The organism is Orrella dioscoreae (genome assembly GCF_900089455.2).
Classification (GTDB): domain Bacteria; phylum Pseudomonadota; class Gammaproteobacteria; order Burkholderiales; family Burkholderiaceae_B; genus Orrella; species Orrella dioscoreae.
Genome location: NZ_LT907988.1, coordinates 4529183 through 4584817, shown reverse-complemented (window position 1 = coordinate 4584817; position 55635 = coordinate 4529183). Strand labels below are relative to the sequence as shown.

The 55635-nt window shown below is 68.0% G+C and carries 50 protein-coding genes, 1 tRNA gene and 1 pseudogene (2 of these 52 only partly in view); 31 read left to right on the top strand and 21 right to left on the bottom strand.

Annotated features, from left to right (window positions below; all coding sequences use genetic code 11):
- Positions 1–1040, bottom strand: the 5' portion of a protein-coding gene (locus tag ODI_RS20975; protein ID WP_067757313.1) for an ABC transporter permease. Its footprint begins 838 nt before the window's first position; only the first 1040 of its 1878 coding nucleotides appear in the window; it begins with the start codon at positions 1038–1040; its stop codon lies off the left edge, out of view.
- 77 nt (positions 1041–1117) lie between these two features.
- Positions 1118–2257, bottom strand: a complete 1140-nt coding sequence (locus tag ODI_RS20970) for an ABC transporter substrate-binding protein (RefSeq protein WP_067757310.1) — start codon at positions 2255–2257, stop codon at positions 1118–1120.
- Between the two features lie 283 nt (positions 2258–2540).
- On the opposite strand from ODI_RS20970, the gene ODI_RS20965 reads away from it, so the two are divergent.
- From ODI_RS20965 to fdxA, 4 genes are all read left to right on the top strand, one after another.
- Positions 2541–3047: a sigma-70 family RNA polymerase sigma factor gene (locus tag ODI_RS20965; protein ID WP_067757308.1), complete on the top strand. Its 507-nt coding sequence runs from the start codon at positions 2541–2543 to the stop codon at positions 3045–3047.
- On the top strand, positions 3020–4024 hold the full coding sequence (locus ODI_RS20960) for a FecR domain-containing protein (RefSeq protein WP_082985431.1): 1005 nt from the start codon (positions 3020–3022) through the stop codon (positions 4022–4024). Before ODI_RS20965 ends, ODI_RS20960 begins: the two co-directional genes overlap by 28 nt.
- Before the next feature lie 127 nt (positions 4025–4151).
- Entirely contained in the window at positions 4152–6521 is a 2370-nt protein-coding gene (locus ODI_RS20955) for a TonB-dependent siderophore receptor (RefSeq protein ID WP_082985430.1), read from the top strand.
- A gap of 430 nt (positions 6522–6951) precedes the next feature.
- Complete coding sequence (fdxA, locus tag ODI_RS20950) at positions 6952–7287, top strand: ferredoxin FdxA (protein ID WP_067757303.1); 336 nt, start codon at positions 6952–6954, stop codon at positions 7285–7287.
- A 46-nt stretch (positions 7288–7333) separates the two neighbouring features.
- On the opposite strand, the gene ODI_RS20945 is transcribed toward fdxA, so the two are convergent.
- The gene (locus ODI_RS20945) at positions 7334–8314 is read right to left on the bottom strand and encodes a tripartite tricarboxylate transporter substrate binding protein (RefSeq protein ID WP_067757301.1); all 981 of its coding nucleotides are present in this window, start codon (positions 8312–8314) and stop codon (positions 7334–7336) included.
- A 57-nt stretch (positions 8315–8371) separates the two neighbouring features.
- A complete protein-coding gene (locus ODI_RS20940) occupies positions 8372–9178 on the bottom strand; it encodes a class II aldolase/adducin family protein (protein ID WP_067757298.1) in 807 nt (268 codons plus the stop codon).
- A gap of 133 nt (positions 9179–9311) precedes the next feature.
- Between ODI_RS20940 and ODI_RS20935 the strand changes: the two genes are divergently transcribed.
- Complete coding sequence (locus tag ODI_RS20935) at positions 9312–10223, top strand: LysR family transcriptional regulator (RefSeq protein ID WP_067757297.1); 912 nt, start codon at positions 9312–9314, stop codon at positions 10221–10223.
- A gap of 38 nt (positions 10224–10261) precedes the next feature.
- On the opposite strand, the gene ODI_RS20930 is transcribed toward ODI_RS20935, so the two are convergent.
- From ODI_RS20930 to ODI_RS20905, 7 genes are all read right to left on the bottom strand, one after another.
- Positions 10262–11035, bottom strand: coding sequence for a DeoR/GlpR family DNA-binding transcription regulator (locus tag ODI_RS20930; protein WP_067757295.1), 774 nt, complete (start codon positions 11033–11035; stop codon positions 10262–10264).
- A 22-nt stretch (positions 11036–11057) separates the two neighbouring features.
- Positions 11058–12719, bottom strand: a complete 1662-nt coding sequence (locus ODI_RS20925) for an ABC transporter permease subunit (RefSeq protein ID WP_197707121.1) — start codon at positions 12717–12719, stop codon at positions 11058–11060.
- Between the two features lie 56 nt (positions 12720–12775).
- Entirely contained in the window at positions 12776–13804 is a 1029-nt protein-coding gene (locus tag ODI_RS20920; RefSeq protein ID WP_067757293.1) for an ABC transporter ATP-binding protein, read from the bottom strand.
- 100 nt (positions 13805–13904) lie between these two features.
- Positions 13905–16124 carry a phosphocholine-specific phospholipase C gene (locus ODI_RS20915; RefSeq protein WP_067757291.1) on the bottom strand — a complete coding sequence of 740 codons (2220 nt, stop codon included), beginning with the start codon at positions 16122–16124 and terminating at the stop codon, positions 13905–13907.
- Positions 16125–16160: 36 nt separating this feature from the next.
- Entirely contained in the window at positions 16161–16328 is a 168-nt protein-coding gene (locus ODI_RS22430) for a hypothetical protein (RefSeq protein ID WP_173719699.1), read from the bottom strand.
- A 23-nt stretch (positions 16329–16351) separates the two neighbouring features.
- Positions 16352–18376, bottom strand: a complete 2025-nt coding sequence (locus ODI_RS20910; protein ID WP_067757288.1) for a LamG-like jellyroll fold domain-containing protein — start codon at positions 18374–18376, stop codon at positions 16352–16354.
- Between the two features lie 118 nt (positions 18377–18494).
- Positions 18495–19508, bottom strand: a complete 1014-nt coding sequence (locus ODI_RS20905; RefSeq protein ID WP_067757286.1) for an ABC transporter substrate-binding protein — start codon at positions 19506–19508, stop codon at positions 18495–18497.
- A 242-nt stretch (positions 19509–19750) separates the two neighbouring features.
- Here ODI_RS20905 and ODI_RS20900 point away from each other — a divergent pair, with 242 nt between their 5' ends.
- The 7 genes from ODI_RS20900 (at position 19751) to ODI_RS20870 (ending at position 28140) form a co-directional block, all read left to right on the top strand.
- Entirely contained in the window at positions 19751–21097 is a 1347-nt protein-coding gene (locus ODI_RS20900) for an aspartate aminotransferase family protein (protein WP_067757283.1), read from the top strand.
- Between the two features lie 168 nt (positions 21098–21265).
- Positions 21266–22222 carry a tripartite tricarboxylate transporter substrate-binding protein gene (locus ODI_RS20895; protein ID WP_067757280.1) on the top strand — a complete coding sequence of 319 codons (957 nt, stop codon included), beginning with the start codon at positions 21266–21268 and terminating at the stop codon, positions 22220–22222.
- Between the two features lie 220 nt (positions 22223–22442).
- Positions 22443–23372, top strand: a complete 930-nt coding sequence (gene ku, locus ODI_RS20890) for a non-homologous end joining protein Ku (RefSeq protein ID WP_067757277.1) — start codon at positions 22443–22445, stop codon at positions 23370–23372.
- A 3-nt stretch (positions 23373–23375) separates the two neighbouring features.
- Entirely contained in the window at positions 23376–25850 is a 2475-nt protein-coding gene (gene ligD, locus ODI_RS20885) for a DNA ligase D (protein ID WP_067757274.1), read from the top strand.
- A gap of 75 nt (positions 25851–25925) precedes the next feature.
- The gene (locus ODI_RS20880; RefSeq protein WP_067757270.1) at positions 25926–26474 is read left to right on the top strand and encodes a YcxB family protein; all 549 of its coding nucleotides are present in this window, start codon (positions 25926–25928) and stop codon (positions 26472–26474) included.
- Positions 26475–26550: 76 nt separating this feature from the next.
- Complete coding sequence (locus ODI_RS20875; RefSeq protein WP_067757267.1) at positions 26551–26793, top strand: helix-turn-helix domain-containing protein; 243 nt, start codon at positions 26551–26553, stop codon at positions 26791–26793.
- A 6-nt stretch (positions 26794–26799) separates the two neighbouring features.
- Positions 26800–28140: a type II toxin-antitoxin system HipA family toxin gene (locus ODI_RS20870; RefSeq protein WP_067757264.1), complete on the top strand. Its 1341-nt coding sequence runs from the start codon at positions 26800–26802 to the stop codon at positions 28138–28140.
- A 124-nt stretch (positions 28141–28264) separates the two neighbouring features.
- Here ODI_RS20870 and ODI_RS20865 read toward each other — a convergent pair.
- Positions 28265–28340 (bottom strand) — tRNA-Phe (locus ODI_RS20865).
- A gap of 156 nt (positions 28341–28496) precedes the next feature.
- On the opposite strand from ODI_RS20865, the gene hemA reads away from it, so the two are divergent.
- From hemA to ODI_RS20805, 12 genes and pseudogenes are all read left to right on the top strand, one after another.
- On the top strand, positions 28497–29771 hold the full coding sequence (hemA, locus tag ODI_RS20860; protein ID WP_067757261.1) for a glutamyl-tRNA reductase: 1275 nt from the start codon (positions 28497–28499) through the stop codon (positions 29769–29771).
- Positions 29772–29861: 90 nt separating this feature from the next.
- Complete coding sequence (gene prfA / locus ODI_RS20855; protein WP_067757258.1) at positions 29862–30944, top strand: peptide chain release factor 1; 1083 nt, start codon at positions 29862–29864, stop codon at positions 30942–30944.
- A 41-nt stretch (positions 30945–30985) separates the two neighbouring features.
- A complete protein-coding gene (prmC, locus tag ODI_RS20850) occupies positions 30986–31783 on the top strand; it encodes a peptide chain release factor N(5)-glutamine methyltransferase (RefSeq protein ID WP_074046837.1) in 798 nt (265 codons plus the stop codon).
- A gap of 108 nt (positions 31784–31891) precedes the next feature.
- Positions 31892–32221 (top strand): Grx4 family monothiol glutaredoxin, encoded by a 330-nt coding sequence (grxD, locus tag ODI_RS20845; protein ID WP_067757785.1) that lies wholly within the window; start codon positions 31892–31894, stop codon positions 32219–32221.
- Positions 32218–32811, top strand: coding sequence for a UbiX family flavin prenyltransferase (locus ODI_RS20840; RefSeq protein ID WP_067757254.1), 594 nt, complete (start codon positions 32218–32220; stop codon positions 32809–32811). The genes grxD and ODI_RS20840 overlap by 4 nt, the downstream gene beginning before the upstream one ends.
- Positions 32811–33722: a tRNA 2-thiocytidine(32) synthetase TtcA gene (gene ttcA / locus ODI_RS20835; RefSeq protein WP_067757250.1), complete on the top strand. Its 912-nt coding sequence runs from the start codon at positions 32811–32813 to the stop codon at positions 33720–33722. Before ODI_RS20840 ends, ttcA begins: the two co-directional genes overlap by 1 nt.
- An 837-nt stretch (positions 33723–34559) precedes the next feature.
- Positions 34560–35738, top strand: a complete 1179-nt coding sequence (locus ODI_RS20830; protein ID WP_067757247.1) for an acetyl-CoA acetyltransferase — start codon at positions 34560–34562, stop codon at positions 35736–35738.
- Positions 35739–35747: 9 nt separating this feature from the next.
- Positions 35748–37286 (top strand): class I adenylate-forming enzyme family protein, encoded by a 1539-nt coding sequence (locus ODI_RS20825; protein WP_067757243.1) that lies wholly within the window; start codon positions 35748–35750, stop codon positions 37284–37286.
- A gap of 58 nt (positions 37287–37344) precedes the next feature.
- The gene (dctP, locus tag ODI_RS20820) at positions 37345–38439 is read left to right on the top strand and encodes a C4-dicarboxylate TRAP transporter substrate-binding protein (protein WP_067757241.1); all 1095 of its coding nucleotides are present in this window, start codon (positions 37345–37347) and stop codon (positions 38437–38439) included.
- A gap of 88 nt (positions 38440–38527) precedes the next feature.
- Complete coding sequence (locus ODI_RS20815) at positions 38528–39058, top strand: TRAP transporter small permease subunit (protein WP_067757239.1); 531 nt, start codon at positions 38528–38530, stop codon at positions 39056–39058.
- Between the two features lie 10 nt (positions 39059–39068).
- Positions 39069–40304, top strand: a pseudogene (locus tag ODI_RS20810) (TRAP transporter large permease); the annotation flags it as partial.
- Positions 40305–40439: 135 nt separating this feature from the next.
- Complete coding sequence (locus ODI_RS20805; RefSeq protein WP_067757234.1) at positions 40440–41219, top strand: SDR family NAD(P)-dependent oxidoreductase; 780 nt, start codon at positions 40440–40442, stop codon at positions 41217–41219.
- Between the two features lie 34 nt (positions 41220–41253).
- Here ODI_RS20805 and ODI_RS20800 read toward each other — a convergent pair whose 3' ends face one another.
- Both ODI_RS20800 and folB read right to left on the bottom strand, forming a co-directional pair.
- Positions 41254–41811, bottom strand: a complete 558-nt coding sequence (locus ODI_RS20800) for a LuxR family transcriptional regulator (protein WP_067757231.1) — start codon at positions 41809–41811, stop codon at positions 41254–41256.
- A 66-nt stretch (positions 41812–41877) separates the two neighbouring features.
- Positions 41878–42237, bottom strand: a complete 360-nt coding sequence (gene folB / locus ODI_RS20795) for a dihydroneopterin aldolase (RefSeq protein WP_067757228.1) — start codon at positions 42235–42237, stop codon at positions 41878–41880.
- 88 nt (positions 42238–42325) lie between these two features.
- On the opposite strand from folB, the gene ODI_RS20790 reads away from it, so the two are divergent.
- Together ODI_RS20790 and ODI_RS20785 are read left to right on the top strand one after the other, a co-directional pair.
- Complete coding sequence (locus tag ODI_RS20790; protein WP_067757225.1) at positions 42326–43288, top strand: NAD(P)/FAD-dependent oxidoreductase; 963 nt, start codon at positions 42326–42328, stop codon at positions 43286–43288.
- Positions 43289–43385: 97 nt separating this feature from the next.
- Positions 43386–43784, top strand: coding sequence for a hypothetical protein (locus ODI_RS20785; RefSeq protein ID WP_067757222.1), 399 nt, complete (start codon positions 43386–43388; stop codon positions 43782–43784).
- 11 nt (positions 43785–43795) lie between these two features.
- Here the strand turns inward: ODI_RS20785 and ODI_RS20780 are convergent, their stop codons facing one another.
- The 5 genes from ODI_RS20780 to ODI_RS20760 form a co-directional block, all read right to left on the bottom strand.
- Positions 43796–44623, bottom strand: a complete 828-nt coding sequence (locus ODI_RS20780) for an SDR family NAD(P)-dependent oxidoreductase (protein ID WP_067757218.1) — start codon at positions 44621–44623, stop codon at positions 43796–43798.
- Entirely contained in the window at positions 44620–45345 is a 726-nt protein-coding gene (locus ODI_RS20775) for an SDR family oxidoreductase (protein WP_067757215.1), read from the bottom strand. The genes ODI_RS20780 and ODI_RS20775 overlap by 4 nt, the downstream gene beginning before the upstream one ends.
- 3 nt (positions 45346–45348) lie before the next feature.
- Positions 45349–46149 carry a citryl-CoA lyase gene (locus ODI_RS20770; protein WP_067757212.1) on the bottom strand — a complete coding sequence of 267 codons (801 nt, stop codon included), beginning with the start codon at positions 46147–46149 and terminating at the stop codon, positions 45349–45351.
- Entirely contained in the window at positions 46146–47666 is a 1521-nt protein-coding gene (locus ODI_RS20765) for a class I adenylate-forming enzyme family protein (protein ID WP_067757209.1), read from the bottom strand. The genes ODI_RS20770 and ODI_RS20765 overlap by 4 nt, the downstream gene beginning before the upstream one ends.
- A 107-nt stretch (positions 47667–47773) precedes the next feature.
- Entirely contained in the window at positions 47774–48766 is a 993-nt protein-coding gene (locus ODI_RS20760) for a Bug family tripartite tricarboxylate transporter substrate binding protein (protein ID WP_067757207.1), read from the bottom strand.
- 135 nt (positions 48767–48901) lie between these two features.
- Here ODI_RS20760 and ODI_RS20755 point away from each other — a divergent pair, with 135 nt between their 5' ends.
- Positions 48902–49672 carry an IclR family transcriptional regulator gene (locus tag ODI_RS20755; RefSeq protein ID WP_067757205.1) on the top strand — a complete coding sequence of 257 codons (771 nt, stop codon included), beginning with the start codon at positions 48902–48904 and terminating at the stop codon, positions 49670–49672.
- A gap of 36 nt (positions 49673–49708) precedes the next feature.
- Here ODI_RS20755 and ODI_RS20750 read toward each other — a convergent pair whose 3' ends face one another.
- Both ODI_RS20750 and ODI_RS20745 read right to left on the bottom strand, forming a co-directional pair.
- Positions 49709–51112: an amidase gene (locus ODI_RS20750; protein ID WP_067757203.1), complete on the bottom strand. Its 1404-nt coding sequence runs from the start codon at positions 51110–51112 to the stop codon at positions 49709–49711.
- Between the two features lie 19 nt (positions 51113–51131).
- Positions 51132–52373 (bottom strand): amino acid ABC transporter substrate-binding protein, encoded by a 1242-nt coding sequence (locus ODI_RS20745; protein ID WP_067757200.1) that lies wholly within the window; start codon positions 52371–52373, stop codon positions 51132–51134.
- A gap of 119 nt (positions 52374–52492) precedes the next feature.
- Between ODI_RS20745 and ODI_RS20740 the strand changes: the two genes are divergently transcribed.
- The 4 genes from ODI_RS20740 to ODI_RS20725 all read left to right on the top strand — a co-directional run.
- Positions 52493–53392 carry a LysR family transcriptional regulator gene (locus tag ODI_RS20740; RefSeq protein ID WP_067757197.1) on the top strand — a complete coding sequence of 300 codons (900 nt, stop codon included), beginning with the start codon at positions 52493–52495 and terminating at the stop codon, positions 53390–53392.
- A gap of 119 nt (positions 53393–53511) precedes the next feature.
- Positions 53512–54504, top strand: coding sequence for a branched-chain amino acid ABC transporter permease (locus ODI_RS20735; RefSeq protein ID WP_067757194.1), 993 nt, complete (start codon positions 53512–53514; stop codon positions 54502–54504).
- Positions 54505–54515: 11 nt separating this feature from the next.
- Entirely contained in the window at positions 54516–55397 is an 882-nt protein-coding gene (locus tag ODI_RS20730) for a branched-chain amino acid ABC transporter permease (RefSeq protein ID WP_067757191.1), read from the top strand.
- 13 nt (positions 55398–55410) lie between these two features.
- Positions 55411–55635 carry the beginning of an ABC transporter ATP-binding protein gene (locus ODI_RS20725; protein ID WP_067757188.1) on the top strand. The gene runs 483 nt beyond the window's last position, so the window shows 225 of its 708 coding nt (coding positions 1–225); its start codon is at positions 55411–55413; the stop codon falls past the right edge of the window.

Here is a 55635-nt window from a genome sequence, read left to right as displayed (position 1 = left end):
ACGTAGGCCTGCGGCACGATCACCGGCAGCAATGCCATGACCGCCGCGGCGGCCACCAGGCCCCAGGGCGGCAGCGACCAGACGCGATTGGCGCCGCGCTGGCTGGAGGCCGAGGCGAGCAGGCTGGTGGAAGGCATGGCGCCCGAGGCCGCGCCCGCGCCGCCCAGCCCGGCCAGCGTGCGCTTGCCCAGCAGGCCTTGCGGGCGGACCAGCAGGATCAGCAGCAGCAGGCTGAAGGCGATGGCGTCGCGGTAGCTGTCGCCGACATAGGCGCTGGCCAGCGTCTCGGCGATGCCCAGCGTCAGGCCGCCCACGACGGCGCCGGGGATGCTGGCCAGGCCGCCGATCAACGCGGCGGCGAAGCCCTTCAGCCCGAAGGGCAGGCCCATCTGCGGGAAGACACTTTGGAAGTACAGCGCCACCAGGATGCCGCTGAGCGCGCCCAGCGCGCCGGCCAGGCCGAACGCGAACTGGCCCATGGTGGTGGTGCGGATGCCCATCTGGGCCGCGGCGTCGCGGTCCTGGGCGGTGGCGCGCAAGGCGCGGCCCAGCCAGCTGCGCGCCAGGAACACCGTGAGCAGCACGGTGACGGCCAGGCCGACGAAGAAGATCGTCAGGTCTGTGCTGGTGACGTAGGCGCGGCCGATGAAATAGGTGGTGTCGCCCAACTGCGCCGGAAAGGGCAGGGCATCGGGCGACCAGATGATCTCGGCCAACTGGTCGATGATGGTGCTGATGGCCAGCGTCGACAGGAAGGGCGCGATATAGGCGGCGTTGGCCAGCGGGCGCAGCGCCAGGCGTTCCAGCAGCACGCCCAGCAACGCCACGATGGCGACCGACACGGCGGCAGCGGCGATCAGCGGCAACTGGAACCAGGCAAGCGCCGAATAGGCGATGAAGGCGCCCAGCATGAACAGCGCGCCCTGCGCGAAGTTGATGATGTTGGCGACGCCGAACACCAGCGAAAAGCCGATCGCGATCAGGGCGTAGACCTGGCCGATGGCCAGGCCGTTCAGGACCTGGCTGAAGAAGAGTTCCATCCGTGTGTTCCCGGCAATGGCGCGGGCCCTTCAGTGCGAAGGGCCCGCTGGGGACTGCAGCAATCAGGGTGAGGCGATCAGTTCGGCTTGTAGAGTTCGTACTTGCCGTTGCGCACCTGCAGCAGCGTCGGAATCTTGTTGATTTCGCGCTGGGCATCGTACTTCGTCTCGCCGGTCACGCCTTGATAGGCGGGGCCGTTCAGCAGCGCGTCGCGCACCGCTTGCGGCGTGACGGGCTTGCCCGACTCGGCCACGCGGCGGATGGCGGCGATGCCGACGTTGGCGGCGTCGTAGGCGCGGGCCGACCACTGGTCGGGCGCCGAGCCGAACTTGGCGGTGTAGGCGTCCACGAATGCCTTGTTCTTGGGGTCGCCGGCGAAGAACTCGGTGTACAGGATCAGGCCTTCGGCCGACTCACCCGCCAGTTCCAGGTAGCGCGGATTGCTCAGCGTGTCGGGCGAGCCGATGGGCGTCTTCAGGCCGGCCTGGCGCAGCTGCTGCGTCAGCACGCCGCCTTCCTGGTAGTGCACGGCCAGGAACACGGCATCGGGGTTCAGCGACTTGATCTTGCTGACCAGCGGACGGAAATCGCGCGCGTTGGGCGCCACGGGTTCGAGCAGCAGGACCTTGCCGCCGGCCTGTTCGACCGCTTCCTTGGTGGTTTTGGCGACGAACTGGCCCCAGTCGTCCTGGAAGTAGGGGATCACGACCGTCTTGGCCTTGAGTTCCTTCAGGATGATGTCGGCATGCACCTTGGCGACCTGGTCCATGCGGTACACGTTGCGGAAGGTGTACTCGCTGGCCTTGGTGTAGTCGGGGTGCGAGGAGCTGGGGCTGATCTGCGGGATGTGGGCTTCCGACAGGGCCGGGGCCGCGGCCACCGAGGCGGTGGTCGAGAAGGTGCCGATGGCCAGCACGACGCCCGGCGTGGACGCGTATTTCTGGCCGATGGTGGCGGCTTCCTTGGGCAGGTTGCGGTCGTCTTCGACCAGCAGTTCCAACTTGCGGCCGCTCACGCCGCCTGCGGCGTTGGCCTGTTCCACGGCCAGTTGCACGCCGTCGCGGAAGCGCGTGCCGTTGGCCGCGACGTTGCCGGTCAGCGGGGCGAAAAGGCCGATCTTGAGCGGATCACCCGACTGGGCGGCGGCCGGCGAGGCGAAGGGCAGCGCCAGCGTGGCGGCCAGGGCGACGTGCGTGAGAAGCTTGAAGGAGCGCATGGAATGTTCCAAATCTAAAATAATCAATAGGAACTAAAGACTGCATTTCTTAGACGGGCAGGTTATCACCGGGCAGGCCCAGCCGCGCAATTGAATGGTCATATCTATATGACTGTTTTTCTTATATGAGGCCTGGCGATATAAGAAAACCGTAAGGTCTTCCCGGGGCAAGCGGCTGGCGCGGGGCAGGAAGACGGCAAGGGTAATCTATAATAAGAACCATTCCCATGCTGCGGTGCGCCGTCAGCGCCGCATCTCCCCTCGTTACTCCCCGCTCGCCATCATGGCTTCCGATATCGCGCACCCGCTGCTGCACACCCTGTTCAGCGAGCATCACCGCTGGCTGACCGCCAGGTTGCTGCGCCATGTGCAGGACCGGCACGATGCCGAGGACCTGTGCGCGGAGACGTTCTTCCAGCTGCTGTTCCATCGCACCGACCTGTCGGCCATCGAGCACCCGCGCGGCTTCCTGATGCGCATCGGCCAGCGGCTGGTCTACCGGCGCTATCGCGAGCGTGAGCTGGAACGTGTGTGCATGGAGGCGCTGGCGCAGGGCGCGCCCGAAACCGCCCCATCCCCGGAAGAGCTGGCCTTGCTGGTCGAGGCCGTGGCGCAACTGGACGCCGCGCTGTATGGCCTGCCGGCCGCCGCGCGTGCCGCGTTCTTCTACAGCCAGGTCGACGGCCTGGGCTACGACGAGATCGCCCGGCGCCTGGATGTCACCCCGCGCACCGTGGCGCGCTACATGAAGCAGGCGCTGCAATGCTGCCTGCGCAACGGGCTGTTCTGAGCGCCATGGCGCAGGACGAACAGGCGCGTGCGTTGGACCAGGCCATGGATTGGATGGTGCGGCTGAACTCGGGCCGCGCCCAGGCGCGCGACCATGCCGCCTTCGCACGCTGGCGCGAGTCGTCGCCCGCGCATGATGCCGCCTGGACGCGCCTGCAGGAACGACTGGGGCAGTCGCTGCGCGCCATCGAACAGCTCGATTCGCGCCTGCCGGGACAAGACGCGCGCATTGGCAACCTGTTGCGCCAACCCATGCGCCGCTCCGCGCTCAAGGCCCTCCTGGCCGCGGTGGGCGTCGGCACGGGCGCCTGGCTGGCCGATCGCGTGGTGCCGCTGGGCACCCTGACGGCGGATCTGCAGACCCGCACCGGACAGCGCCGCGCCTTCGCGTTGGCGGATGGCAGCCAGCTGGCGCTGAACGCGAGATCGGCGGTGGACGTGGACGTGGCCGCCGCCACGCGCCAGGCAGTGTTGCGCGAAGGGGATGTCGTCGCACGTGTGTCGCCCGCCGCCGAGCGGCCGTTCCTGCTGATGGCGCGCCATGTCAGCGTGGTCGCGCGGCAGGGACGCTTCCTGGTCAGCCAGGGGGAGGCGCGCACGCGCGTCTTCGCGCTGGCGGAAACCTTGCAACTGCGCGCGGCAGCGGGCGGCGAGCGTGAGCTGCTGCCGGGCCGCGGCGTCACCGTCGATGCCCTGGGCCGCTGGCAGCCCGTGACGGGCTCGGCCACCGGCGCGGAGTGGGAGCAGGGCTATCTGTCCGCCTCGCCCTTGCCGCTGGGCGAGGTCGTGGCGGCGCTGCGGCGCTACACCCCGGCGGTCCTGCGCGTGTCGCCCGAGGCCGCCGCGCTGCCGGTACAGGCCAGCTTGCCGCTGGATGACGTCGACCGCGCCCTGCGCGCGCTGGTGGATACCCAGCCCATCACGGTCCGCCGCTACAGTCCCTGGTGGATCACCCTCGACACCCAGCGGGGCGCGTAGCGACCCTCGCCAGCGCGGACATGCTGCCCGGCATGCCTGCGCATTTGTATCAATTTGAAAGCCCGTGTCATGTCGGGGCGTGAAAACCGCACTCCTGTCTGAACGCAATCTACGCAGGAGTTCTTTCATGCATGACCGGATGTGGGCCGCCGTGGCCCTGGGGGCCGCGCTGGCCTCTCCCCAAGCGCTTGCCCAGGCGGCACTGCCCGATGGCGGCGCGCCGCGCAGTTACGCCGTGGCCGCCGGCCCCCTGGGGCCGGTGCTGAACCAGATCGTGACCGGCACCGGCCTGGCCCTGTCGGTGCCGCCTGCGCTGGTCGAGGGACGCATGAGCGCGGGGGTGGCTGCCACGTTGGCGCCGGTCGATGCCTTGCGCACCGCCTTGCGTGGCACGGGCCTGGTGCTGGTGGCGACCCCCAGCGGCGCGCTCAGCGTGCAGCCGGCGCCCGTTCCCGCGGCGGGCGGCGTCACGCATCTGGCGCCGGTTTCTGTCGAGGCGCCCCGGCTGGACGCCACGTCGGAAGGCACCCAGTCCTATACCGTGCGCGCCGTGTCGGTAGGCAAGGAGGTGGTGTCGCTGCGCGAAATGCCGCAGTCCATCTCGGTCGTGACACGCACGCAGATGGATGACCAGAACGTCGTGTCGTTGGGTGACGCCATGCGCTACGTCACCGGCATCCGCGTGCTGTCCACCTCGACGGGCGTGGTGAACCTGCGCTCGCGCGGCTTTCGCCTGAACAACTACCTGATCGACGGCATGCCCTTGCGCGGTGGCCAGGGCATGTGGGGCAGCGCGCTGATGGACATGGCGCTGTATGACCGGGTCGAGGTCTGGCGAGGCCCGGCGGGCCTGCTGGAAGGCGCAGGCGAACCCAGCGGCACGATCAACCTGGCGCGCAAGCGCGCACAGGCCGATGCGGCGATGCGCGCCACGGCGATGGCCGGGTCGTGGGACCGTTATCGGGCCGAGCTGGACACCACCGGCAGCCTGAACGAGCAGGGCACCTTGCGCGGCCGGTTCGTGGCGGTATACGACAAGCGCCGCAGCTTCGTCGACACCATCAACCAGGAAAGCCGCACGGTCTATGGCACGCTGTCCTATGACGTCGATGCCAGCACCACGCTGAGTGCCGGCATGACCGTGCAGCGCGGCGACTCGGTGGCCTTCGCCGGCCTGCCGCTGATGGCGGGCGGCGGTTCGCCCGACGTGAGCCGCAGTACCTTCCTCGGTTCGCGCCATGGCGTGAAGGAAGACCGCGCGCACAGCGCCTTCCTCGACCTGGAGCGCCGCCTGGAGAACGGCGGCACGTGGCGCACGCAGCTCAACCAGACCGTCACGCGCAACGACATGGCGCGCTACATCTCCAACAGCATGATCGATCCGGTCACGCGCCTGGTCACCATCGAAGGCGCGCGCCAGAAATCCGTGCAGATCAACCGCGCGGTGGACAGCTACCTCAGCCTGCCTTTCCAGGCCTGGGGCCAGTCGCACACGGTGACGGTCGGCGCGAACTACCAGGTGTTCAAGGGCGGCCAGATCCAGCAGCGCTTCGCCACGTGGCGCGTGCCGGTGGATGCGCCGCCGCAGGACCTGCGCATGCCCGAAGGCGCGATTGGCGACCCTCCCGAACCCAAGACCATCGAATACGGCGCCTATGCCAATCTGCGCCTGCGCCCGGTGAGCGGCGTCACGTTCCTGGCGGGCGCGCGCATGGCCTGGTGGGACAACAAGGATCCCGATGCGCCGGAGAACCGCCAGCGCATCGATGGCCGCTTCGTGCCCAACCTGGGGCTGATCGTCGACCTGGACGACAGGTTCTCGGTGTATGCCAGCTACAACCGGATCTTCAGCCCGCAGACCGAGCGCTTCGTGGCGGGCGGCTTCCTGTCGCCGCGCACGGGCGAGCAGGTCGAGCTGGGGGTGAAGGGTGAGTTCCTGGACGGCCAGCTGACCGGCCATGTCGCCGTGTTCCGCATCGACGACAAGGGCCGCGCGGTGGACGATCCGCAGAACGAGGATTACTCGCTGGCGGCCGGCCACGTGCGCAGCCAGGGCGTCGAAGCCGAGCTCAGCGGGCGGCTGACGCCGCGCTGGGACATGACCGCGGGCTATGCCTATACGTCCACACGCCATCGCGACGGCCTGCCGGACATGCTGGGCCAGCCTTTCGATTCGACGTTCCCGCGCCACCAGTTCTCGCTGTGGACGCGCTATCGCCTGGGTCAGGAAGCCGGGCGCGGCGTCTTCGTGGGCGGCGGCGTGCGCACCTCCAGCGCCACCTACGCCGAGTACAGCGGCGAGCGCTACCAGCAGGGCGGCTTCTCGGTGGTGTCCTTGCAGGCGGGCTATGCCTGGGGGCCGGACGTCTCGGCCGCGCTCACCGTGAACAACGTTTTCGACAAGCGCTATTTCGAACGGTATGCGGGCGGCTCGAATCGCCAGACCTACTTCGGTGAACCGGCGAACGTCATGCTGACGTTGCGCGGGAAGTTCTAAAAAAAACGCGGCGCCCACCCGGATTTCCGGGACGGTGCGCCGCGCTGAAGCGCGGCTAGCCGCCGCGTTTCAAGGGGAAGCGCAACCCGCATGGGCCCGCCGGGGCATGCGTGCTGCACTGATGGGAAGTCTACGGAAATCGCGCCGCGCCGGTGCGATCAAATACGCATATGCTTGTGCGCCTATGCAAATGACTCAAGGTTGAAAAGGGTTGAAAAGACGGCAAGGGCCTGCGGTTGTTGCCGAAACTGGAACGGTGCATTGCGGCAAAAAAGGGCCCCCACGCCGCGCCTTCGGCTTGCTGCCCCCCGAGGGGGCCGCTTTTGCCTTGGGACGGCCCGGCGGCAAAAAAAGGGCCGATAGCCATGCCGCTGTCACGGCGCGCGGGCTAAGGTGACGGCATTGCCCGTTCTCGCCTTTGCTTTCCGCCATGCCTTTTGCCGTTACCGAAGCCTGCATCCAGTGCAAGTACACCGATTGCGTCGCCGTCTGCCCCATGGACTGCTTCTTCGAGGGACCGAACTTCCTCGTCATCAATCCTGTTGAATGCATCGACTGCTCGGTCTGTGTGCCGGAGTGCCCGGTGGGCGCGATCATCAACGTGGCCGAGGCCACCGATGCGCAGCAGCCCATCGTGGCCTTGAACGCGGCGCTGTCTCAGGACCCGCGCTGGACGCGGATCAGCAAGGTGAAGGAACCGCTGCCCGATCACGCCGCCTGGCGCGGCGTGCCGGACAAACTGCACCTGCTGGCCTATCCGGAATGAAGCGGCCAGGCGGCGCGTGCCCCGCGAGGGACACGCACGCACATGCTCAGCGCGCGGCGCCGCGTTGCTTCAGGCTGGCAGCCAGTTGTTCCAGCGGCGCCTTGGCGGCTTCGATGTCCTCCTGCCACTCGGTGCCCGACTTGTAGGCCAGGATATCCGCGAACGCGTTGGCCGCCTTCAGGAACTCGGGGTCCTTCAGCGAGGCCTCCAGCGCCGCCTGCAGCTTCCCGCGGATGTCCGCCTGCACGTCCTTGTGGATGGCCAGGCCGCGATCCGATGGCACGACGACGTCGAAGCCTTCTTCCTTGGCCGTGGGCACATTCGGCAGCATGGGTGCGCGCTTGTCCATGAACTGCGCCAGGATGCGCAATTTCACCGATTCCGACTCAGGCTTGGGCACCGCCGTGTGGCTGGCGAAGATCATGTCGACGTGGCCGCCGATCAGCGCGATCTTCGATTGGCCCGTGCCGGTGAAGGGTACTTCCGTGAGCGCGGCGCCGCTTTCCTGGATCAGCAGGTTCAGCGCCACGCCGCCGTTGCTGCCCAGGCCGTTCTGGCCGATGGTGGCAGTTGTCTTGCCCGACTTGACCGCCGCCACCAGGTCCTTCAGCGAGGCATGGGGGCTGTCGTCGCGTGCCACCAGCAGGGTCGGGTCGCTGACCACGCGGCCGATCAGCGCGAACTGGTCGGGGTCATAGGGCGTGGCCTGCACCAGCGGCATGAAGTTCATGGGCGGCGTGTTGACCATGGCCACCGTGTAGCCATCCTTCGCGGCACGCTGGACATAGGTGTTGGCGATGGCGCCGGACGCGCCGGGCTTGTTCACCACGATGATGTTGGCCTTGGGCGACAGGTGCTTCTGCAGATAGGGCGCCAGCACGCGGGCCAGGATGTCGGTTTCGCCGCCGGCCGCGAAGCCGACGACCAGTTCGATGGGCTTGTCATCGGGCCAGGCGGCCAGCGCCGGCGAACAGAGGCTGAGCAGGAGGGCGGCGGATGCAGCGCCGCGGTGAAGAGGGCGGATCATGGTGTCTCCTCGGACTTGTTTTGTTTTGGTAGGACGGTGGCCGCGGGGGGCCGGAATCTACAGCAGGCAGTCGGGCTGCTCGCGCACGATGGCGTCGTAGATGGGTTGGAAATGCAGCCAGGCCATGAATGGCGTGGCCAGGTGCTTCTTCGAATGCAGCGCGGCGGCGGGGTCGATCATCTTCAGCGGCGAACCCGTGGCTTCCGCCTTCAGCTGGATCTCGCAGGCGCGTTCGGCGGCGATGAACCACCACGCGGCCTCCTCGATCGATTCGCGGCCGGCCGAGAACAGGCCGTGGTTCTGGTGGATGGCGATCTTGGCCCGGCCGAAAGCCTGGGCCACCGCGTGGCCCTTCTTGTCATCGACCACCACCGCGCCGGCCTCTTCCGTGATCAGGGCCTGGTCCTCGTAGAACCCGCAAGCCGTCTGCGTGATCGGGTCGAGCGGGCGGCCCAGCGCGGCCCAGGCCATGCCGTTGGTGGTGTGCGCGTGGCAGGAGGCCATCACGTCGGGGTTGGCCTCATGGATGGCCGAGTGCAGCACGAAACCGGCGCGATTCACGGCCCAGCTGCCTTCCAGCACGGTGCCGGCGTGGTCGACCAGCAGCATGTCGCTGGCGCGGACGCGGCCGAAATCCATCGCGAAGGGATTCGTCCAGTACAGGTTCGGATGCTCGGGATCGCGCACCGTCACGTGGCCCGCGAAGCCATATTCATAGCGGAACTTGGCGAACACGCGACAGACGGCGGCCAGGCGCTGGCGGCGGTGCCAGCGTTCGGCCTCGATGGAGTCGAACTTGGGATAGGCAGGGAAATAAAGGTTCTCCTGCTTGGGCCGGTAGACGGTTTCCTGCGTAGCCTGCATGGATCACTCCTGTAGTAAGGCTCCCGGCGGCTGCGCCGGGGCGACACGAGCAGGGATTCTAGGGAGTGGCCTAACATGGCTGCCAATCACAAAAAACACGGCGGTCATAAAGCCCGCTTATGGAGACATCGCCATGCATTCCCGCATACAGCTGCGCCACCTGGAAGCCTTCCATGCCGTGATGCTGTCCGGGTCGATCACGGGGGCGGCGGGACTGCTGAACGTCACGCAACCCGCGGTCAGCGCCACGATCAAGCATTTCGAGCAACGCCTGGGTTTCACGCTGTTCCGCCGCCAGGGCGGCCGCCTGGAGCCTTCGCCCGAGGCGCGGGCCCTGCTGCCCGAGGTGCAGGACATCTTCGGGCGCATTTCCGGACTGGAGCGTTTCAGCCAGGATCTCGCCGAGGGCATCCAGGGCTCGCTGTCGATTGCCGCCAGCTCGCCCATTGCCAATGCCTGGCTGGCGAAGTCGGTCGCCGAGTTCGTGAAGACCCGTCCCAACGTACGGGTCTCGCTGCAATCGATGGATTCCAACCTGATCGCGGAGCGGCTGCTGAATGAGCAGGTCGACCTGGGCGTGGCGTTCGCGCCCGGCGAGCACCAGGGCATCGCGTCGCTGCGCATCGCCGACGCGGTGCTGGGCTGTATCCTGCCCGGCACCCATCCGCTGGCGGCTCTGCCCGCCATCACCATCGACGACCTGCTGCCCTATCCGGTCATCACCTACGTGCCGCAGGCGCTGCTGCGGCACCGCTTGGGCGAGTTCCTGCAGCGTCCGTTGAACATCCAGCTGGAGGTCTCGACCTCCATGACGGGCATCGTGCTGGCCTTCCACGGCGCGGGCGTGGCGCTGGTGGAGTCCAGCCTGTTGGGCGCGCTGCCGATTCCGGGACTGGTGCGCCGGCCTCTGGTGCCGGACATCCAGGTGCAGAGCCACCTGCTCTGGAGCACGCTGCGGCCGCAGCGGACCTTGTCGAAGATGTTCGTGCAGCACCTGACGGGCGGGGCCGGCACGGAAGGCGCCGCCCCCGGCCTGGCGCCCTGACGCCGGCCAGGCGCCGCGGCGGGGGTCAGGCCTGCGGGTCAGGCCAGCACGACTTCCACGTGCGCGCGGCGCAGCGCGTCCCAGCCCTCGGCATTGTCCTTGTGCCGGTTGGTGACCAACGCGTCGATGTCCTGTGCATGGGCATACGCCACGCGGCTGGCGTGGCCGACCTTGCTGTGGTCGGCCAGGATCACCAGGCGCTTGGCCTGGACCACCATGGCCCGCGCGATGGCGGCTTCCGCATGCTCGAAGCTGGTCGCGCCATGCTCGGCGCTGACGCCCACGGGTGACAGCAAGGCGATGTCCGCGCGATAGCGGTGGATTTCCGACACCGTCACGTCGCCGCAGGTCGCGGCCAGCGAGGTGTTGACCTGGCCGCCCAGCAGGATCACGTGGTTGGCCGGCCGGGCGGCCTGGCCTGCCGCCATCTGCTGGGCAACCAGCAGGCCATTGGTGATCAACGTGATGCCGGTCATGGCGGACAGTTCTTCCGCCAGCAGCGCCGTGGTGCTGCCCGCGTCCACGAAGAGCGTCTGGCCGGGTTGCACCAGCCTTGCCGCGGCACGCGCGATGGCGCGCTTTTCCTTGGCGCGCACGGTCTGGCGCACGGCCAGCGGCGGCTCGGGTTCGTCGTTGGTGGCGATGATGCCACCGTGCACGCGGCGCAGCACGCCTTCCGCTTCCAGTTCCAGGATGTCGCGGCGCACGGTCTCGCGCGAGACGCCGAGGTCCTGGACGATGCGATCGGTGCTGACCTGGTTGAACGAGGAAAGCAGGCTGCGAATGCGGTGCAGTCGGGTTTCTTGAAGCATGGTCGATTCTTGTTGGTGATTATCAGGCCATCCGGCTGTCCGGCCGCGCGAGCATCCGGGTCAGCAGGGCGATGGTAGCAACGATGGCCATGATGCAGGTGGAAAACGCGGCGGCCTGTGAGGTCAAGCCGGCCTCATCGAGGCGCATGACCGTGACGGCGGCCAGCGGCAGCGACGGTGTGACAAGAAAGATGACGGCCGACAGGGTCACCATGGCGCTCATGAACAGGAAGAGGCCCACCGACACCAGCGTGGCGCGCAGCCAAGGCAGGTAGACGTCGCGCAGGACGCGCAGCGTGCCGCCGCCCAGCACCGCCACGGCGTCTTCCAGCGATCCGGGCACCTTGCGCATGCCGGTCATCATGGCGGCATAGCCCTGCGTGTGGAAGTGGATGAGGTTGCACAGGATGATGGGCACGGCCGTGCCATAGAGCGCGCCCCAGGGCATGGTCGCCGAGTTGAACGCCAGCGCGTAGGACAGGCCCAGCACCAGGCCCGGCACTGCCACCGGCATCGCCGACAGCAGCGCCGCCAGGCTGGCCAGCGGACCCGGCCGGCGGCGGATCGCGAAGGTCAGCATGAACAGCAGCGCCACGCCCAACCCGGCCGCGGCCGCCGAGATCCACACCGAGGTCCACAGCGATTCATAGGCACCCGTCATGTCCAGCGCGTAGTGGCGCAACGTGAAGGTCATGCGATAGGGCCACAGGCGCATGAAACTGGAGAACACCACGATGCCCACCACCAGGGCCACGCAGGCCGCGGCCAGCGCGCTGATCGCGAAGACCGGCACGTCGCGCGCGGGCAGCCAGGCTGCCGATGGCGGAATCGCCGACTCGCCGCCCATGCGGGCCTGGCGCCTGGCCGTGCCGCGCTCGATCCACACGGCCAGCGCGGCGGGCAGCAAGAGCAGGATGCCCACCACCGCGCCCATGCCGAACTTCATCTGGCCGCTGACCTGGTTGTAGATCTCGGTGGCCAGCACGGAAAAGTCGCCGCCGATGACCACGGCGTTGCCGAAATCCGTGATGGTGACGGTGAACACGACGAATGCCGCGCTGAGCAGTCCGTAGCGCGCGCCGGGCAGCGTGATATCCAGGAATTGGCGCCAGCCGCCCGCGCCCAGCACCTCGGCGGCTTCGTACTGCCGCGCATCGCTTTGGCGCAACGCGACCCGGATGATCAGGATGGCCTGTGGCAAGGCATAGAGGATGTCGGCCAGCATCAGCCCCCAGAAGCCATAGATGTCGGGTCGGATGCCCAGCATCTTGCCCACCAGCCCGTTGCGGCCCAGCAGGAAAATGAGGCCCAGGCCCAGCACCAGCGAGGGCGCGATGACCGGCAGTTGCAGCAGGGTGGCGATGATGCGCTTGCCCGGCATCGCGCAGCGCTCCAGGCCGTAGGCCACGATGAAGCCCAGCGTGACGGTGATCGCGGTGACGGCGGCGCCCAGCAGCATGCTGTTGCGCGCCGCGCGCCAGATGCCGGGCATGTCGGCCAGCGCCAGATAGTTGCCCAGGCCGGGCTGGCCGCTGCCGTCCTCGATGAGGCTGCGCCAGGCGATGCCCAGCATGGGCAGCGCGAAGAAGATCGCCAGCACGAGCAGGGGCACCCACAGGCACAGGCGCGGCAGCCAGCGTGCCAGGCCGCGCTCGGGAACGGCGGCGGGAAGCGGCGCGCTCACTGGAGCACCTTCTTGCTGCGCACGTCGATATTCGCCCTTGGGGCGGCCCGGCGCGCTCATGCGTGGCCTCGCGTCTCGGGCACCCAGGCGTGCTCGGCCTGGGCCAGCGCGACGTCCACCGTCTGGCCGGCCTCCCACGCGATGCTGCCATCGGTCTCGGCCAGCAGCTCCCGGCCGCGCCAGGCGAGGCGCACGTGCTGGCGCGCGCCCAGGAACACCACGGCGCGGATGCGCCCGGCCCCGCCTTGCCGCGGCAGCAGCCGCAGGTGCTCGGGCCGCACGCACAGCAGGCCGTCGCGCGGCAGGGCTGGCTGGGCGTCGGCCGCGTCCGGCGCCGTGGCGAGCAGCAGTGCGGCCTCGATGGCGGGCAGCAGGTTGCCGTGGCCCATGAATTCCGCCACGAAGCGGGTGCGGGGCCGCAGATAGAGCTCCCGCGGCGGGCCGGCCTGCTCGATGCGGCCATTGTTCATGCACACGATGGTGTCGGCCAGTTCCATGGCTTCTTCCTGGTCGTGCGTGACCATCAGCGTGGGGATGCCCAGGCGCTGCTGCATCTCGCGCAGCTCGTGGCGCAGGCCGGCGCGCACGCGCGCATCCAGCGCGGAGAGCGGTTCGTCCAGCAGCAGCAGGGAAGGCTCGACGGCCAGCGCGCGGGCAATCGCCACGCGCTGCTGCTGGCCGCCCGAGAGTTGCGCGGGATAGCGGTCGCCCAGGCCCTCCAGGCGGACCAGCGCCAGCAGCCGGGCCACGGCCTCGGCCTGGGCGGCGGGGGCGGTCTTGCGGATCTTCAGGCCGTAGGCGATGTTCTGCGCGGCGGTCATGTGCGGGAACAGCGAATAGGACTGGAACACGATGCCGAAGCCGCGGTCGCGCGCGGGCAGCGCGGCCAGGTCGCGGCCGTCCAGGCCGACCGTGCCGCTGTCAGCCTGCATCAGGCCGGCGATGATGCGCAGCAGCGTGGTCTTGCCGCAGCCGCTGGGCCCCAGCAGGCAGACGAACTCCGATGCGCCCAGCGTGAGGGAGATATCCGCCAGGGCGTGCTGGGTGCCGAAGCGCTTGTTGAGATTCTGGATGGAAAGGGACATTCGGGTTCTGGTCTGGCGGTTGGCCTGGGAAGAAATGGGAACAAACGGGAAGGGGACGGGCCATGCCCGTCCCCGGCGCGGGCGCGATCAGCGCCAGGGCCTAGAAGCCGTCCTGGCCCATCGCCGGATCGCTGATGCCGTCCTTGCCCGTTTCCACGCGGCCGGCGTAGCGGCGCGAGTAACCGGGCAGGTCGGGGCAGGTGACGACGAAGTCGTACCAGCGGTCGCTGCCGGACAGGTCCCAGGCCAGCGTCTCGCTGCCGCCCGCGCCGACCGTGGCGTTCCACGGGCCGTCGTAGCGGTAGGCCTTGGCCTGCACGTGCAGGCGGGCGTCGACCGAGGCGGCATTCATCAGCGTGACGGCCAGGTTGCCCTGGCTGATCTCGTAGCACACGCGCACCTCGGGGTCCGGCGCCTGCGTATTGCGCTGCAGGGACAGGTCGCCGGTGAAGCCGCGGTGAAAGCCGTTGGGGCCCAGCACCCACAGGTCGTAGCGCCCGCCGTTGTCGGCGCTGGCGGCCCAGCTGTCGTCCAGCTGCTTGCCGGCTTCCACCATGTAGCGGCGCGGCGCGCGGTCCAGGTTCAGCTTGTCGTACACATGGAAGACCGCCGCCTGCGTGCCCGTGTTCGAGAAGATGAGGCGCACCGTGCCGTTGACGAGATCGGTCCGCGCGCTGGTGTGCAGCTCATAGGGCAGGGCGCGCGAGGGCCGCGTGCCGGGGGCCTGGCGCGGCAGCGCCTGGGGCGAGGGCAGCGTGACCTGGGCCAGCGCCTGCTGCGCGGTCCGCAGGCCGTCGGCATCGGCCTTGGACTTGCGCCCGCCCAGCGTCTCCAGCGGCGCGTCGTTGGGCGTGGCGAAGTTGAAGGCCGTGGTCAGGTCGCCGAACACCGCGCGCCGGTACGGGCTGATGTTGGTCTCCTGCACGCCGAAGCGGGCCTCCAGGAAGCGCAGCACCGAGGTGTGGTCGAAGTGCTGCGAGTTCACCCAGCCGCCGCGGCTCCACGGCGACACCACATACATCGGCACGCGCGGTCCCGGACCGTAGCAGTCGGCGTCGGGCGTGGGCATCGAGGTGCCGGCGATGGGCTGCGCGATGTAGTACTCGGACGTCATCTGTTCGGCGGGCAGCGTCGTCTTGCCGTGCGCGTCGGCCGGGTCGAAGGCCTTGAGCGAGGGGGCGCAGGGGGGCGGATAGTGGTCGAAGTAGCCGTCGTTCTCGTCGAAGTTGATGAGCAGCACGGTCTTGCTCCAGACATCGGGGTTCGCCGTGAGCGCATCCAGCACTTCCTGGATGTACCAGCCGCCCTGCACCGGGCTGGAATTGCTGGGGTGTTCGGAATAGGCCGACGGCGCGATCACCCAGGTGACCTGGGCCAGCTTGCCGGCCAGGATGTCGTCCTTGAAGGTGCCCAGGAAGCCGTTGTCCGGCATCGTGTTGGCGATGCCCTTGTACAGCGGGTTGCCGGTGTTGTCGCTGGCCGGGTCGTAGGCCGGATTGTTGGCGTTGCTGCGGTCGTGATAGACCGGCTTGCCCGAATCCAGGTTGGCCTGGCGGTACTGCTTGAAGCCCAGCAGCGGGTTGTCCGTGAAGTTGTCGGGCATGTTCTGGTAGACCATCCAGCTCACGCCGGCGGCTTCCAGGCGCTCGGGATAGGTCGTCCACGAGAAGCCCGTGGTCGCCAGGTTGGTGGTGCTGTTCAGGGTGTCCCAGACGTTGTTCACCACCACGCGGCCGTCGTTGACGGTCGCGCCGTTGGTGCCGGTCCAGTGGAACAGGCGGTTGGAGTTCGTGCCGCCGTGCAGCGAGCAGAAATAGCCGTCGCACAGCGTGAAGGCGTTGGCCAGCGCGGTTTGGAAGGGCAGTTCCTGCTCGGTGAAATAGCCCATCGATTGCTGCTGCTTGTAGCGCGGCCACTCGAACATGCGGCCCTGGTTCCACGCGTCGCGCGCATCGATCCAGGCGTGCGGCGTGCCGGACACGCGCTGGGCGTTGCCGCTGGACTGGTCCAGGTGATAGGGCAGGATGGGCTTGCCGTTGCCATTGAGCTGCTGCAGCACGTTCAGGCCGTTGGGCACCGGAATGGTGTGGCGGTCGCCGAAGCCGCGCACGCCGGCCAGCGTGCCGAAGTAGTTGTCGAACGAGCGGTTTTCCTGCATCAGGATCACCACGTGTTCCACGTCGCGGATGGTGCCGGTCCGGTTGTTGGCCGGAATGGCCAGCGCGCGCCGGATGCTGGGCGGAAAGAGGTTGAGCGCGGCAGCCGAGGCCGCGGTGCCCGCGGTCGTGCGCAGGAATTTGCGTTTGGATGCGTCAATCATGTCGATGCTTCTGCCAGGATGAGTTGGGGCCGGGGGTCACGGGGCGCAGCGCAGTTGCGGCGCGGGCGGCGGCGTGCCGGGCTCGCCCGGCTGGGTCGGCGTGTCGGTGGCGGGCGGTTCGTCGTGGTCGCTGCCGCCGCAGGCCGACAGCAGGCAGGCCAGCGCCAAGGCGGCCGCCAGGCGGGAGGAAGAAAGAAGCGTCATGGCGTGGGGTTCCTTTGAACGGTTCAGGGCTGCAGCGTGTGCAGGGGGCGGCCGGCGCGATAGATCGAGACCAGTTCCTGCTCGGTCAGCACGCGGTTCCACAGCGCCAGTTCGTTGAAGTCCATCTGGCCGCGCGGCGAGCCCGCGTTGTTTTCCTTGGTGATGTAGGAGCCGGTGCCGTCCTCGGCCAGCGAGAAACCGGTGCCCAGTCCCGGCACGAAGTTGCCCAGGGCGGCCGAGAAAGCGAGGCTCTTGATCTGCTGGCCCTTCACCGGGTCGAACACATAGCTGGTGAACGTGCGCGCGCTGCGGTCGACCACCAGCGCCAGGTAGGCCCACTGGTTGTCGGTCAGTGCATGGCCGCTGTTGTCGATGCGGCCCGAGCCGCCCAGGTTGAAGCGCAGTTCGCAACCGTTCCACAGGCCGATGGTGATGCCCGGGTTGCCGCCGCTGTGCCAGTTCTTGTTCGAGAAGATCGGCACGCCGTTGCTCAGGCTGCGCGCGCACAGTCCGTTGCTGCGGAACCAGAAGCCCACCGTGAACTGCGTGTTGTCGGTGATGTCGCCCGCGTTCTGGCGCAGGCGGTAGCCGGCCACGCCATCAGCGCCCACGACGGTGGTGTCGAGGCGCCAGGCGGGGCTGGTCCAGCGGCCCAGGAAATTGTCGGCGGGCAGGGCGCTGCCGCCGTCCGCCGAGGCATCCCAGGGGACGAGGGTCGACAGGCCGGTGGCGTCGACTGGCGTTGCGCCGTCGAAGCTGTAGTAGCTGCGCAGGCCATTGGTCAGCGTGGTGGCCAGCGGCATCGGCGTCACGAAATCGATGCGGGCGGGCCAGGACATGACGGCGTCGCCCGACACCAGGGTGTAGCGGTAGGCGTGGCGGCCATCCTGTGCGGCGGGCAGGGCGTCGTCCAGGTAGCTGCGCGTCTCGGGCGGCAGCACGGCGATCTCCTGGCCATCGCGCAGCAGGCGCAAGGCCTCGGCGGGCGTGCCCTCGATCTGCCAGGACAGCGCCAGGCTGGCCTTGTCGGCGCCGGCCTGGGCCGTCGCCGCGCGCAGCGCCAAGGATGCCTGCAGCGCCTGGCCTTCGAAGGCATAGGCGCTGCTGTCCACCGGCACCGCCAGGTGCCGCAGGACGGTCGGGGCGATGTCGGTGATCGCGGCTCGGGCGTACAGCGCGTCCGGGGTCTGCGGGGCGGCCGGATCCGTGCCCAGCGCGCCCAGCGTCGCGTTGCTGGCAATGAAGGTGGTCTTGCTGTCCACCGCTTGCGTGCCGGTGGCCGAGCCGTAGCGGTCGGCGCCATAGCCGGTGGTCACCAGCACCAGCCACGATTCCTTCGGGTGCGTGGCCAGGCGGTCATCGAGCTGCGTGCGCAGGCGCGTGACGGCCGTGGCCAGCGTGGCAATGGCCTGGGCGGGCGCGCCGGGCGCGCTCAGTTGCGCGACCGTCAGGTCGTAGCCCTGGGCCACCATGTCGCCCGCCTGGCGGGTCACGCAATCGATGGCCTGCGCCTCGGCCGAGCAGTCGGCCAGGGTGTCCAGGGCGCCGGCGTCCACGTCGGGACGCAGCAGGTCCACATACAGCGCTTGCGTGCTGGCCGCGCCGCTGCGGCTTTCCGTGGCGGCCTGGCGCAGGGCGGAAAACACCGTGGGCGCCTGCAGCGTGGCGCTGCCTTGCTCCCAGTTCACGCCATGGCGCCAGGACCACTGTCCGGTCAGCAGGCTGGCCCAGCTCGGGCGGCCGGTGGTGGGTTGTTCGGTCAGGGTGCCGCTGCGTCCGCCCGTCCAGGCGGGGGCGATCTGCAAGCCATCCAGGCCGGTGGCGCGGCCCTGGGCCAGGGCGTCCTGCAGCGCGGCATAGGAGGGGCCGTCCAGGTCGATGACCAGGGCCTTGCGGCCGGCCGCATCGGAAATCGGCGGAGTGGGGGTGGGCGCGGGCGTCGCGACGGCGTCGGGGCCGTCGTCGCCGCCGCCACAGCCGGACAGCGCAAGACAAGCGGCCAGCAGGCCGCCGCCCAACACGCCCGGATAACGGGAGGTCGGATTCATGTGTCGAAAACTCGAAAAGAGGCGTCGGGCCTGCGCCCCGCGCAAGCGGCGCCGGTGGGGCCGCTTGCGACGCGAAGCGCTCGGGCGCGCGGGAGCGTGTGTTCCCAGGGCCGCCGGTTCAGCGGCCGATGGTCTTCTGCCAGGTGGACAGGATGGCTTCGCGGTCCTTGGCGGACTTGGCGAAATCCATGGGGTACAGCACCTTCGACAGGTCCGCGGGCAGGCCGGCGGCTTGCGCGGCCTTCGATTGCGGCACGCCCGGGATGGTCACGATTTCCTTGTACTTGGTGTAGAGCGCGGCGGCGCTGGGCGACAGCGTCCAGTCCAGGAAGCGCTTGGCGTCGGCCTTGTTGCGCGACGCGGCCATCAGGCCCGACGCTTCGAGCTCGTAGCCCGCGCCGTCGGAGGGGATCACCATCTTGACGGGATAGCCTTCCTCGACCGATTGCATGGCGGCGAAGGCCAGCGAGGTGCCGATGCCGAACTCGCCCGCGCGGGCGGCCTTGCACGGACGCGACCCCGACTTGATGTATTGCGCGACGTTGCCGTCCAGCGTCTTCAGGAATGCCCAGCCGTCCTGCTCGCCCCGGGATTGCAGCAGCGCCGCGATCTGGAGATAGCCGGTGCCCGAGGAAACGGGGTTGGGCATGACCACCTCGCCCTTGTAGCGCGGATCGGCCAGGTCCTTCCAGCTCGTGGGCACGGGCAGGTTCTTGGCCTTCAGCACTTCCGTGTTCACGCAGAACGCGGCCATGTAGCCGGTGGTGGCGAACCACTTGCCGTCGGCCGAGCGATAGCGCGACGCCAGCGTGTCGGCGCCCTTCGCCGCATAGGGTTCGAGCAGCGCACCGATGCGCGGATCGAGCATGTTGGTCACGGCCCAGCCCCAGATCACGTCGTGCTGCGGGTTGGCCGATTCGGCCAGCATGCGCGGGCCGAGGTCGCCGGTGGACAGGCGCAGGACCTTGATGTCGAGGTCGGGCATGTCCTTCTTGGCGGCGCTGACGTATTCCTTGATCTCGTCTTCTTCCAGCGAGGTATAGACGGTGATCGTGCCGGCGTGGGCGGCGTGGGCGGCGGCCAGGGCGAGGGCGCCCAGCGGCAGGAGTTGGGAGAACAGGCGGCGGGTCATAGTGCTTCCAATCAATGAGGCAGGTCGAATGAGGGGGGGCCGGTTCGTGGACATCAGGCCACGATCAGGGGCGGCCGGCAGCGTGCAACGCCATGCATTTGGGCTGATTCATGCAAATGCAAGAAATCACACATATGCTCAATATGCCTTATGGTTGTGACAGACCTGTGACCTTCGGCCCGCGTCACGCAAAGTTCTCATTTGTGTCCGCGCGCCGGCTTTTTCCCTTGGACAGATACCGCATGCCTACCCCCTCCAGCATCATGGACACCAACAGCTTCCGCGCCGAACACGCCGACCGCCTCGGCGCGCGCGACCGCGAACTCGCCGCGAGGCGCGGGCGCCTGCTGGGTGACGCCTATCGCCTTTTCTACCGGGAGCCCGTGCACCTGGTGCGGGGGCAGGGCCAATATCTCTGGGATGCGGATGGCGTCCAGTACCTGGATGTCTATAACAACGTCGCCAGCATCGGCCACTGCCACCCCGCGGTGATCCAGGCCGTGGCCGCGCAGATGGCCGAGCTCAATACGCACACCCGTTATCTGCATGGCCGCATCGTCGACTACAGCGAGGCGTTGCTGGCCACGCTGCCCCCCGCCATCGACAAGGCCATGTATGTGTGCACGGGATCGGAAGCGAACGATCTCGCCATCCGCGTGGCGCAGGCCTGCAGCGGCGGCACCGGCATCATCGTCACGCGCGAGGCCTACCACGGCACCAGCGCGCTGACCTCGGGCGTGTCGCCCGCGCTGGGCAGCGGCCAGCCCCTGGCGCCGTCCACGCGTCTGGTCCCCGCGCCCGACCGCTATCGCGTCGACGCGCCGGATCTCGGGCTCTGGTTCGCCGCCCAGGTCCAGGCGCAGATCGACGACATGGCGGCGCACGGCATCAAGTTCGCGGGCCTGCTGGTGGACTCGCTCTTCTCTTCCGACGGCGTCCTGCCCGGCCCCGCCGGCTACCTGCGCGAGGCGGTGGACGTCGTGCACCGGCATGGCGGCGTCTTCATCGCCGACGAGGTCCAGCCTGGTTTTGGCCGCAGCGGCGAGGCATTCTGGGGGTTTGCCCGCCACGGCGTGACGCCCGACGTGGTCACCACCGGCAAGCCCATGGGCAACGGCGTGCCGGTGGCCGGCCTGTTCGCCCGGGCGCCGGTGCTGGCCGCATTCAGCGACAGGCTGCCTTACTTCAATACCTTCGGCGGCAACCCCGTCTCGATCGCGGCGGCGCAGGCCGTGCTGCGCGTCATCCAGGAAGAAGGCCTGCAGCAGCACAGCCTGAGCGTGGGGGGACAGTTGTTGGCGGCCTTGCAGGCGCTCGGCACGCGGCACGAAGCGGTGGGGGATGTCCGCGGCGCGGGCCTGTTCATCGGGTTCGAGCTGGTGGCCGACAGGCAGACGCGCGCCCCGGACCGCGAACGGGCGCTGGATGTGGTCGAGGCGCTGCGCGCCCGCCGCGTGTTGACCTCGGTGGCAGGGCCGCACGGCAATGTGCTGAAGCTGCGTCCGCCGTTGGCATTCCAGGCGGGCGATATCGATTGGCTGGTGGGGGCGCTGGACGAGGCGCTGGCGGTCACGGCGCAGCGGGGGTGATGCCCGGGCGGTGAGATCGCCAGGCCACCTGATGCCTGGCTCAGGGCAACCCTGAGCAAGCATCAGGAACATCCAGCTTTCCACCGCTCGCGTGGATGGACAAGACTCTGGCCACGCAGTCCAACCAAAATAAAGCTGGAGACACCGGTGAAACGCGCCATTTCCCTCATGCTTGCCCTGTCCGCCGCCACGACCTTCACCGCGCACGCGCAGGACTTCCCCAGGAAAACCATCACCATGATCGTCCCCTTCGCGGCGGGCGGTCCCACCGACCGCACCGCGCGCGACCTGGCCGAGGCATTGCGCGGCCCCCTGGGCGCCACGGTCGTCGTCGAGAACTCCTCGGGTGCGGGCAGCTCGGTCGGCTCGGCCAAGGTGGCGCGTGCCGCGCCCGATGGCTACACGCTGCTGCTCAACCACATCAGCATGTCCACCATGCCCGCGTTGCTGCGCAACCTGCCGTTCAGCGTGACGGACGACTTCGAGTACCTGGGCCTGGTCAACGACATTCCCATGACGCTGATCTCCCGCCCGACGCTGGAGGCCAATGATTACGCGCAACTGTCCGAATGGATCGGCAAGGCGCAAGGCAAGGTCAACATCGGCAATGCAGGCGTGGGCTCGGCCTCGCACCTGTGCGGCCTGTTGTACCAGTCGGCCACCAAGACGGAAATGGTCTCGGTGCCCTACAAGGGCACGGCGCCCGCCATCTCGGACCTCATCGGCGGCCAGATCGACCTGTTGTGCGACCAGAGCATCAACACCTTGCCGCAGATCCAGGGCAAGAAGGTGAAGGGCTTCGCCGTCACCACCGCCAAGCGCCTGGACGCGCCCGCGTTGAAGGACCTGCCGACGCTTCAGGAACTGGGATTGAAGGACTTCGAGATCACCATCTGGCACGGCTTGTATGCGCCCAAGGGCACGCCGCCCGCTGTCACGAAGAAACTGAACGAGGCCCTGAAGACCGCGCTGAAGGATCCCGCCTTCATCAAGAAGACCGAGGACCTGGGCGCGCGGCTCATCAGCGATGCGCGCGTCGAGCCGGCGGAGCACAAGAAGTTCGTCCAGTCCGAGATCGCCAAGTGGACCCCGGTCATCAAGGCCGCGGGGGTGTACGCGGATTGAGGCCGCCGGGTGGGGCTGGGGATTTGGAGCCGTCATCGTGGCTGAACCAGTCCCCGGCGCTCGTCGAGCTTTCGTGTGTCCAGCCGTTTCGGCGCCGGTCCGCCCGTAGCGAGCCGAGCGCCCGCCGGGTAGCACGCCGTTGCGTGGGTATCCTTCCTTTACTGCAAAGATTGGAGGCCTGCGCTTACCGTGTCTGCATGCGGAACAACGGGAGCGCAAGATGGCGACACGAACCATCTGGAAAGGCGCGATTTCCTTCGGACTGGTGCACGTGCCCGTGGGGCTGCACACGGCCACGACCGAATCCGGCGTGGATTTCGACTGGCTGGACAAGCGCACCATGGACCCGGTGGGCTACAAGCGCATCAACAAGCGCACTGGCAAGGAAATCGATCGCGACAACATCGTCAAGGGCGTCGAATACCAGGACGGCAAGTATGTCGTGCTGTCGGCCGACGAGATCGAGCAGGCCTATCCGCGCACCACACAGACCATCGAGATCGACCGTTTCGTCGACGCTGCCGCGGTGCCGTTCGTGTTCCTGGAGCGGCCCTATTACCTGGCGCCGCTGAACAAGGGCCACAAGGTCTATGCGCTGTTGCGCGACACCCTCGCCAAGTCCGGCAAGATCGGCATTGCACGCGTGGTGATCAATACCAAGCAGCACCTGGCCGCGCTGATCCCGGCGGGCGACGCCCTGGTGTTGAACCTTCTGCGCTGGGGCGACGAGGTCAAGTCGATGGACGACCTGGACCTGCCCGCGCAGGATGCCAAGCGTTATGCCCCAAGCGCCAATGAATTGAAGATGGCGAAGATGCTGGTCGAGGACATGACGGGCGAGTGGCAGCCCGAGGCGTTCCGGGACGAGTTCAAGCACGCGGTGATGTCGCTGGTCGAGAAAAAGGCCAAGGCGGGCAAGGCCAAGACCGTGTTCGAGCCCGAGGAAGAGGCGCCTGCCTATGCGGACAACGTCATCGACCTGACCGAGCTGCTGCAACGCAGCCTGAAGGGGCGTGGGGGCACGCGCAAGCCAGCTGCGGCCAGGAAAGCGGCGAAGGCGCCGGCGAAGACCGCGAAACGGGCCGGCAGGAAGGCGACCACGACCACCGCGACGAAGCCCACCGCGAAGAAGACGCGCAAGGCGGCGTAAGCCATGGCCGATACGCTCAAGGCCTATCGCGCCAAACGTGATTTCACGTTGACCGCCGAGCCCGCCGACGGCGGCCAGGCGAACCCCGATGCGCGGGCTTTCGTCATCCAGAAACACTGGGCCAGCCGGCTGCACTATGACCTGCGCCTGGAACTGGATGGCGCCATGAAGAGCTGGGCGGTGCCCAAGGGCCCCAGCTACGACCCGTCGGTCAAGCGCATGGCCGTGCAGGTCGAGGACCATCCCATTGCCTATAACCAGTTCGAAGGCGACATCCCCAAGGGCCAGTACGGCGCGGGCAAGGTCATCATCTGGGACGAAGGCACGTGGGCACCCGTGGGCGATCCCCGTGCCGGTTATCGCAAGGGGCACCTGAAGTTCGCGCTGCACGGCAGGAAGATGCAGGGCGGCTGGGCACTGGTGCGCATGAAGGGCAAGGGCGAGAAGCAGCCGCCGTGGCTGCTCATCAAGGAGAAGGACGCGCTGGCGCGTGCCGAGGACGACTTCAGCGTGGTGGAGGCATTCCCGGACAGCGTGGTGCCATTGCGCCAGGCCGCGGGCTCGGGTGCGCTTCCCGGCGTTGCGGCGGACCTGCCCGGCGCGCTGTCGCCGCAACTCGCCACCCTCGCCGACGCCGTGCCGGGCTCGCGGAGCGAGTGGCTGTACGAGATCAAGTTCGACGGCTACCGCATCCTGGCAAGGGTGGAAGGAGAGGACGTCCGGCTCTACACCCGCAACGGGCACGACTGGACGGCGCGCATGCCGCGGCTGGCCAAGACCTTGGCGCGGCTGGATGCGCGGTCCGCGTGGATCGATGGCGAAGTCGTGGTCCTGGCCGAGAACGGCGCACCCAGCTTCCAGGTCTTGCAGAATGCCTTCGACAGCGAGCGCACTGCCGATATCGTCTTCTATGCGTTCGACCTGCCTTACCTGGGCGGGCGCGACCTGCGCGGCGAGCCGCTGTCGGTGCGCAGGCATTGGCTGGAAAAGCTGATGGCGCGGTCCCGCGATGACCATCTGCGCTTCAGCGAGGCATTCGACGCGGCGCCATCGCAGCTTGCCGCCACGGCCTGCAAGATGGGCCTGGAGGGGATCATCGCCAAGCGCCAGTCGTCGCGCTACGTCTCGCGCCGCAGTCCTGACTGGCTGAAGATCAAGTGCGCCAGGCGGCAGGAGTTCGTCGTGGTGGGGTACACCGCCCCCAAGGGAGGACGCAGCGGCTTCGGCGCGCTGTTGCTGGCGGTGCATGATGCGCAGGGCGGCTTGCGCTACGCGGGCCGGGTCGGCTCGGGCTTCGACGCCGCCGGTCTTGCCCGCATGAAGCAGCAGTTGGATGCCTTGCGTGCCACGGCGCCGCCGCTCCAGGGGCCGACAGGGGCGGGCGGCGGAATCACCTGGGTGGCGCCGCAACTCGTTGTCGAGGTGTCGTTTGGCGAGTGGACGTCCTCCGGGCACGTGCGCCAGGCGGTATTCCGCGGCGTGCGCGAAGACAAGCCCGCGCAGTCGATCACGAAGGAGGCGCCCATGGCAGCCAAGCGTGCGAAAGCGGTCGCGAAGAAGACCGTGCCTGCCAGGCGCCGCATCCGCGGCGCGGCGCCGGAAGGCGAGGCGAAGTTGGGCAAGCTGACCCATCCCGAGCGCGTCATCGATCCGTCCACCGGGCTGACGAAGCTCGACCTGGCTCGCTACTATGGGCAGGTCGCAACGCTGATCCTGCCGCAACTGAAGAACCGCCCCGTGTCTTTCCTGCGGGCGCCGCAGGGCATCCACGAGGAACAGTTCTTCCAGAAGCACAAGGAAGCCCGGATCCCCGGTGTGCGGGACCTGCCGCGCAGCCTGGATCCGGACCACGCGCCGCTGATGGAAGTGTCCACGCCCCAGGCCTTGTTGTCTGCCGTGCAGATGAACGTCGTCGAGTTCCACACCTGGAACGCCAGCAAGACGGTCATCGGCAAGCCGGACCGCCTGCTGTTCGACCTGGACCCGGGCAAGGGCGTGGCGTGGCTTGCGGTGAAGGAAGGCGCGGCCCTGCTGCGATCCCTGCTCGAGGAGATCGGCCTGCGGGCCTGGCTGAAGACGAGCGGCGGCAAGGGACTGCATGTGGTCGTGCCGCTGCGGCGGCAATACGAGTGGGGCACGGTCAAGGATTTCTCGGCGGAGATCGTGCGCCACCTGGCCCGGACCATTCCCCAACGCTTCGTCGCCAAGAGCGGCCCCCGCAACCGAGAGGGAAAGATCTTCGTCGACTACCTGCGCAACGGCTTCGGCGCCACCACTGTCGCCGCATGGTCCGCGCGGGCGCGGCCGGGGCTGGGGGTGTCGGTCCCCATCGGCTGGGATGAGCTCGACAGCCTGGAAAGCAGCGCGCAGTGGACGATCGCTGACATCGCGGCGCGTCTCGAGGTGGGTAATGCGCCCTGGTCGGACTACGCGCCGCAGGCGATCGGCCGGGCGATGAAGGCGATGGGCATGGCATGAACCCGCCAGGCCGCAAGATGGACAAGCCCCCGCCCGGCTGCGTACCATCCAGGCGACTTGCCACGGATGCCACACATGCAATTCTCCTACCGCTACGAGCGCGCCGACTTCGTGCACGGCTGCATCGCCCTCATGCGCCCGCCGCTTGCGCGGCGCATCCTGCTGCAAGCCGCCTGGATCGCGCTCGTGCTGGGGCTGGTGCACTGGGCCGACCCGGGCCGGCCGCGCGGCGCGGCGCTGGGCCTGCTGTTCTCCGGCGCGTTGAACGGGTGGGTCTATGCCGCCTTCCTGGGCTGCGCGGTGGCGTTCTGGTTCAGCACGGAACTCTTCGGTTGGCTCATTTGCGCGCCGATCTTTTCCCGCAACGCCCTGGCGCGCAAGGACGTCAACCTGGTCCTGAGCCAGGAAGGGCTGTGGGGCGGCACCCGTGACGTGAACGTGAACGTCAGCTGGGCGGCCGTGCAGCGCATCGTCGAGACACGCCACATGATCGTCTTCGTGCTGTCGGGCAGGGAAGGGGTGATGCTGCCCAAGCGGGCGCTGCCCGGGCATGTGACGGTGGCCGAGCTGTGGGCGGAGATCGAGCGGCTGGCGGGGCGAGGCGTGAAGGTGCTGCAGCGCTAGGATATCGGAAATAGCGATAATTGCTTTTTATCGGAATTGACGATAAATTGTTTTTATCGACATTCCCGATGCTCTCATGGCCAAGCTTTCCTCCCCTGACCACGCGGGCCGACTCCTGGCCGCCCGCCGCAAAGCTGCCAAGCTGTCGCAGGCCGAAGTGGCTGCCCGGCTGGGTATCAGCCAGAATCGCCTATCCGAATTGGAGTTGGAGCCAGGCAAATTGACGCTGGCGCGCTTCCTGGCCTTGGCCAGCCTGCTAGGCCTGGAGGTATGCCTGCAAGAAAAAACTTCTGCGCCTGCCGCGCGCTCCGAGTGGTAAGGCAGCATGGGACGTTTACCGCGGCATCAGTCTCTGGGGGTTTGGGCGAATGGCGTGCAGGTCGGGCGCTGGGTTGTCGCGCCGCACAAGCCTGATGCCTTTTTCTATGACAGGAACTGGGCGGAGAGCCCTGCCGGGCGGCCGTTGTCGCTGTCTCTGCCAATTCCTTTCGACGATACGCCCATACAGGGCGACGTCGTCCGGCATTTCTTCGACAACTTGCTGCCCGACAGTGATGTGATCCGTGAGCGCTTGCAGGCAAGGTTCCGGACCGATAGCGCAGGTACTTTCGACCTGTTGCAGGCGATCGGACGAGAGTGCGTGGGGGCAGTGCAATTGCTGCCGGCTGGAGAGGTGCCATCCAGTATCCATGATATTCAGGCAAAACCCCTGAGTGAACAGGAGGTTGCGCAGCTGTTGCGTGGCACTGCTGGTGGCGGAGGGATACTGGGGCAACGTGACGATGATGATTTCCGGATTTCCATCGCTGGCGCGCAGGAAAAAACAGCCTTGTTGTGGCATGACGGGCAGTGGTGCAAGCCTTTGGGCGCAACACCCACCACGCATATTTTCAAATTGCCGCTGGGGCTCGTGGGCAATCGCCGTGCAGACATGCGCACGTCCGTCGAGAACGAGTGGTTGTGTGCGACTTTGCTTTCAGCATTTGGTCTGTCAATGGCAGAGTGCCAGATCGCCCGTTTCGAAGACCAGAAAGCGCTGGTGGTGACGCGTTTCGACCGCAAGCGAGCAGCGGCGGGACATTGGTTGCGCTTGCCTCAAGAAGACTTCTGCCAGGTCACGGGACTGCCGTCCAGCCGAAAGTATGAAGCGGAGGGTGGGCCGGGCGTGCTGAAGATAGGCAGCATCCTTCAGCAGTCGGAAACGCCCGAGCATGATCTGCATCAACTGATGCAGGCACAGTTGCTCTTTTGGATGCTGGCTGCCACGGATGGTCACGCCAAGAATTTCTCGATCTTCCTGTTGCCGGGAGGGCGCTACCGGTTAACACCCCTCTACGATGTGCTGTCGGCGTGGCCGGTGGCAGGCAAAGGGCCAAACCTGATAGACCCTCACAAATTGAAGTTGGCCATGGCGCTGCATGGGAAGAACGTGCACTACAGGTTGAAGGACATCCAGCGCAGGCATTTCGGCGAGACGGCTCGGCGCTGCGGTCTTGGCGGTGACAGGGAAACGGTGATCGACGCGACGGTGGCGCGGGTACGACCAGTGCTGGATGAGGTTGCAGGGCGTTTGCCCAAAGACTTTCCTGAGGATCTGTTCAGCACGATCTCTCAGGGGATGCTGGCGTCAGCGGAGAAACTCGCGCGCACCCCGCGGGGTGATTGATCCTGGCGCCGCTGTTTGCGCCATCGCTGTTTCACGGCCGCTGTTTTGTGGCAACGCATCACGTTGATGATTGGCTGCAATGCAAAAAACCCAGCGCAAAGGCTGGGTTTCTCGACTTGAATCTTGGTGGCCTGGGGCGGAATCGAACCACCGACACGCGGATTTTCAATCCGCTGCTCTACCAACTGAGCTACCAGGCCGCTGAGAGGCGAAACTATACACCATATTCTGAACGCATGCAGCGTTCCTGCAACGTACCGGTACGACGAAGCGGGCGATACCACCCCCAGGCGCTATAATCCTCCGTTGTCAGCGGTTACAAATCGCGCCCACAAGCCGCGCGCGCACCTGCCACGATGTCCGTCGATGTTCTCACCTTCGGTCTGAACCACACCTCCGCCCCGGTCTCGGTGCGCGAGCGCGTGGCCATGCCGATCGAATTGCTCAAGCCCGCGCTGGCCGGCTTGCGTTCGGCCTTTGGTGGGCGCGTCAGCGAGGCGGCCATCCTGTCCACCTGTAATCGCACCGAGGTCTACTGTGCGGCCGATCCCTCGGTCTCGGAACAGCTGCCGCAGTGGCTGGCCGATTTCCACAGCCTGGCCGCCGGCGACCTGAACCCCCACCTTTATCGCCATGACCGCGACGGCGCCGTGCGTCACGCCTTCCGCGTGGCCAGCGGCCTGGACTCCATGGTGCTGGGCGAGCCGCAGATCCTGGGCCAGATGAAGGACGCCGTGCGCACCGCCGGCGAGGCCGGTTCGCTGGGCACCCTGCTGCACCAACTGTTCCAGCGCACCTTCTCGGTGGCGAAGGAAGTCCGCTCGCAGACCGCCATCGGCGCCAATTCGGTGTCCATGGCCGCCGCCGCCGTGCGGCTGGCCGAGCGCGTGTTCGGCGACCTGAGCCAGGCCCGCACGCTCTTCATCGGCGCGGGTGAAATGATCGATCTCTGTGCCACCCACTTCGCCGCGCGCAAGCCCGCCGGCATGGTGGTGGCCAACCGCACGCTCGAGCGCGCTGAAACGCTCGCGGGCAAGTTCTCCGCCACCACCATGCGCCTGACCGACCTGCCCGAGCGGCTGGCCGAGTTCGACGTGGTGGTGTCCTGTACGGCCAGTTCCCTGCCCATATTGGGCCTGGGCCTGGTCGAGCGCGCCACGCGCAAGCGCCGTCACCGCCCCATGGTGATGGTCGACCTGGCCGTGCCGCGCGACATCGAACCCGAGGTTGCCCGCCTGGGCGACGTCTATCTGTATTCGGTCGATGACCTGGGCAAGCTCGTGCAAAGCGGCGCCGACGCGCGCCGTGCCGCCGTGGTGCAGGCCGAGGCCATCATCGACACGCGCGTGGACAACTTCATGCGCTGGATGGCCACCCGTGCCGTGGTGCCCGTCATCCGCGATCTGCACCAGGCCGCGGCCGACGTACAGGGCGCCGAACTCGAACGCGCCAGACGCCTGCTGGCGCGCGGCGAGTCGCCCGAGGCCGTGCTGGAGCAACTGGCCCACGGGCTCACGCAGAAATACCTGCACGGCCCCTTGTCCGCGCTGCATCAAAGCCAGGACGCGGACCGCGAGCAACTCATCGAGATGCTGCCCCGCCTCTTCCCCTCGCGCGACATGCGCCGGTAGCGGCGCTCCCCGTCCTGCCGCCCACGCGGGCGCCGTCGTGCTTGCCGCGCGCCGTCCGCGTTCCTTCCTGAATTCCCCAAGCCCGTCCCTATGAAACCGACCATGCGTGCCCGGCTGGAGCAGTTGTCCCGCCGCCTTGTCGAACTCGATGCCCTGCTTGCCGACCCCGAGGCCGCGCAGGACATGGAGCGTTTCCGCAAACTGTCGCGCGAGCGCGCCGACGTCGAGCCCGTGGCCAACGCGTTTTCCGCCTATACCCGCGCGGAGGATGACCTGGCCACCGCGCAGCAGATGTTGTCGGATCCGGAAATGAAGGCGATGGCGCAGGAAGAGATCGAGACGGCCAAGGCCGCCATCGAGCAATTGGGCGCCGACCTGCAGATCCTGCTGCTGCCGCGCGACCCCGATGACAACCGCAGCGTGTTCCTGGAAATCCGCGCGGGCACGGGCGGCGATGAAAGCGCGCTGTTCTCGGGCGACCTGCTGCGCATGTATTCCCGCTATGCCGAGCAGCAGGGCTGGCGCGTGGAGCTGATGTCCGAAAGCCCGTCGGAGCTGGGCGGCTACAAGGAAGTGGTGGCGCGCATCGAGGGCGACGGCGTCTATGGCCGCCTGAAGTTCGAGTCCGGGGCGCACCGCGTGCAGCGCGTGCCCGCCACCGAGGCGCAAGGCCGCATCCACACCTCGGCCTGCACGGTGGCCGTGCTGCCGGAGGCCGATGCCGCGACCGACATCGTCATCAATCCGTCCGACCTGCGCGTGGACACCTTCCGCGCCAGCGGCGCGGGTGGCCAGCACATCAACAAGACCGATTCGGCGGTGCGCCTGACCCACTTGCCCACGGGGCTGGTGGTGGAATGCCAGGACGACCGTTCGCAGCATCGCAACCGCGAGAAGGCCATGCAGGTGCTGGCGGCGCGCCTGAAGGACCAGCAGCAGCGCGAGCGCCAGAGCAAGGAAGCCGCGCAACGCAAGAGCCTGGTGGGCTCGGGCGACCGTTCCGAGCGCATTCGCACCTATAACTACCCGCAAGGCCGCCTGACCGATCACCGCATCAACCTGACGCTCTACAAGCTGCAGGCCATCCTGGAAGGCGATCTGCAGGAACTGACCGGCACCCTGCTGGCCGAGCACCAGGCCGCGCAACTGGCCGCCCTGGGCGAAGAGGCATAAGGCGCATCGTGGGCGGCGCCGCAACCACCGTGCGCGGGCTGATGGCCGATTGCGGCCTGCCGCGCCTGGAGGCCCGCATGCTGCTGGAGCGCGTGCTGGACAAGCCGCGCGCCTGGCTGCTGGCGCATGACACCGACCCGCTGGCGCCTGCCGCGGTGGCGGCATTCCAGACCCTGTGCGCCCGCCGCCTGGCCGGCGAGCCGATGGCCTACCTGCTGGGCGAGCGCGAATTCATGGGCCATGTCTATGCCGTGGCGCCGGGCGTGCTGATCCCGCGGCCGGAAACGGAACTGCTGGTCGAGACGGCGCTCGAATGCCTGTCAGGGCGGCAGGCGCCGCGCGTGCTGGACCTGGGCACCGGCAGCGGCGCGATCGCCGTGGCCATTGCCCTGGCCCGGCCCGATGCCCATGTGACGGGCACCGACGCCAGCCCCGAGGCGCTGGCGCAGGCGCACGCCAACGCCCAGCGCCTGGGGGCGCCCCGGGTGCGCTGTCTGGCAGGCGACTGGTATGCGGCGCTGCCCGGCGGCGACGCGCCGTTCGACCTGATCGTGTCGAACCCGCCCTATATCGCCGCCGGCGATGTCCACCTTGATCAGGGCGACCTGCGGCACGAGCCGCGCGGCGCGCTGACCGACGAAGCCGATGGGCTGTCGGCGCTGGCGCGTATCGTGTCCGGCGCCCGCGCCTGGATGGCCCCAGGCGCCCGTCTCTGGCTGGAGCATGGCTGGGACCAGGCCGCCGCCGTGCGGCAGTTGCTGGCCGACGCGGGCTTCCGGAACGCGGCCAGCCGCCGCGATCTGGCCGGCATCGAGAGGATTTCCGGCGCAAACCTATAATTCCGGGGAGTCCCGGGTCCGGACGTCGGCGTTGCCTGCCCGATACCGGCCATTTACCCCAGGCAAAATCCTATGCCGGCCACGCGCCGGCGCATCTGCGAGTCAACCATGAGCGACGACGTGCAAACCTTCATCCGCGATACCGTCACGCAGCACCCCGTGGTGCTGTTCATGAAGGGTACCGCCCAGTTCCCGCAATGCGGCTTCTCCGGCCGCGCCATCCAGATCCTGAAAGGCTGTGGCGTGCGCAAGCTCATCACGATCAACGTGCTTGAGGACGAGGAAGTGCGCAGCGGCATCAAGAGCTACTCGAACTGGCCGACCATTCCCCAGCTCTACGTCTCGGGCGAGTTCGTGGGCGGTTCGGACATCATGTCCGAGATGAACGAAAGCGGCGAGCTGAAGAAGCTGCTCGACGCCGCCGGGGCCACCGAGTGACACCCGGCCGCCGGCGGCTGATCGTCGGCATCACCGGCGCCACCGGCGCGCTCTACGGCGTGCGCCTGCTCCAGGCCGCCCGGCGCGTGCCTGACGTCGAGACGCACCTGGTCGTCTCGGCGGCAGGCGCGCTCAACCTGCAGCACGAGCTGGACCTGTCCCGCAACGAGGTCCACGCCATGGCGGACGTGGTCCACAGCGTGCGCGACATCGGCGCCACGCTGGCCAGCGGCAGCTTCCGCTCGGCCGGCATGGTGGTGGCGCCGTGCTCCATGCGCACGCTGGGCGCCATCGCCCACGGCCTGGCGGACAACCTGATCACGCGCGCGGCCGACGTGGTGCTGAAGGAACGCCGCCGGCTGGTGCTGATGGTGCGCGAGACGCCCTTCAATCTTGCGCACCTGCGCAACATGACGGCCGTCACGGAAATGGGCGGCATCGTCTTCCCGCCCTTGCCGGCCTTCTATCACCGGCCCCAGTCCATCGAAGAGATGGTCGACCACAGCGTGGCGCGGGTGCTGGATCTTTTCGATATCGATGTCGGCGGCCCGCGTTGGGCAGGGCTGTCGCCATCCGCGGAACCGAGCTGATGAAAGACTCGAACAATTTCTTCCGGCTGCAGAACCGCCTGGAATCACAGGCCGGCAAGGCCATCGCCGATTTCAAGATGATCGAGGACGGCGACCGCATCCTGGTGTGCATGAGCGGCGGCAAGGACTCGTACACCATGCTGTCGGTCCTGAGCGCCCTGCAGAAGCGCGCGCCGGTGAATTTCGAGCTGATCGCGATGAACCTGGACCAGAAGCAGCCGGGTTTCCCTGAAGAGGTGCTGCCGGCCTACCTGGAAAGCACCGGCGTGGCCTATCGCATCGTCACGGCCGACACCTATTCCATCGTGAAAGAGAAGGTGCCCGAGGGCAAGACGACCTGTTCGCTGTGCTCGCGCCTGCGCCGCGGCATCATCTATCGCACGGCCAAGGAGCTGGGCGCGAACAAGATCGCGCTGGGCCACCATCGCGACGACATCGTCGAAACCTTCTTCCTGAACATGTTCTTCGGCGGCAAGCTGAAGGGCATGCCGCCCAAGCTCGCCACCGATGACGGCGCGCATGTGGTGATCCGCCCGCTGGCGTATTGCAGCGAGTCCGACATTGCCCGCTACGCGGCCGACATGGCGTATCCCATCATCCCGTGCAACCTGTGCGGCTCGCAGGAGAACCTGCAGCGCCAGAAGGTGAAGGAAATGCTGGTCGCATGGGAACGCGAAACCCCGGGCCGCGTCGACAGCGTGTTCCGCGCGCTGACGCAGGTGGTGCCGTCGCATTTGGCGGATACCTCGCTGTTCGACTTCAAGGGACTGGCGTCGAATCTCGCGACGATCGATGAGGCGTCGCTGTTCGGGCGGGCGGCTTATGAGCAGGATGCGCTGGTGTTTTCGCATGCTGGCGAGACTGCGATTTCTTTTGTGCGGCCGGTTGGTCGGGTGGGTGGGGTTGCGTAGATCGCTGCGTGGTCTGCTGCCGTAGCGTAGTCTTCTGTGTAGACCGCTGGGTTGACGGCCGCCGAGGGTGGTCGTGCCGTCGGCCGCCTGCCGCGGGGTGCGGCGCCCACAGCGCCGCGCTCCCCGCAGAAGGCGCCCGCCGTCCCGCCCACCCTCGACGTCCTGCGCTTGGGGGTTCTGGATCGGAGTCGGCCGCCGGAGTCCTGCTCGCATTCTTGCCCCGCGCTCGCTGCCCGCCCGAAGATCTCGGCTTGCCGCTCAGCAATGGGCGCCCACAGCGCCCATTGCTGAGCATTTGGAAAAGCAAAAGAGGCAGCTAGTGAGAGAGGGGGGAAGGGGAGTGGAGGTGGGGGGCATCGCACTCCGGGCAGGGGCTCCCGTCAGGCTGCGTTGTCTGTTTGGAGGCGTTGTTCCACTGTCGTGACTGAATGGCGGGTGTCTTGCGCGGGCAGAGACACCGAGAAATTGATGAGCCTGGCGGCTTCGGTCGCGCCGTGTCGGTGGTGGAGCAGCCTCCCCAAGCAGGCAACAGGGCCAAGCGGCGCCCGTAGCTCGAAGCGCGCTGCTTCCTCCCTCCACCTCCCGCCCCCACTCTCTCAACAGCTGCCCCTATTGCTTTTCCGAATGCTGACCGGAGGGCGCTGTGGGCGCCGCACCCCGCGGCAGGCGACCGACGGCACGACCACCCTCGGCGGCCGTCAACCCAGCGGTCTACATAGAAGATCACGCAACCTCACCTAATACGTAGTTTTATACGTAGCTGCACGTATTGATGTACGGGCATGCCAAGTCACACACTGGAAAAAAGAACGACAACCCAGTGCGGAGAGACAAGACATGTCAGGCACCTCGGTATCCATCGTCGGCAGCGGGCACACCCCTTTCGGGCGCCTGGACGCCTTGAACCTGGAACAACTCATCGTCATGGCCGCGACAGAAGCCATCGAGGACGCGGGGGTGGACCCCGCTGAAATCGATGCGGTGTTCCTGGGCAACTTCAATGCCGGACTGGTCCCGGATGCCTTCGCGGCCTCGTTGATCCTGCAGGCCTCGCCCGCCTTGCGCTTCAAGCCCGCGGTGCGCTGCGAGAACGCCTGTGCGTCCGGCGGGGCGGCCATCCATGCCGGCCTGCGCGCCCTGCAGGCGGGCGCTGCCCGGACCGTGCTGGTCGTCGGCGCGGAAAAAATGACCTCGCGCAGCACGCCGGAAGTCACCGAGGCGCTGGCGGGGGCGGGCTACAAGAACGATCCTGAAGAAGCCGCGCTGAGCTTTCCGCAGCTTTTTGCCTTGGCGGCGCGCGAGTACGCCGCGCGCTACGAGGATCCGCTGCCCGCCATGGCGGCCATCGCCGCCAAGAACCACGGCAATGCCATGCACAACCCGCTGGCGCAGATGCACCGCGAGGTGGACGTGGCCTTCTGCAATACCGTCTCCGACAAGAATCCGCTGATTGCGCCGCCCTTGCGGCTGACCGATTGCTCGCTCATCACCGATGGCGCGGCGGCCGTCGTCATGACGCGCAGCGACACGGCCACGCGCTTTCCGCGCGCGGTCACCGTGCGCGCCGCCGAGCACGTCAGCGATTTCCTGCCGCTGGGCGGGCGCGACCTGCTGGCATTCGAGGGGCCGGCGCGCGCGCTGCGCCAGGCGTATGCCGCAGCGGGCATCCACGTGAACGACCTGGATTTCGCCGAGGTGCACGATTGCTTCACCATCGCCGAGCTGCTCATCTATGAGGCCATGGGGCTGGCGCCTGCCGGGCGTGGCCGCCAGGCGCTGGACGACGGCATCGTGCTGCGCGATGGCCGCCTGCCGGTGAACCTTTCCGGCGGGTTGAAGGCCAAGGGCCATCCGGTGGGCGCGACGGGCGTGTCGATGCACGCGCTGGCCTATCGCCAGCTGACCGGCCAGGCGGGCGCCATGCAGCGCAAGGACGCCAGCCTGGGCCTGGTCTTCAACATGGGCGGCGCGGCGGTGGCCAGTTATGCCTCGGTGCTCGAAGCAGCCCGGGCATAAGGGCGCGCCATGAATGTCGCCAACTGGCTGCATGCGGCCGCGCTGTCGCACCCTCGCAACCCGGCGCTGTATCGCGGCACGCAGCTGCATGCGGACTATGACGCCTTCGCTCGCCGCGCGGCCGGGCTGGCGCGGTGGTTGCGCGATGCGCAGGGCGTGGCCGAGGGCGCGCGTGTCGCGCTCTTCATGAAGAATCGCGTCGAATACCTGGAGCTTTTCTACGCCTGCTGGTGGCTGGGCGCGGTCGTCGTGCCGGTCAACCCGAAGCTGCATCCCAAGGAGGTGGACTGGATCCTGCGCGACGCGGGCGCACATGCCGTGCTGACCGACACGCACGAAGACCTGCCGCCTGAAGCCGTGCCTGACGGCTGCCTGCACCTGGCGGTCGATGGCGATGCGTTCCCGCGGGCTGCGCAGGCGGGCCTGGACGCGCCGCTGCCGCCGCCCCGGGTGTTGCCGCCCGATGCATTGGCATGGCTGTTCTATACCTCCGGCACCACGGGCAGGCCCAAGGGCGTGATGCTGTCGCATCGCAACCTGGTGGCGATGGCGCTGTGCTACGCGGCCGACATCGAGACGGTGTCGGCCACCGACAGCATGCTCTATGCCGCGCCGATCTCGCACGGCGCGGGCCTCTATCACTTCATGTACGTGCGCCGCGCGGCGCGGCACGTGGTGCCGGCCAGTCGCGGCTTCGATCCCCTCGAGATCCTTGATCATGCGCGTGAGGGCGGCTCGCTGTCGCTGTTCGCCGCGCCCACGATGGTCAAGCGCCTGGTCGAGGCGGCGCGCGCGGCGGGCCGCGACGGCACGGGGCTGCATACAGTGATCTATGGCGGCGCGCCCATGTATTTCGCCGACATCGACGAGGCGCTGCAGGTGCTGGGGCCTCGGTTCGCGCAGATCTATGGCCAGGGCGAGAGCCCCATGACCATCACCGCGCTCACGCGCGAGTGCATCGCCGACACCTCGCATCCGCGTTGGCGCGCGCGCATGGCGTCGGTGGGGCCTGCGCAAAGCTGCATGGCGGTTCGCATCGTGGATGCCGACATGAATACCCTGCCCGTGGGCATGGAGGGCGAGGTTGCCGCGCGCGGCGATGCCGTCATGGCGGGCTATTGGGGCAACGAGGCCGCCACGCGCGCCACGCTGGTGGAAGGCTGGTTGCGCACCGGCGACATCGGCCGCCTCGATGAAGAGGGTTTCCTGACGCTGACCGATCGCAGCAAGGACGTGATCATTTCGGGCGGCTCGAACATCTACCCCCGCGAGGTCGAGGAGGTGCTGGCGCGCCACCCCGGCGTGCGCGAGGTTGCCGTGGTGGGGGCGCCCAGCGAGGCCTGGGGCGAGGAGGTGGTGGCCTTCGTCGTGGCGCGCGAGGGCGCCACGCTGGACCCCGCGGACCTGGATCAATGGTGCCGCGGCGAGATCGCGGCCTTCAAGCGGCCCAAGCGCTATTGCCTGCGCGACGAGCTGCCCAAGAACAGCTACGGCAAGGTCCCCAAGACCTTGCTGCGCGAAGCCCTGCAGGCCGGCAAGGCAGGGTAGTCCGGCGCTTGGCGCCGGGCGGGGGAACACCGGTCCCACCCATCGAGGAGACACAACAATGAAAAGACGTGATTTCATCAAGACGGCAGGATTGCTGGCAGGCGTCGCCGCGCCCACGGTCTGGTCGGCCAGCGCCTGGGCCGCCAGCAAGCCCGTGCGCATCAAGTTCGACAGCTACATTTCCGAGACCGCGGGCCCCTCGCGGCTGGACGACTGGTTCCTGAGGGAGCTGGAGCGCCGCAGCAACGGCGCGGTACAGGTGCGCCGCTATTGGGCGCAGTCGCTCAACAAGGTGGGCGAACACCTGTCGGCCGTGCGCGATGGCACCTCCGAGATGTCCTTGATTTCCCCGGGCTACTACCAGGCCCAGTTGCCGGTCACGCGCGGCCTGGACTGGTACTACCGCATGCAGCGCGCGGATGCCCTGCAACTGGTCTGCCGCGATCTCTACGCGCAGTTCGATCCGCTGCGCGCCGAGTGGGAGCAGCGCTATCGCTCCAAGGTCATGTACTGGACCAACTGGTACTACGCGCCGCTGGTCACGCGTGAGCCCATCCGGTCCATCGAGGACATCCGCGGCAAGCGCATCCGCGGCTACGGCGTCGCCAACGACGTGATCCAGCGCCTGGGCGGCACGGCCGTGCCGATGGCCGCGCCCGAGGTCTATACCGCGCTGGAGCGTGGCGTGCTGGACGGCGTCTATGGTTTCGATTTCATCACGGCGGTGGCCTACAAGCTGCACGAGATCGCGCCGCATTTCACCGACATCGGCGATGGTCCGCACGGTCCGTCCGCCACCATCATCAACATGCGCACCTGGGAGTCCTTCCCCGACCCGGTGAAGCAGATCGCCGACGAGATCGTCGCGGAGATCTATGGCGGCAAGTACACCGAGATCTTCGACGCCGCGGCGCGCCAGTACCTGAAGACCGCGCTGGCCGAAGGCGCGAAATTCAGTTCGCTGCCCGATGAGCAGAAGGCGCGCGCGAAAGCGCTGGTGCAGCCGGCCCAGGTGCAGTCCTGGGTGGACCGCGTGGCCAAGCCCGCGCGCGTGGATGGCGCCGCCATGCAGTCGCTGATCGACACGGCCATCGCCAAGCACGACCCCAAGGGCACGCTGAAACGCTTCGACGAGCTGGCCGCGCAAGCCTGAGGTCGCACGCCGAACCGGGCCGGCGCATGCGCCGGCCTGCATCGCGGCATCGGCCGCCTATCCGTGGACGGCTACGCGCCGAAGAACCATGACCCCCGATACCCTGCTTGCCAGGCTGCTTCGCCGCGTCGCCGACGCGATGGGCGCCATCGCCTTGCTCTTCCTGTTGTTCATGATGCTTGGCACCACGGTGGATGCGCTGGTGCGCACCGTTGCCGGCCAGCCGCTGCCCGGCGTCTTCGAGCTATCCGAGCTCAGCATGGTGATGCTCGTCTTCATGGGGCTGGGCTGGACCCAGCTGGATGACGCCCACATCCGCGTGACGCTGCTGAAGGGACGCGTGCCGCCGCGCGTCTCACGCGTGCTGGAGTCGCTGTCGTGGCTGCTGGGCGCGGTGGTGCTGGCGCTGCTGGCCTATCCGGCCACGGGCGATGCCGTCGAGTCGGTGGCCATCCGCGAATTCCGCTGGGGCTATGTCGAAGTGCCGATCTGGTGGACCAAGGTCGCGGTGGCGGTGGGCCTGTGGTTCGGCGCCCTGCAGATGCTGGTCGGCGCCGCCTGGGCGCTTTACCGGCCCGTGCCGCCGGACAGTCCCGTGCCGCCGACGCTGGCGCACTGAGGAGACGATCATGGATCCCATCGTCGCGACCCTGGTCGCCACCTGCCTCATCTTCGTCTTCATGCTGCTGGGCACGCCGGTCTTCGCCGCGCTGGGCCTGGCGGGCATCATCGGCATCGTCATGGTCGAGGACATCTTCTTCGTCCTGAACCGCCTGCGCTCGTTCTCCTATGCGCAGTCGGCGTCCTATCTGCTGACGGTGATTCCGCTCTTCATCCTGATGGGCGCCTTCGCGCACCACGCGGGCATCGGCACGCGGCTCTTCGACGTGGCGCGCAAATGGGTGGGCCACCATCGCGGCGGGCTGGCGATGGCCAGCGTGCTGACCTGCGCGGGCTTCGCCGCCACCTCGGGTTCCAGCGTGGCCACCGCCGCCACGGTCGGCTCGGTCGCCATTCCCGAGATGAAGAAGAACGGCTACGACGACCGCCTGTCGGCCGGCGCCATCGCGGCGGGCGGGGTGCTGGGCGTGCTGATCCCGCCCAGCGTGCTGCTCATCTTCTATGCCGCGCTCACGGAGGTGTCCGCGGGCGCCATGCTGGTGGCGGGCGTGCTGCCCGGCCTCCTGTCCACGCTGGTGTTCATCGCCGGTATCTGGGCCATCACGGCCTCGGGCCGGGTCGAGGCGCCCGCCTTGCCGCGCCAGGGCTGGGGCGTGCGGCTGTCCTCGCTGAAGGACGGCTGGCAGGTGCTGGTGCTGTTCCTCATCGTGCTGGGCGGCATCTATCTGGGCGTGGTGACCGCCACCGAAGCCGCCGCCGTCGGCGCCTTCGCGGCGCTGATCATGCTGCTGTGCACCCGGGCCGCGCGCGGCAACCTGAAGGGACGGCTGTACGAAAGCTGCCGCAACGCGATCACCACCACCGTGATGGTGCTCTTCACGATGCTGGGCGCGGGCATCTTCAGTTTCTTCCTGAGCCTGGTGCAGATCCCGCAGCAGATCGCCGAAGCCATCGTGGCCTCGGATGTGTCGCCGCTGCTGGTGGTGGGGCTTTTCCTGCTGGCCTATTTTCCGCTGGGCATGTTCCTCGATGCCTTCTCGATGCTGGTCATCACCCTGCCCATCATGTTCCCGACGGTGGTGTCGCTGGGCTTCGACCCCATCTGGTTCGGCATCCTGGCCGTGAAGATGTGCGAGATCGGGCTCATCACGCCGCCGGTGGGGCTGAACGTCTTCGTCATCGCGGGCATAGACCGGACCACGCCGCTCACGCGGATTTTCCATGGCGCCTGGTGGTTCGTCATCATGGAGGTGGTCGCAACCGTTATCCTGTTCGCGTTCCCTGTCATCGTCACCATCCTGCCGGAGACGATGCTGGGCAAGTAGCGGCGTTGCGGCGTGGACATTCCCCCACGCCGCGCCACGGAAAAAGGAGCAAGCATGCAAGCAGCACGGCAATCCATTGCATTGATCACGGGCGGCGCATCCGGACTGGGCCGCGCGGCGGCGCTGGAACTTTCGCGGCGCGGCATGCGCGTGGCCGTGGCGGATCTGCGCGAGGATGCCGCAAGGGCCTGCGCCGACGAGGTGGTGCTTGCGGGCGGCCAGGCGCTGGGCGTGGCCATCGACGTGACCGACGATGCGTCGGTGGACGCGGCGTTCCGGCGCGTGGAGGCCGAGCTGGGCCCGGTGGACGTGCTGGTCAACAGCGCGGGCATCCTGAACGTGGCGCCTTTGCTGGACTATCCGCTGGACACCTGGGAGCGCGTCATGGCCATCAACGTCACGGGCACCTTCCGCTGCGCGCAGCGTGCCGGACGCGGCATGGCCGAGCGCGGCTATGGCCGCATCGTCAACCTGGCCTCCATCAGCGGCGTGCGTGCCGGCATTGGCCGGGTCGCCTACGGCACCTCGAAGGCCGCCGTCATGGGCCTGACGCGCCAGCTGGCAATGGAGCTGGGCCCCCACGGCATCACGGCCAATGCCATCGCGCCCGGGCCGGTCGTGACGGCCATGACCGAGTCCTCCTACACGCCCGAGACCCGTGCGGCCTTCGAGGCGATGATTCCCGCGGGCAGGCTGGGCACGCCCGAGGAGATCGCCGAGGCCATCGCCTTCCTGGCCTCGGAAGGCGCGGCCTACGTCAACGGCCAGACGCTGGCGGTGGATGGCGGCTACCTGGCGGGCGGCGTGGCGCGAACGGGGACGGTCTCGCGTTGAGAGCGAAAGGCGGGGCTGGCATGCCCCGCCACGCTCAGCCGTGCTGGACCATGACGATGCGCGAGACGAGTTCCGCGGTGTTCTTGGCTTCCAGCTTGCGCATGATGCGCCCGCGGTGCACCTCCACCGTGCGATGCGAGATGTTCAGCCGCGCGGCGATTTCCTTGCAGCTCAGGCCGTTCACCACATAGCTGGAGATCTCCCGTTCGCGGCGGGTGAGGTGGGCCGTCTTCAGCGGCGTGTCGGCGATCCGCTCGAAGCTCCAGATCATCAGGTCGAAGGGGTTGTGCACCGTGAGCGTGATGCCGCGCGCCCGTGCCCAGAAGATCTCGCGGCTGCGGTGCTGCATGAAGCGCTCATCCTCGTAGTAGCAATTGCGCTCGAGGTGCGCCAGGCAGCGCTCGCCGATCTCGTGGTAATCCGAGAGCGACGGATAGAGCTTCAGGATGGACTCGCCCACCAGTTCTTCGCGCGTGTAGCCGAAGAGATGGGCGAAGGCGTGGTTGCACTCTGAGATACGGCGCGCGCTGCAGACCACCTGCGGGGCAGGGGACTCCTTGAAGGCAAGCAGCGCGAGTTGCGGGTCGCGCATGGGGTGTCTCCCGTCGTTTTCCGCCGGACTCTGTGGCCGGTCGGCGCCGCGCGCGCATCGTGCCCGCTAGCGGCAGATATGGACCTCCACGCCGACCGCCGCGCAATCCGAGAAAGCCATCGGCTTGCTGATGCGCAGTCGCACTGCCTGGATGTCCGCGAAGTCTGCGAGCAGGCGGGCCGCCACCTGCTCGCACAGGGTCTCGATGAGGTTCACGTGGGCCTGGGTGCATTCCTGCACGATGGCCTCGCGCAGGTGCCGGTAGTCCAGCACGCTGTGGATGTCGTGGTCGTCGACCGGGCCGGGGATGCTCAGGTCGATCTCGGCATCGACGTGCAGCGGCTGCATCGCGCGCCGTTCGTGTTCGAGGATGCCGATGCGGGCGTCGAGCGCCAGCCGGGAAAAGAAAATGCGACGAGTGGACATGGGAAAAGCCGGAATGAAGTGCCGGGAATTGTAGTCCTGCTTGCCTGTCTACAATCCAGTCATTGAGGAAATCGGGGATATCGGTCACATGTTGCAGCACAGCGAGGCAGTGCAAGGCGGGCGCGGGCCCGGGGGCGATGCCGGGGTTGATGCCGTGATCGTGGGCGCCGGCCCGGCAGGCGCCTCGTGTGCGCTCTGGCTGGCGCGCCTGGGCCTCACGCCGCTGTTGCTCGAGGCTGGCAACGCGCCCGGCGGCCTCGAGCGCGACAACCCCCATCCCGACAACTGGATCGCCGTGCTGCCCGACGTCACGGGCGCCCAGGTGGCGGACAACATCGCCCGCAGCCTGGCGCAGGCCGGGGTCGTGCCCAGGCTGGGCCAGCGCGTGCGCACGGCCCGTCCCGCTCCCGCCGGCCTGCTGCTGGAAGGCGATGGCCCGCAAGGCGCCTGGACGTTGCGCGCGCCGCGCCTGGTCATCGCCACCGGCGTGCGCGCCCGGGGCCTGGATGACCGGCCGCTCCAGCCTTCGCCTGGCGTGTTGGTCGGGCCGGGCGGCCACATCGTCGCCCAGGACTACCAGGGCCTGTCGGTGGCCGTGCTGGGCGGCGGCGACAACGGTTTCGAGAACTACGACTACGTGCGCGCGCAGGGCGCTCGCACGGTACACCTGTATGCCCGCAGCGTGCGGGCGCAACGCCAATGGGTGGCGCGGGCCGACGCGCGCGACGTGCGTATCGGCGACTACACGGTCGACCCCGCGGGGCGCACGGTGAATGGCCAGGCCTACGACCTCATCCTGGTCTTCCACGGCTGGGCGCCGCAGGCCGATTTCGCCGACGGCCTGGCGCTGGCGCGTGACGCCCGCGGCTTCATCCGCACCGATCCCGCCACCGCCGAAGCCAGCCTGCCGGGGGTCTATGCGATCGGCGAGGCCGCCCAGCGCATGCATCCCTGCGTGGTGACGGCCCTGGCCGATGGCGTGGTGGCCGCGAAGGCGATCCAGGCCCAGGTCGAGGCGGCGGCGGCCAGGCAGGCGGGCGTCTCGGAATAGTCACCCATCTTCCCGCGATACGTCGCCATGAACGGGCAAGTATCGGCATAATGTGTGCCGCTGCCCGCCACGGACAGCCGCGACCGGGGAGAAGCAGATGGGTTTCGTCAACGAGGAAGTGCCGGCTTTGTACAAGGCCAAGCTGGCGGGCCACAAGAGCCCGCTGTGGCACCAGGCCCTGGACCTGTCCATGTGGACCGCCAACCAGGACGCCCACGCCTTCCTGATCTACGCGGGCCGCGACCGCGACGACAACACCCGCCTGTATTTCCTGTTCGGCCTGTACGACGTGCTGTACTACGTCCGCGTGGTGGAAACCATCCGGCCCGCAGCCGGAGGCGGACAGGCGTATACCTACTCAAAATTCTCGATTACCGCCGCCGACCACCGGCCGTTCGACGACGGCCCCTGTCGGGCATTGACCCGCGAGGCCCTGAAGGTGTTCGCCGGCTTTTATGGCGTGATGCCGGCGCAGTCGGTGCACTGCGACTTCTGAGGCCGTCACGCCTAGGCATATTTTCCGGTCAGTCCCCCATCCACCACCAACTCGGTCCCGGTAATGTACGACGCCTCGTCGCTGGCCAGGAACGCCACCGCGTTGGCCACCTCCCAAGGCGTCCCCATGCGCCCCAGCGGCACCTGCTTATCCCGAGCCGCCTTCGCCGCGGCCAGGTCCCCCTCCCTGGCATACATCTTCGCCACGTTCGCCTGCACGCGCGGCGTATCGATCAGCCCCGGGATCACCGTGTTCACGCGGATGCCGTCGGCCGCGTACTGCTGCGCCAGCATGCGCGCGAAGTGGATCACCGCCGCCTTCGTCACGCTGTAGGCCAGGTGCGGATAGCCGGTGTAGCGGATGCCCGCGATCGACGACACCGCCACGATGCTGCCGCCGCCCTGCGCGCGAAAGCGCGGCGCCAGCAGCCGGCTCGCGATCAGCAGGCTTTCCACGTTCACCGCCTGGATGCGCCGCCAGTCGGCCAGGTCGATGTCTTCCGGGCCGCCCACCTTGCCGATGCCGGCGTTGGCCTGCAGCGCGTCGATGCGCCCGAAACGGGCCTCCGCCGCCTCGATGGCCGCCTGCATTGCATCCGCGTCCGCCACGTCGGCCTGCACGGCCCACGCCTCGCCGCCAGCCTCTTCCACCGCGCGGACCGCATCCGCGGCGGCGTCGGCCTGGAAATCCAGCGCCACGATCCGCGCGCCCTGGCGGGCCAGCGTTACGCAGCTCGCCTTGCCGATGCTCCAGCCCGCCGCGCTGGCGCCCGCGCCCGCCACTATCACCACCTTGCCGGCCAGGCGGCCGGTGCTTGCCATGCCTGTCGTGTCACTCATGCCGCATTCCCCAATCCCACCGTCATTCCGCCGCACACGTACAGCACCTGTCCCGTGATGAAGCCCGCACGGTCGTCCAGCAACGAGGCAATGGCGTGGGCGACCTCCGCCGGCTCGCCCATGCGAGCGAGTGGAATCGTGTCCAGGATGCGTTGCGTCTGCGGTGCGCCGGGCGGATTCACGCGCTGGAACAGCTCCGTCGCGATGGGACCCGGGCCGATGGCATTCACCGTGATGCCGTGCGCGGCCAGCTCCAGCGCCCAGCTGCGCGTCATGCCCAGCAGGCCCGCCTTGCTGGCCGCGTAGGCCGTGCGCAGGGGCTTGCCCAGCGCGGCACGGCTGGAGACGTTCACCACGCGTCCGAAGCCGCGCGCCTGCATGTCGGGCAGCAGCCCCTGCAGGAGCAGCAGCGGCGCCTGCACATTGAGCGCGGCCACGGCCTGCAGGGATTCGGGGGTGGTGTCCGCCACGGAGGCGGGCTGGACGATGCCGGCGTTGTTGACCAGGCGCAGCACCTCGCCGGCGCGGACCAGCTCGGCCACGGCCTCGCGGGTCTGCGCGGCATCGCGCAGGTCCACCTGCACATGCGCCACGCCCGCCACGTCGCGCGCGGGCGCCTGGACGTCGAAGCTGGTGACCGCATAGCCATCGGCAACCAGCCGCTCGGCCACCGCGAGTCCGATGCCGCTGCTGGCGCCGGTGACGAGAACACGAGGCTGCATGGCTCAGTCCTCGCCGTGCGCGGCCGGCTTGCCGGCGCCCACATAGGGGATGGCGTGGTCGATGGTTTCCCAGATGTAGCGGCCGGAGGGTTCCTGCTGTTCCTCGGCCACGTGCGACACCAGGCCCGCGGCCCGAGAGATCACCGCGAAGCCGCGCATCAGCCGCGTGGGAACGCCGATCTCGCCCAGCAGCGCCGCCGTGGCGCCCGTGGCGTTGATGGTGATGTGCTTGCCGTAGGTGTCGTCGATGGCCTGGCCGAACAGGCGCAATGCGCCCGTCCATTTGCCCGCCAGGTCCTTCTCGGCATCGGCCAGGGCCAGCAGCTTGATGGAGCGGGGATCGTCCGGCTTGTGCAGGTGATGGCCGAAACCCGGCAGGCTGCGGCGTTCGGCCCGGTGGGCCTGCGCAATGGCGCGGGCTTCGGCTGCCGGGTCGCTGGCCTCGATGATGCGTGCCAGCAGGCCTGCGCAATTCTCCATCGTGCCGACGAACTGGCTGCCCACCGCCATCAGTCCCGAGGCCACGGCGCCTTGCAGGTTCTCGGGCGCGCTCATGTAGATCAGGCGCGTGGCGATGGCGCTGGGCGTCAGGCCGTGCTCCATCAGCGTGATCAGCACCGCGTCGACGATGCGCAGGTCCACGGGCCGGGCCTCGCGTCCCATGATCTGCGCGAACATCACTTCGGTGAAGGTCTTCTTGCCCAGCAGGTCTTCCACCAGGTCGGCGTCGCGGTAATGCATGCCGGTCAGGCTGTGCGCGCACAGGCGGGTGGTGGGGGCGTTCTTGGGGGCTTGCTGGCTCATGTCGTCTCCTTCATCTGCTTCAGGGCCGCGTCGCGCACGGCGTTCTTCAGGACCTTGCCGACCGGCGAGCGGACCAGTTCGGTGTCCAGGTGGATGCGTTTGGGCGTCTGCACGGGGCCCAGCAGTTCGCGCACGTGCGCCATCAGCGCCTCCGGCGTCGTCGCGGCGCCTGGGTGCAGCTGCACGGCGGCATGCACCGCCTCGCCCCACTTGTCGTCGGGCACGCCGAAGACGCAGCTTTCATAGACGGCGGGATGGCGCGACAGGGCGTTCTCGACATCGACGGGATACACGTTGAAGCCGCCGGTGATCACCACGTCGCGCAGGCGGTCCTTCAGGTACAGGTAGCCGCGTGCATCGACCATGCCGACGTCGCCGGTGCGCAGCCAGCCGTCCACCAGCGTCTCGGCGCTTTTCTCGGGCAGGCGCCAATAGCCGGTCATCAGCAGGTCGCCGGCCACGGCCACTTCGCCGGTCTCGCCGGCGGGCAGGGGCGTGCCGTCGGGCGACAGGATGGCCAGGTCCGACAGCCACGTCACGCGGCCCACGGCGCCGCGGTTGGCGGCGTCCTCGAAGTCGGCGGGCCGCATGGCGGTCACGATCTGCGGGGCTTCGGTCTGGCCATAGGTCGTGCCCAGCACCGGGCCGAAGAAGGCGCGCACCTGGTCGACCTTGTCCATGGGCATGGGGGCGCCGCCATAGATCAGGTTGCGCAGGGCGGGGAAGTCGGCGCCCGAGACACCCTGCTGCGCCATGATCATGTAGATGAGCGTGGGCGGCATGAAGCTCAGCGTGCCGCCGCGTGTGCGGAAAGCCTCGGTGATGGTCGCGGGACTGACCGCGTCCAGCAGCACGTGGGCGCCGCCCTGCGCCAGCACGGGCAGCAGATAGGTGCTGGTGCCGTGCGTGATCGGCGCGGCCACGACGTAGCGGTCGCCCTCGGTCAGGCCCCAGCTCTGGATCTGGTTGATGATGCCGGTGTTCCAGGCGCGATAGGGCTGCATCACGCCCTTGGGCAGCCCGGTGGTGCCGCCGGTGAACTTGATGGCCTGGGTGTCGTCGCGCGACAACGGATGCCGCAACGGCGTCTTGCCCGCGTGGCCTTGCACCAGGGTGGCCAGCGACAGCGGCACGGCGGCATCGTCCAGCACGATGCGTCGCGCTTGCGGCGCGGCCACCAGCGGGCCGCCATGGCTGTCCACCATGACGATGCTGGGCTCGGTGGTGTCGATGATGCGCGCGATTTCGCTGGCCGTGCTGCGCGCGTTCAGCGGCACCCACACCTTGCCGGCGGCCAGCACCGCCAGCAGGCCCAGGATGTGCGCGGCGCTGTTGCCGGCGCAAATGCCCACCCGCGTCTGTGGCGTGGGGTCCAGCGCCTGCAGGGCGTGGGCCAGGGCCTGCACGTCATGCAGCAACCGTGCATAGGTATAGGTGTCCTGCTCGCGCGGGCTGTCCAGCGCGATGCGCGCCGGATGGCGCTGCGCGGCGCGGTAGAAGAAATCGATGGGAAACACGGTGACTCCTGTTGCAATCCGCGCTTGGCCGGGCGGATCGAGGGGCGGCTGCCGCCTGCCGCGCACGTGGCGCGCGGCAGGCGGACTTCCTGTGCAGCCGGCAGGGCTTATTCCGCCTTCAGGCCCGCGGCGCGGACCACGGCGCCCCAGCGCTCGGTCTCGTCATTGATCCACTTGGCGAAGGTCTGGGGCGTATTGGGTGGCGGGGGCGCGTCGAAGCCGTTCTTTTCATAGGCCTGCACGATCTCGGGCCGCTTCAGTGCGCGCAGCGTGGCGTCGTGCAGCGTCTTCACCACCTCGGGCGGCGTGCCCGGCGGCGCGGTCAGGCCGAACCAAGAAACCACGTTGAAGTCCTTCAGCTCGGGGATGCCGGTTTCCAGCATGGTCGGCACGTCGGGCGCCTGCGGCGCGCGCTTGGCGCCCGTGACGGCCAGCGCGCGCAGCTTGCCGGCCTGCACGTGGCCGATGGAAGAGGGCAGGTTGTCGAACATCGAATCCACCTGTCCGCCCAGCAGGTCGACCACGGCGGGGCCGCTGCCGCGATAGGGCACGTGCAGGATGTTGGTCTTGGTCTCCATCTTGAAGAGTTCGCAGGACATGTTGATGGACGAGCCCGTGCCCGACGAGGCGCAGTTGAACTTGCCCGGGTTGGCCTTGGCGTGCGCGATGTATTCCTGCACGGTCTTGACCGGCACCTTCGGGTTCACCACCAGGATGTTCGGCACCGTGGCCAGCAGCGCCACCGGCGCGAACTCGCGCAGGTCGTAGTTCAGCTTGCTGTAGAGCGTGCGGTTGATCGTGTTGGCGATCGAGCCCACGTAGATCGTGTAGCCGTCGGGCTGGGCGCGCGCCACGACCTCGGCGCCGATATTGCTGTTGGCGCCGGTGCGGTTCTCCACCACCACGGGTTGGCGCAACTCTTCGCTGACGCCCTTGGCGACGAGCCGGGCCAGGATGTCGGTGGCGCCGCCGGCGGCATAGCCCACGACGAAGGTGATGGGCCGGTCGGGATAGGCGGCCTGGGCCGCCCAGGTGGGCGCCAGGGCAAGGCAGGTGACTGCGGCCAATATGCGCATCCGGCGCAGGGGCTGTCCATTCATGGTTTGTCTCCTTGTATTTGTCCATTGCTTGGACAAAGTTTTTGCTTGTGCGAACATCATCGGACAACACTGACAAGGCCTCCAATCACCGTTGTCCATCATTTGGACAAGCGGCGGGAGAGCCGGGAGACAGCCATGCCGACAAGAGATCCGTCCGCCGGCGAGACCGCCGGCAGCCTGCCCCGCACGCTGCGGCGCGGCCTGCAGGTGCTGGGCGCCCTGCGCCAAGCCGGGCCGGAAGGCCTGCACGTGGTCGAGGTCGCGCACGCCACGGGCCTGCAACGGCCCACGGTGTATCGCTACCTGGACGTCCTGGTCGAAGAGGGGTATGCGCAGCGCGATCCGCGCACGAAGCGCTTCGGCATCGCCATGGACTGGGCGCCGCAGCCCGATGCGCACGGGCATGCGGTGAGGCGCCTGCAGCCGGTGCTGCGGCACATCAGCGACATCACCGGCGACTCCGCCTTCCTGATCTGCCGTGCGGGCAGCGATTCGCTGTGCCTGCACCGCGAGGTGGGCAACTATGCCCTGCAGGTGCTGTCGGTCACCATCGGCCACAGGCAGCCGCTGGGCGTGGGCGCGGCGGGCCTGGCCCTGCTGGCAGCCTTGCCGCCGAACGAGGCCAGCGAACTGATCGCGCAGAACGACAAGGCCTTGCGCGCCTACGGCGGCATGACCGCCGCGCAGATGCATCGCCTGGTGGACAACACGCGTGACCGCGGCTGGTCGGTGGTGGGGAATTCGGCGGTGCCGGGCGCGCTGGGCGTGGGCGTGCCGGTGCTGGATGAGCGGGGTTATCCGGTGCTGGCCATCAGCACGTGCACGATGATCGACCGCATCCCCGCCAGCCGCCAGCGGCAGATCGCGGAGCAGATGCGGGTGGCGGTGGCCCGGGTGAGTGCCTGAACCGGAGGCAATCCGGCCCAGGTCTTGGTGCGGCGGCTACAGCGCCGGATGGCGCAGGTGCCAGTCCGTCACGTCCTGCAGGGCCACGCCGATCTCCAGCACGGCCGATTCGTCGGCGGGCTTGCCGTAGAGCTGCACGGCAAGCGGCAGGCCGTCCGCGAAGCCGGCGGGCAGGGCCAGGGCGCAGGCGCCCAGGAAGTTGGCGGGCCGCGTATAGATGGACAGCGCCGTGGAAGATTCATCCAGGCCTTCCAGCGGCGCCGCCGTGATGGGCAGGCCCGGCATCAGCAGCGCATCGGTGTCGCGCATCCAGTCCAGCCAGGTGTCGCACGCATGGCGGTGCGCGATCTGCAGGCGCAGGTAGTCGCGCGCGCTGGCCGATTCCGCGGCCAGCATGCGTTGCCGCACGGCGTTGCCCATGGGCGTGGACGCATCGCGCACCACGGCGTCGTACAGCGAATAGCCTTCGCAGGAAATGATCTGCCCGACGCAGTCCATCATGTGGCGCAGGTCGAAGGGCAGGGGGCGTTCATGCACGGTCGCGCCCAGCCCGCGCAGGTGCGCGGCCGTTTCCGCATAGGCCTGCGCGAAGGCGGGCGCCAGGGCGTGGGGCAGGCTGCCCAGCGCAATCGTGGTGATGACCTTGCCCGACAGCGGGCGCGGCAGTCCCGGCGCGCGGCGTGCCACGATGGGCGGCTGGGGCGTGTGCAGCGTGCGGGGGTCCTTCGGGTCGGCGCCCGCCATGACGCCTGCCAGCAGCGCCGCGTCCCAGGCTGATCGGGCCATGGGACCCAGCGTGTCCAGCGTGTGGCACAGGTCCACGCAGCCGGCCAGGCTGACGCGGCCGGCGCTGAGCTTCAGGCCGGTGATGCCGTTGAGCATGGACGGCGTGCGGATGGACCCGCCCGTGTCGGAGCCGATGGCCGCGGCGGCCAGTCCCGCGGCCACGGCCACCCCCGACCCGCTGGACGAACCGCCGGGCACGCGGTGCACGGCGGCGTCCCAGGGGTTGCGGGGGGTGCCCAGCAAGGGGTTCACACCCCAGGCGCCGAACGCGTATTCCACCATCTGGGCGTGCCCCAGGATCACGGCGCCCGCCCCGAGCAGTTTCTCCATGGCCGTGGCCGTGGTGGCCGCGGTCTGGCCCGCCAGGGTGCGGGACCCGGCGGTCAGCGGCCTGCCGGCCAGCCCGCACAGGTCCTTCACCGCCAGCGGGATGCCGTCCAGCGGGCCCAGGGCCAGGCCCATGCCGCGACGGGTGTCGGCGGCCTCGGCCTGGCGCAGGGCGTCCTCGGAATAGACCGCGACGTAGGCGTTCAACGTGTCGTTGTAACGCTCGATACGGTCCAGGTAGGCGCGGGTCAGCGCCCGCGCGCTCAGCTTGCCCTGCGCGAGCAGGCCGGAGAGTTGCTCGATGGGGTGGAATACGGCGTCGTTCATGCTGTTCTCGTGGCTCGCTTCAACGTTGGTTCCAGGCCGGGATCGGATAAATCGGCTTGCCGGTGGCCACGTCCGCCGGGTACAGCGGCACCATGCCCTTGCCGGGTTGCAGCTGCACGACCGGGAAAGGCATCTGCAATTGCTTGCCGTGCGCGTCGATCTCGTAGGGGCCTGCCATCACCGTCAGCTTGCCGGACAGGTCCAGCGCGGCCTGCTTCATCCTGGCCGGGTCGGTGGATTGGGCCTTCTGGATGATGGCTTCGGTGACCACGCCCGCGCCGTAGGCCAGCGCCGTCTGGAAGTCGGGCGCGAATTCGGCCTTGGGGAAGAGGCGCTCGTAGGCCTTGGCGAACTGCGCGCGGTCCAGCCCGGCATTGACCTTCCAGTTGATGGCCGGGTCGTAGTTGGTGTTGCTGAAGATGTAGTCCCCGTCCTTGCCGATGGCCTGGAATTGCGGCGTCGAGGCGTAGAACATGAAGGTGTACGGGAAGTTGATGTTCAACTGCTTCATCTGGCGGGCGATGCTGATCAGGTCGCCTTCATACGAGGTGGGGAAGAACACGTCCGCCCCGGCCGCGCGCACCTTCTGCAGCAGCGTACTGAAGTCCTTCTGGCCCTTGGGATAGCGCTCGAACAGCACGACCTCCAGGCCGCTCTTCTCGGCCTGGTCCCTGCCGCCGGTGGCGAGCGCGGTGGGGAAGGGCTCGTCCGAATAGATGATGGCGACCTTCTTGCCGCCCACCTGCCTGGCATGCTGCATGGGCAGGCGCAGTTGCAGCGAGGCCGGCATCTGCGTGCCGGACACCACGTACTTGAAGCCTTGGTCGTACAGCGGGTCGCTGGAGGCGGACCAGATCATCAGGAACTTGCCCAGGCGCTCGGTGACCGTGGCGGCAGCGGCCGTCAGGGTCGAGCCGAAGGGGGCGAAGACCATGTCCACCTTTTCGTTGCTGACCAGGCCTTCATAGACCCGGGTGACCATCTGCTTGTCGCTGCGGTCATCGCGCTTGACCAGTTCGACGCGGCGCTTCTTGCCGTCGATCTCGATGCCGCCGCGGCTGTTCACGTCATCCACCCAGACTTCGACGCCGCGCACGCCGGATTGCGACGCCAGGGCGAAGGTGCCGGTGGACGATACGGTCATGCCGATGCGCAGGGGCGGGGCCTCCTGCGCGGTGGCGGGCGCCAGGGCGCCGGCGCCCAGTGCGAGCGTTGCCAGGGTGATGCCAAGTTTCTTGAATGTCAGTCCGTGCAAAAGCATGGTTGTCTCCCCCATCGATGGGTGGTGGTTGGTATTGGCAAGGCGGGGTGCCGCTACTATTACGGCGTGATCTGGGTCCGCCTGTCGAATAGCATATACCAAATATTTATAGGTTGAGCATGACGCCAAAACTGAATTTCAAGCAGATCGAGATGCTATGGACGGTCGTGACCTCCGGTTCGATCAGCGCCGCCGCCAAGCAGCTCGACGTGACCCAGCCGGCCGTCAGCCGGATGCTGGCGCAGACCGAGGCCCAGGTGGGGGTCGCGCTTTTCGAGCGGATACGGGGACGGCTGCGCCCGGCCAAGGCGTTGAATGACCTGCTGCCCGAGATCGACCGCGCCCAGAAGGCGCTGCAGCGCGTCAACGACATGACCCGCGCGCTGGTCGACTCCCGGGGTGGCGTGCTCAAGGTGGCGTCCAATCCCAGCCTCAGCACGCACGTGATGCCCCGGGCGCTGGCGGCGTTCCGGGAGCGCTATCCGGGCACCTTCCTGCGCTTCCAGACCGAGACGACCATCCAGGAGGTCGCCGAGAAGCTGCTGAGCGGAGAGGTCGATACGGCGGTGCTCACGATCCCGGCGGAGCATCCTTTCCTGACCAGCCAGACCCTGTGCGAGGGGCGGCTGGTGGCGGTCATTCCCACGGCCTATGAAGTGTCGCGCAAGCGCCACGTTTCGCTGGCCGACCTGGTGGATTTCCCGCAGATCGTGGTGGGCGAGCGTCTGCATTTCGGCATGGTGGCGGCCAACGCCTTTGCGCGCGCGGGCCTGGCGCCGAAGGTGATGGCCGATGTGCCTACCTCGCACCTGGCCTGCGCCCTGGCGAACACCGGCATGGGCTATGCCATCGTCGACGAGTTTTCCGTGGCGGAAAACATCTGGCCGCAACTGAGGGTCGTGCCCATCGACGAGCCGCTGCCTCTGCGCATGCTGCTGGTGCATGCGGCAGACCGGCCGCTCTCCGAGGTCGCCAAGCGCTTCGCGCAGGTGTTGCGTGGCCTGTACCGCAACGAGTGAAATTTCAGGTTTCCAGGGTTTTTACCAGTAATCGTTAACTTGAATTTATAGGTTTGCCGGGCGCATACTGCCGCTACCCATACAAGTGACCGCCAACGGTCCGACCTGGAGTGAGACAGATGCAAAGGCAAGCCTTGGACGCGGCGGCGTACGCCAGCCAGCGTCAGCAAGACCAAGGGGTGGACCGGCTGCGATATCGCATCGCGGCAGGTCTGTTCGTGGTGCTGGTCGTCGCCATGGCCCTGGTGCCCATGGTCTCGAGCAACGCCAGTTTCGCGTTCTACCTGATGCTGTGGATCGCCATGGCCACGGGCATGAACATCTGCGTGGGCTTCACGGGCTACCTGCCCTTCGGCTACGTGGTGTTCTACGGCGTCGGCGCCTATGCGACCGGCATTTGTTACCGGGTGCTGGAACTGCCCATCTTCCCGTCGCTGCTGGCGGCGGGCGCGGCCGGGGTGCTGATCGCACTGCTGATGGCGCCCACGCTGCGCTTGAAGGGGGTGTACTTCGGCATTGTCAGCCTGGGCCTGGCCACCATCGTGCGCCTGCTCATCGCCAACCTGCCCGATCACTACACGGGCGGCAGCATGGGCCTCATCCTGGCCAGCGCCAACAACCCCCTGCACAGCTTCTACGCCATGCTGGCCATCATGGCGGGCGCGCTGGCGCTCGTGCTGTGGCTGTCACGCTCGCGCTTGGGGCGGCAGCTGCGCGCCATCAAGGACGACGCTGGGGCGGCGGCCTGCGTGGGCATCGACGTGCCGCGTGTGCGCCTGAAGGCCTGGCTGCTGGCCGCGCTCATTCCCGCGCTGGTGGGCGGCGTGGAGGCCTGGTACACCAACGTGGTCGACCCGGAATACTCCTTCCATGTGCTGGTCACGGCCAAGAGCATCATCTACGGCATGGCGGGCGGCTTCGGCACGATCCTCGGGCCGGTCGTGGGCACCATCGCGCTTTACGGCGTCGACCACTTCATCTGGGAGCGCTTCCCTCTCCTGAACCTGCTGCTGCTGGGCCTGGTCATCATCGGCCTGATGCTCTTCCTGCCGCGCGGCGTGGTGGGCAGCCTGCTCAAGCACAAGCCGCAACTGCGCCGCTACATCGCCTGAGGGGAAACGCCATGAATGCATTGTTGATACAGGGGCTGCTCAACGGCCTCATCCTGGGCGCGCTCTATGGCCTGGTCGGCCTGGGCCTGAACATCATCTACGGCGTGTTGCGCGTCGTGAACTTCGCGCATGGGGAGTTCCTGGTGCTGGGCGCCTACTTCGCGTGGGTGCTGCTGTCGGTCTTCGGCATCAATCCCTTCGTTGCGCTGCCCTTGGCCTTCATCAGCTTTTTCATCCTGGGCTACGGCTTGTATTTCCTGCTGGTGCCGCGCATGGCCAAGTCGGACGATCCCGAGACCAGTTCCCTGCTGCTGATGTTCGGCGTGTCGATCTCGCTGGGCGCGGCCATGCTGCTGTGCTTCGAGGCGGACGCCCGCACGCTGGACGTGGCCGTCGAGCCGGTCTTCCTGTCCTTCGGCGAGATCATCCTGCCGACCATCCGCCTGATCGCGCTGGGCATCGCGCTGCTGCTGGTGGCCGCGCTCACCTTCTTCCTGTACCGCACCCAGGTGGGCAAGGCGCTGCGCGCCATCATCATGAACCGCGACGCGGTGAGCATCGTCGGCATCAACGCCAAGCGCCTGTCGGCGGTGGCCTTCGGCCTGGGCATCGGCCTGGCCGCGGCCACCGGCGTCATCATCGGCATGGTCTTCCCCTCGTTCAGCCCCTTCATGGGCAATGACTACACGCTGATCGGCTTCGTGGTGATCGTGCTGGGCGGCCTGGGGCACCCCATCGGCGCCCTGGTCGGCGCGCTGCTCTACGGCATCACCGAGCAGGTGGCGGTGGTCTACATGAATCCGTCCATGGCCACGGCGCTGGGTTTCCTGCTGATGGTCGCCATGATCTTCATTCGTCCCTCGGGACTGCTGGGCCAGCGTCAGCTGAGCTGAAAAGGAGAGCGACATGCTGGCGGTACGTGATCTCAAGAAACGCTTCGGCGGGCTGCAGGCCCTGCGAGGCATAGACCTGGACGTGCCCGACCGCACGATCCTGGGCGTGATAGGCATGAACGGTTCGGGCAAGACCACGATGCTCAATTGCATCAACGGCATCTACCGCGCCGATTCAGGCTCCATCCAACTGGCGGGGGAACCGCTCATCGGGCGCGAGGTGCACCAGGTGGCGGCG

Bases quoted from the DNA above. Each gene is read 5' to 3' on its own strand.
- ODI_RS20735 (WP_067757194.1), top strand. From the start codon at position 53,512: ATGCAAAGGCAAGCCTTGGACGCGGCGGCGTACGCCAGCCAGCGTCAG.
- ODI_RS20880 (WP_067757270.1), top strand. From the start codon at position 25,926: ATGCAATTCTCCTACCGCTACGAGCGCGCCGACTTCGTGCACGGCTGC.
- ODI_RS22430 (WP_173719699.1), bottom strand. From the start codon at position 16,328: ATGACGCTTCTTTCTTCCTCCCGCCTGGCGGCCGCCTTGGCGCTGGCC.
- ODI_RS20830 (WP_067757247.1), top strand. From the start codon at position 34,560: ATGTCAGGCACCTCGGTATCCATCGTCGGCAGCGGGCACACCCCTTTC.
- ODI_RS20730 (WP_067757191.1), top strand. From the start codon at position 54,516: ATGAATGCATTGTTGATACAGGGGCTGCTCAACGGCCTCATCCTGGGC.
- folB (WP_067757228.1), bottom strand. From the start codon at position 42,237: ATGTCCACTCGTCGCATTTTCTTTTCCCGGCTGGCGCTCGACGCCCGC.
- ODI_RS20760 (WP_067757207.1), bottom strand. From the start codon at position 48,766: ATGAATGGACAGCCCCTGCGCCGGATGCGCATATTGGCCGCAGTCACC.
- ODI_RS20905 (WP_067757286.1), bottom strand. From the start codon at position 19,508: ATGACCCGCCGCCTGTTCTCCCAACTCCTGCCGCTGGGCGCCCTCGCC.
- ttcA (WP_067757250.1), top strand. From the start codon at position 32,811: ATGAAAGACTCGAACAATTTCTTCCGGCTGCAGAACCGCCTGGAATCA.
- ODI_RS20805 (WP_067757234.1), top strand. From the start codon at position 40,440: ATGCAAGCAGCACGGCAATCCATTGCATTGATCACGGGCGGCGCATCC.
- ODI_RS20870 (WP_067757264.1), top strand. From the start codon at position 26,800: ATGGGACGTTTACCGCGGCATCAGTCTCTGGGGGTTTGGGCGAATGGC.
- ODI_RS20960 (WP_082985431.1), top strand. From the start codon at position 3,020: ATGCTGCCTGCGCAACGGGCTGTTCTGAGCGCCATGGCGCAGGACGAA.
- ligD (WP_067757274.1), top strand. From the start codon at position 23,376: ATGGCCGATACGCTCAAGGCCTATCGCGCCAAACGTGATTTCACGTTG.
- ODI_RS20790 (WP_067757225.1), top strand. From the start codon at position 42,326: ATGTTGCAGCACAGCGAGGCAGTGCAAGGCGGGCGCGGGCCCGGGGGC.
- ODI_RS20900 (WP_067757283.1), top strand. From the start codon at position 19,751: ATGCCTACCCCCTCCAGCATCATGGACACCAACAGCTTCCGCGCCGAA.
- ODI_RS20955 (WP_082985430.1), top strand. From the start codon at position 4,152: ATGCATGACCGGATGTGGGCCGCCGTGGCCCTGGGGGCCGCGCTGGCC.
- ODI_RS20780 (WP_067757218.1), bottom strand. From the start codon at position 44,623: ATGAGTGACACGACAGGCATGGCAAGCACCGGCCGCCTGGCCGGCAAG.
- ODI_RS20910 (WP_067757288.1), bottom strand. From the start codon at position 18,376: ATGAATCCGACCTCCCGTTATCCGGGCGTGTTGGGCGGCGGCCTGCTG.
- ODI_RS20965 (WP_067757308.1), top strand. From the start codon at position 2,541: ATGGCTTCCGATATCGCGCACCCGCTGCTGCACACCCTGTTCAGCGAG.
- ODI_RS20785 (WP_067757222.1), top strand. From the start codon at position 43,386: ATGGGTTTCGTCAACGAGGAAGTGCCGGCTTTGTACAAGGCCAAGCTG.
- ODI_RS20750 (WP_067757203.1), bottom strand. From the start codon at position 51,112: ATGAACGACGCCGTATTCCACCCCATCGAGCAACTCTCCGGCCTGCTC.
- ODI_RS20935 (WP_067757297.1), top strand. From the start codon at position 9,312: ATGCATTCCCGCATACAGCTGCGCCACCTGGAAGCCTTCCATGCCGTG.
- ODI_RS20940 (WP_067757298.1), bottom strand. From the start codon at position 9,178: ATGCAGGCTACGCAGGAAACCGTCTACCGGCCCAAGCAGGAGAACCTT.
- prfA (WP_067757258.1), top strand. From the start codon at position 29,862: ATGAAACCGACCATGCGTGCCCGGCTGGAGCAGTTGTCCCGCCGCCTT.
- ODI_RS20740 (WP_067757197.1), top strand. From the start codon at position 52,493: ATGACGCCAAAACTGAATTTCAAGCAGATCGAGATGCTATGGACGGTC.
- ODI_RS20945 (WP_067757301.1), bottom strand. From the start codon at position 8,314: ATGATCCGCCCTCTTCACCGCGGCGCTGCATCCGCCGCCCTCCTGCTC.
- ODI_RS20915 (WP_067757291.1), bottom strand. From the start codon at position 16,124: ATGATTGACGCATCCAAACGCAAATTCCTGCGCACGACCGCGGGCACC.
- grxD (WP_067757785.1), top strand. From the start codon at position 31,892: ATGAGCGACGACGTGCAAACCTTCATCCGCGATACCGTCACGCAGCAC.
- ODI_RS20895 (WP_067757280.1), top strand. From the start codon at position 21,266: ATGCTTGCCCTGTCCGCCGCCACGACCTTCACCGCGCACGCGCAGGAC.
- ku (WP_067757277.1), top strand. From the start codon at position 22,443: ATGGCGACACGAACCATCTGGAAAGGCGCGATTTCCTTCGGACTGGTG.
- fdxA (WP_067757303.1), top strand. From the start codon at position 6,952: ATGCCTTTTGCCGTTACCGAAGCCTGCATCCAGTGCAAGTACACCGAT.
- ODI_RS20745 (WP_067757200.1), bottom strand. From the start codon at position 52,373: ATGCTTTTGCACGGACTGACATTCAAGAAACTTGGCATCACCCTGGCA.
- ODI_RS20775 (WP_067757215.1), bottom strand. From the start codon at position 45,345: ATGCAGCCTCGTGTTCTCGTCACCGGCGCCAGCAGCGGCATCGGACTC.
- ODI_RS20755 (WP_067757205.1), top strand. From the start codon at position 48,902: ATGCCGACAAGAGATCCGTCCGCCGGCGAGACCGCCGGCAGCCTGCCC.
- ODI_RS20815 (WP_067757239.1), top strand. From the start codon at position 38,528: ATGACCCCCGATACCCTGCTTGCCAGGCTGCTTCGCCGCGTCGCCGAC.
- ODI_RS20930 (WP_067757295.1), bottom strand. From the start codon at position 11,035: ATGCTTCAAGAAACCCGACTGCACCGCATTCGCAGCCTGCTTTCCTCG.
- ODI_RS20920 (WP_067757293.1), bottom strand. From the start codon at position 13,804: ATGTCCCTTTCCATCCAGAATCTCAACAAGCGCTTCGGCACCCAGCAC.
- ODI_RS20825 (WP_067757243.1), top strand. From the start codon at position 35,748: ATGAATGTCGCCAACTGGCTGCATGCGGCCGCGCTGTCGCACCCTCGC.
- hemA (WP_067757261.1), top strand. From the start codon at position 28,497: ATGTCCGTCGATGTTCTCACCTTCGGTCTGAACCACACCTCCGCCCCG.
- ODI_RS20770 (WP_067757212.1), bottom strand. From the start codon at position 46,149: ATGAGCCAGCAAGCCCCCAAGAACGCCCCCACCACCCGCCTGTGCGCG.
- ODI_RS20970 (WP_067757310.1), bottom strand. From the start codon at position 2,257: ATGCGCTCCTTCAAGCTTCTCACGCACGTCGCCCTGGCCGCCACGCTG.
- ODI_RS20800 (WP_067757231.1), bottom strand. From the start codon at position 41,811: ATGCGCGACCCGCAACTCGCGCTGCTTGCCTTCAAGGAGTCCCCTGCC.
- prmC (WP_074046837.1), top strand. From the start codon at position 30,986: ATGGCCGATTGCGGCCTGCCGCGCCTGGAGGCCCGCATGCTGCTGGAG.
- ODI_RS20875 (WP_067757267.1), top strand. From the start codon at position 26,551: ATGGCCAAGCTTTCCTCCCCTGACCACGCGGGCCGACTCCTGGCCGCC.
- dctP (WP_067757241.1), top strand. From the start codon at position 37,345: ATGAAAAGACGTGATTTCATCAAGACGGCAGGATTGCTGGCAGGCGTC.